At 73.0% G+C, this 54,736-nt stretch carries 56 protein-coding genes (2 of these 56 cut by a window edge); 29 read left to right on the top strand and 27 right to left on the bottom strand.

Translation table 11 applies throughout. The features are described 5' to 3' along the window. Positions 1-101, top strand: partial view of a phosphonate degradation HD-domain oxygenase gene (locus ACFCY1_RS02860; protein WP_375873264.1) — the final stretch only. 1,474 nt of this gene lie to the left of the window's left edge; 101 of the gene's 1,575 nt are visible here — the last part of the coding sequence; the start codon falls outside the window, past its left edge; the stop codon is at positions 99-101. A gap of 10 nt (positions 102-111) precedes the next feature. Here the strand turns inward: ACFCY1_RS02860 and ACFCY1_RS02855 are convergent, their stop codons facing one another. Then, on the bottom strand, positions 112-954 hold the full coding sequence (locus ACFCY1_RS02855; protein WP_234348617.1) for a GntR family transcriptional regulator: 843 nt from the start codon (positions 952-954) through the stop codon (positions 112-114). Positions 955-1,365: 411 nt separating this feature from the next. On the opposite strand from ACFCY1_RS02855, the gene ACFCY1_RS02850 reads away from it, so the two are divergent. The 11 genes from ACFCY1_RS02850 to ACFCY1_RS02800 all read left to right on the top strand — a co-directional run bounded on the left by ACFCY1_RS02850 (position 1,366) and on the right by ACFCY1_RS02800 (position 10,306). Continuing rightward, a complete protein-coding gene (locus ACFCY1_RS02850; RefSeq protein ID WP_117490008.1) occupies positions 1,366-2,535 on the top strand; it encodes an ABC transporter substrate-binding protein in 1,170 nt (389 codons plus the stop codon). Between the two features lie 43 nt (positions 2,536-2,578). Beyond that, the gene (locus tag ACFCY1_RS02845) at positions 2,579-3,559 is read left to right on the top strand and encodes an ABC transporter permease subunit (protein WP_074001649.1); all 981 of its coding nucleotides are present in this window, start codon (positions 2,579-2,581) and stop codon (positions 3,557-3,559) included. Then, on the top strand, positions 3,547-4,392 hold the full coding sequence (locus ACFCY1_RS02840) for an ABC transporter permease (protein ID WP_049654281.1): 846 nt from the start codon (positions 3,547-3,549) through the stop codon (positions 4,390-4,392). The genes ACFCY1_RS02845 and ACFCY1_RS02840 overlap by 13 nt, the downstream gene beginning before the upstream one ends. A 21-nt stretch (positions 4,393-4,413) precedes the next feature. Beyond that, positions 4,414-5,499: an ABC transporter ATP-binding protein gene (locus tag ACFCY1_RS02835; RefSeq protein ID WP_375873263.1), complete on the top strand. Its 1,086-nt coding sequence runs from the start codon at positions 4,414-4,416 to the stop codon at positions 5,497-5,499. A 93-nt stretch (positions 5,500-5,592) separates the two neighbouring features. Continuing rightward, positions 5,593-6,291 (top strand): HAD family phosphatase, encoded by a 699-nt coding sequence (locus ACFCY1_RS02830; protein ID WP_241852793.1) that lies wholly within the window; start codon positions 5,593-5,595, stop codon positions 6,289-6,291. A 1-nt stretch (position 6,292) separates the two neighbouring features. Next, complete coding sequence (locus ACFCY1_RS02825; RefSeq protein ID WP_117490004.1) at positions 6,293-6,616, top strand: multidrug efflux SMR transporter; 324 nt, start codon at positions 6,293-6,295, stop codon at positions 6,614-6,616. 123 nt (positions 6,617-6,739) lie between these two features. Next, the gene (locus ACFCY1_RS02820; protein WP_074001651.1) at positions 6,740-7,231 is read left to right on the top strand and encodes a hypothetical protein; all 492 of its coding nucleotides are present in this window, start codon (positions 6,740-6,742) and stop codon (positions 7,229-7,231) included. Between the two features lie 169 nt (positions 7,232-7,400). Then, the gene (locus ACFCY1_RS02815; protein WP_049654274.1) at positions 7,401-7,697 is read left to right on the top strand and encodes a hypothetical protein; all 297 of its coding nucleotides are present in this window, start codon (positions 7,401-7,403) and stop codon (positions 7,695-7,697) included. Next, positions 7,694-9,013, top strand: coding sequence for a putative T7SS-secreted protein (locus tag ACFCY1_RS02810; protein ID WP_375873262.1), 1,320 nt, complete (start codon positions 7,694-7,696; stop codon positions 9,011-9,013). Before ACFCY1_RS02815 ends, ACFCY1_RS02810 begins: the two co-directional genes overlap by 4 nt. Continuing rightward, on the top strand, positions 9,006-9,677 hold the full coding sequence (locus ACFCY1_RS02805) for a hypothetical protein (protein ID WP_375873261.1): 672 nt from the start codon (positions 9,006-9,008) through the stop codon (positions 9,675-9,677). Before ACFCY1_RS02810 ends, ACFCY1_RS02805 begins: the two co-directional genes overlap by 8 nt. Further along, on the top strand, positions 9,674-10,306 hold the full coding sequence (locus ACFCY1_RS02800; RefSeq protein WP_375873260.1) for a hypothetical protein: 633 nt from the start codon (positions 9,674-9,676) through the stop codon (positions 10,304-10,306). Before ACFCY1_RS02805 ends, ACFCY1_RS02800 begins: the two co-directional genes overlap by 4 nt. 62 nt (positions 10,307-10,368) lie before the next feature. Here ACFCY1_RS02800 and ACFCY1_RS02795 read toward each other — a convergent pair whose 3' ends face one another. The 5 genes from ACFCY1_RS02795 to ACFCY1_RS02775 all read right to left on the bottom strand — a co-directional run bounded on the left by ACFCY1_RS02795 (position 10,369) and on the right by ACFCY1_RS02775 (position 14,337). Continuing rightward, on the bottom strand, positions 10,369-11,088 hold the full coding sequence (locus tag ACFCY1_RS02795) for a phosphonatase-like hydrolase (RefSeq protein ID WP_274538672.1): 720 nt from the start codon (positions 11,086-11,088) through the stop codon (positions 10,369-10,371). An 11-nt stretch (positions 11,089-11,099) separates the two neighbouring features. After that, positions 11,100-12,221: a TIGR03364 family FAD-dependent oxidoreductase gene (locus tag ACFCY1_RS02790; protein ID WP_049654265.1), complete on the bottom strand. Its 1,122-nt coding sequence runs from the start codon at positions 12,219-12,221 to the stop codon at positions 11,100-11,102. Between the two features lie 115 nt (positions 12,222-12,336). Beyond that, the gene (locus ACFCY1_RS02785) at positions 12,337-12,852 is read right to left on the bottom strand and encodes a pyridoxamine 5'-phosphate oxidase family protein (RefSeq protein WP_049654261.1); all 516 of its coding nucleotides are present in this window, start codon (positions 12,850-12,852) and stop codon (positions 12,337-12,339) included. Between the two features lie 148 nt (positions 12,853-13,000). Then, positions 13,001-13,672, bottom strand: a complete 672-nt coding sequence (locus tag ACFCY1_RS02780; RefSeq protein WP_074001654.1) for a phosphatase PAP2 family protein — start codon at positions 13,670-13,672, stop codon at positions 13,001-13,003. Next, on the bottom strand, positions 13,669-14,337 hold the full coding sequence (locus ACFCY1_RS02775) for a DedA family protein (RefSeq protein ID WP_375873259.1): 669 nt from the start codon (positions 14,335-14,337) through the stop codon (positions 13,669-13,671). The genes ACFCY1_RS02780 and ACFCY1_RS02775 overlap by 4 nt, the downstream gene beginning before the upstream one ends. A 114-nt stretch (positions 14,338-14,451) precedes the next feature. Here ACFCY1_RS02775 and ACFCY1_RS02770 point away from each other — a divergent pair, with 114 nt between their 5' ends. The 3 genes from ACFCY1_RS02770 (at position 14,452) to ACFCY1_RS02760 (ending at position 17,583) form a co-directional block, all read left to right on the top strand. Then, positions 14,452-14,856 carry a BlaI/MecI/CopY family transcriptional regulator gene (locus ACFCY1_RS02770; RefSeq protein ID WP_049654255.1) on the top strand — a complete coding sequence of 135 codons (405 nt, stop codon included), beginning with the start codon at positions 14,452-14,454 and terminating at the stop codon, positions 14,854-14,856. Beyond that, positions 14,853-15,977, top strand: coding sequence for a M56 family metallopeptidase (locus ACFCY1_RS02765; protein ID WP_375873258.1), 1,125 nt, complete (start codon positions 14,853-14,855; stop codon positions 15,975-15,977). The genes ACFCY1_RS02770 and ACFCY1_RS02765 overlap by 4 nt, the downstream gene beginning before the upstream one ends. A gap of 169 nt (positions 15,978-16,146) precedes the next feature. Further along, the gene (locus tag ACFCY1_RS02760; RefSeq protein WP_375873257.1) at positions 16,147-17,583 is read left to right on the top strand and encodes a GAF domain-containing protein; all 1,437 of its coding nucleotides are present in this window, start codon (positions 16,147-16,149) and stop codon (positions 17,581-17,583) included. 30 nt (positions 17,584-17,613) lie between these two features. Here ACFCY1_RS02760 and ACFCY1_RS02755 read toward each other — a convergent pair whose 3' ends face one another. Further along, the gene (locus ACFCY1_RS02755; protein ID WP_074001657.1) at positions 17,614-18,114 is read right to left on the bottom strand and encodes an SsgA family sporulation/cell division regulator; all 501 of its coding nucleotides are present in this window, start codon (positions 18,112-18,114) and stop codon (positions 17,614-17,616) included. A gap of 329 nt (positions 18,115-18,443) precedes the next feature. On the opposite strand from ACFCY1_RS02755, the gene ACFCY1_RS02750 reads away from it, so the two are divergent. From ACFCY1_RS02750 to ACFCY1_RS02735, 4 genes are all read left to right on the top strand, one after another. Next, the gene (locus tag ACFCY1_RS02750; RefSeq protein ID WP_375873256.1) at positions 18,444-19,655 is read left to right on the top strand and encodes a hypothetical protein; all 1,212 of its coding nucleotides are present in this window, start codon (positions 18,444-18,446) and stop codon (positions 19,653-19,655) included. A 172-nt stretch (positions 19,656-19,827) separates the two neighbouring features. Then, positions 19,828-21,123 carry a TerD family protein gene (locus ACFCY1_RS02745; protein WP_375873312.1) on the top strand — a complete coding sequence of 432 codons (1,296 nt, stop codon included), beginning with the start codon at positions 19,828-19,830 and terminating at the stop codon, positions 21,121-21,123. A gap of 124 nt (positions 21,124-21,247) precedes the next feature. Then, on the top strand, positions 21,248-22,213 hold the full coding sequence (locus tag ACFCY1_RS02740; RefSeq protein WP_375873255.1) for an SGNH/GDSL hydrolase family protein: 966 nt from the start codon (positions 21,248-21,250) through the stop codon (positions 22,211-22,213). 59 nt (positions 22,214-22,272) lie between these two features. Next, on the top strand, positions 22,273-22,797 hold the full coding sequence (locus tag ACFCY1_RS02735) for a GNAT family N-acetyltransferase (protein WP_117489993.1): 525 nt from the start codon (positions 22,273-22,275) through the stop codon (positions 22,795-22,797). Positions 22,798-22,814: 17 nt separating this feature from the next. Here the strand turns inward: ACFCY1_RS02735 and ACFCY1_RS02730 are convergent, their stop codons facing one another. After that, positions 22,815-23,507, bottom strand: coding sequence for an RraA family protein (locus ACFCY1_RS02730; protein ID WP_049654991.1), 693 nt, complete (start codon positions 23,505-23,507; stop codon positions 22,815-22,817). Positions 23,508-23,656: 149 nt separating this feature from the next. Here ACFCY1_RS02730 and ACFCY1_RS02725 point away from each other — a divergent pair, with 149 nt between their 5' ends. Continuing rightward, complete coding sequence (locus tag ACFCY1_RS02725) at positions 23,657-24,250, top strand: Uma2 family endonuclease (protein ID WP_049654993.1); 594 nt, start codon at positions 23,657-23,659, stop codon at positions 24,248-24,250. A gap of 65 nt (positions 24,251-24,315) precedes the next feature. On the opposite strand, the gene ACFCY1_RS02720 is transcribed toward ACFCY1_RS02725, so the two are convergent. After that, the gene (locus ACFCY1_RS02720) at positions 24,316-25,245 is read right to left on the bottom strand and encodes a proline dehydrogenase family protein (protein ID WP_049654995.1); all 930 of its coding nucleotides are present in this window, start codon (positions 25,243-25,245) and stop codon (positions 24,316-24,318) included. A gap of 161 nt (positions 25,246-25,406) precedes the next feature. Next, positions 25,407-27,035, bottom strand: coding sequence for an L-glutamate gamma-semialdehyde dehydrogenase (gene pruA, locus ACFCY1_RS02715; RefSeq protein ID WP_049654997.1), 1,629 nt, complete (start codon positions 27,033-27,035; stop codon positions 25,407-25,409). A 388-nt stretch (positions 27,036-27,423) separates the two neighbouring features. On the opposite strand from pruA, the gene ACFCY1_RS02710 reads away from it, so the two are divergent. Continuing rightward, on the top strand, positions 27,424-29,025 hold the full coding sequence (locus ACFCY1_RS02710) for a PucR family transcriptional regulator (protein ID WP_375873254.1): 1,602 nt from the start codon (positions 27,424-27,426) through the stop codon (positions 29,023-29,025). A 36-nt stretch (positions 29,026-29,061) separates the two neighbouring features. Here ACFCY1_RS02710 and ACFCY1_RS02705 read toward each other — a convergent pair whose 3' ends face one another. Continuing rightward, the gene (locus ACFCY1_RS02705; protein ID WP_049654998.1) at positions 29,062-30,552 is read right to left on the bottom strand and encodes an alkaline phosphatase PhoX; all 1,491 of its coding nucleotides are present in this window, start codon (positions 30,550-30,552) and stop codon (positions 29,062-29,064) included. Positions 30,553-30,738: 186 nt separating this feature from the next. Beyond that, the gene (locus tag ACFCY1_RS02700; protein WP_375873253.1) at positions 30,739-32,034 is read right to left on the bottom strand and encodes a hypothetical protein; all 1,296 of its coding nucleotides are present in this window, start codon (positions 32,032-32,034) and stop codon (positions 30,739-30,741) included. 148 nt (positions 32,035-32,182) lie between these two features. Here ACFCY1_RS02700 and ACFCY1_RS02695 point away from each other — a divergent pair, with 148 nt between their 5' ends. Further along, positions 32,183-32,656 (top strand): VOC family protein, encoded by a 474-nt coding sequence (locus tag ACFCY1_RS02695; RefSeq protein WP_049650575.1) that lies wholly within the window; start codon positions 32,183-32,185, stop codon positions 32,654-32,656. 26 nt (positions 32,657-32,682) lie between these two features. Here ACFCY1_RS02695 and ACFCY1_RS02690 read toward each other — a convergent pair whose 3' ends face one another. After that, the gene (locus tag ACFCY1_RS02690) at positions 32,683-34,299 is read right to left on the bottom strand and encodes a hypothetical protein (protein ID WP_234348299.1); all 1,617 of its coding nucleotides are present in this window, start codon (positions 34,297-34,299) and stop codon (positions 32,683-32,685) included. Between the two features lie 361 nt (positions 34,300-34,660). Here ACFCY1_RS02690 and ACFCY1_RS02685 point away from each other — a divergent pair, with 361 nt between their 5' ends. After that, complete coding sequence (locus ACFCY1_RS02685; RefSeq protein ID WP_049650576.1) at positions 34,661-35,995, top strand: MFS transporter; 1,335 nt, start codon at positions 34,661-34,663, stop codon at positions 35,993-35,995. Positions 35,996-36,406: 411 nt separating this feature from the next. Then, positions 36,407-36,868: a GNAT family N-acetyltransferase gene (locus tag ACFCY1_RS02680; protein WP_375873252.1), complete on the top strand. Its 462-nt coding sequence runs from the start codon at positions 36,407-36,409 to the stop codon at positions 36,866-36,868. Between the two features lie 69 nt (positions 36,869-36,937). Here the strand turns inward: ACFCY1_RS02680 and alaS are convergent, their stop codons facing one another. From alaS to ACFCY1_RS02650, 6 genes are all read right to left on the bottom strand, one after another. Continuing rightward, positions 36,938-39,598 (bottom strand): alanine--tRNA ligase, encoded by a 2,661-nt coding sequence (alaS, locus tag ACFCY1_RS02675; protein ID WP_375873251.1) that lies wholly within the window; start codon positions 39,596-39,598, stop codon positions 36,938-36,940. A gap of 229 nt (positions 39,599-39,827) precedes the next feature. Then, a complete protein-coding gene (locus tag ACFCY1_RS02670; RefSeq protein ID WP_375873250.1) occupies positions 39,828-40,496 on the bottom strand; it encodes an HAD family hydrolase in 669 nt (222 codons plus the stop codon). Beyond that, a complete protein-coding gene (locus tag ACFCY1_RS02665; protein WP_375873249.1) occupies positions 40,493-41,044 on the bottom strand; it encodes an orotate phosphoribosyltransferase in 552 nt (183 codons plus the stop codon). The genes ACFCY1_RS02670 and ACFCY1_RS02665 overlap by 4 nt, the downstream gene beginning before the upstream one ends. Further along, positions 41,041-41,640 (bottom strand): LOG family protein, encoded by a 600-nt coding sequence (locus tag ACFCY1_RS02660; RefSeq protein WP_375873248.1) that lies wholly within the window; start codon positions 41,638-41,640, stop codon positions 41,041-41,043. The genes ACFCY1_RS02665 and ACFCY1_RS02660 overlap by 4 nt, the downstream gene beginning before the upstream one ends. Further along, positions 41,637-42,509 carry a hypothetical protein gene (locus tag ACFCY1_RS02655; RefSeq protein WP_074001663.1) on the bottom strand — a complete coding sequence of 291 codons (873 nt, stop codon included), beginning with the start codon at positions 42,507-42,509 and terminating at the stop codon, positions 41,637-41,639. The genes ACFCY1_RS02660 and ACFCY1_RS02655 overlap by 4 nt, the downstream gene beginning before the upstream one ends. Before the next feature lie 36 nt (positions 42,510-42,545). Continuing rightward, positions 42,546-43,379, bottom strand: a complete 834-nt coding sequence (locus ACFCY1_RS02650; protein WP_375873247.1) for an aspartyl/asparaginyl beta-hydroxylase domain-containing protein — start codon at positions 43,377-43,379, stop codon at positions 42,546-42,548. 371 nt (positions 43,380-43,750) lie between these two features. On the opposite strand from ACFCY1_RS02650, the gene ACFCY1_RS02645 reads away from it, so the two are divergent. The 4 genes from ACFCY1_RS02645 to ACFCY1_RS02630 all read left to right on the top strand — a co-directional run bounded on the left by ACFCY1_RS02645 (position 43,751) and on the right by ACFCY1_RS02630 (position 47,422). Beyond that, on the top strand, positions 43,751-45,157 hold the full coding sequence (locus tag ACFCY1_RS02645; RefSeq protein WP_375873246.1) for a hypothetical protein: 1,407 nt from the start codon (positions 43,751-43,753) through the stop codon (positions 45,155-45,157). A 23-nt stretch (positions 45,158-45,180) separates the two neighbouring features. Beyond that, positions 45,181-45,795: a GNAT family N-acetyltransferase gene (locus tag ACFCY1_RS02640; protein WP_117489977.1), complete on the top strand. Its 615-nt coding sequence runs from the start codon at positions 45,181-45,183 to the stop codon at positions 45,793-45,795. 160 nt (positions 45,796-45,955) lie between these two features. After that, positions 45,956-46,387, top strand: a complete 432-nt coding sequence (locus tag ACFCY1_RS02635; RefSeq protein ID WP_375873245.1) for an NUDIX domain-containing protein — start codon at positions 45,956-45,958, stop codon at positions 46,385-46,387. 546 nt (positions 46,388-46,933) lie between these two features. After that, on the top strand, positions 46,934-47,422 hold the full coding sequence (locus ACFCY1_RS02630) for a hypothetical protein (protein WP_375873244.1): 489 nt from the start codon (positions 46,934-46,936) through the stop codon (positions 47,420-47,422). Positions 47,423-47,660: 238 nt separating this feature from the next. On the opposite strand, the gene ACFCY1_RS02625 is transcribed toward ACFCY1_RS02630, so the two are convergent. The 8 genes from ACFCY1_RS02625 to ACFCY1_RS02590 are packed head-to-tail and all read right to left on the bottom strand — an operon-like array spanning position 47,661 to position 54,456. Then, positions 47,661-48,038: a metal-sulfur cluster assembly factor gene (locus ACFCY1_RS02625; RefSeq protein WP_079271946.1), complete on the bottom strand. Its 378-nt coding sequence runs from the start codon at positions 48,036-48,038 to the stop codon at positions 47,661-47,663. Positions 48,039-48,059: 21 nt separating this feature from the next. Further along, the gene (sufU, locus tag ACFCY1_RS02620; protein ID WP_049650585.1) at positions 48,060-48,512 is read right to left on the bottom strand and encodes a Fe-S cluster assembly sulfur transfer protein SufU; all 453 of its coding nucleotides are present in this window, start codon (positions 48,510-48,512) and stop codon (positions 48,060-48,062) included. A gap of 19 nt (positions 48,513-48,531) precedes the next feature. Beyond that, a complete protein-coding gene (locus ACFCY1_RS02615; protein ID WP_049650586.1) occupies positions 48,532-49,791 on the bottom strand; it encodes a cysteine desulfurase in 1,260 nt (419 codons plus the stop codon). Continuing rightward, positions 49,788-50,552, bottom strand: a complete 765-nt coding sequence (gene sufC, locus ACFCY1_RS02610) for a Fe-S cluster assembly ATPase SufC (protein WP_049650587.1) — start codon at positions 50,550-50,552, stop codon at positions 49,788-49,790. Before sufC ends, ACFCY1_RS02615 begins: the two co-directional genes overlap by 4 nt. Before the next feature lie 6 nt (positions 50,553-50,558). Further along, a complete protein-coding gene (locus ACFCY1_RS02605) occupies positions 50,559-50,876 on the bottom strand; it encodes a bifunctional 3-phenylpropionate/cinnamic acid dioxygenase ferredoxin subunit (protein WP_049650588.1) in 318 nt (105 codons plus the stop codon). 5 nt (positions 50,877-50,881) lie between these two features. Continuing rightward, positions 50,882-52,111: a Fe-S cluster assembly protein SufD gene (gene sufD, locus ACFCY1_RS02600; RefSeq protein ID WP_375873243.1), complete on the bottom strand. Its 1,230-nt coding sequence runs from the start codon at positions 52,109-52,111 to the stop codon at positions 50,882-50,884. Positions 52,112-52,165: 54 nt separating this feature from the next. Beyond that, complete coding sequence (gene sufB, locus ACFCY1_RS02595; protein WP_049650590.1) at positions 52,166-53,581, bottom strand: Fe-S cluster assembly protein SufB; 1,416 nt, start codon at positions 53,579-53,581, stop codon at positions 52,166-52,168. 50 nt (positions 53,582-53,631) lie between these two features. Continuing rightward, a complete protein-coding gene (locus ACFCY1_RS02590) occupies positions 53,632-54,456 on the bottom strand; it encodes a metalloregulator ArsR/SmtB family transcription factor (protein ID WP_259316761.1) in 825 nt (274 codons plus the stop codon). 154 nt (positions 54,457-54,610) lie between these two features. Here ACFCY1_RS02590 and ACFCY1_RS02585 point away from each other — a divergent pair, with 154 nt between their 5' ends. Then, positions 54,611-54,736 carry the start of an ABC transporter ATP-binding protein gene (locus tag ACFCY1_RS02585; RefSeq protein ID WP_049650591.1) on the top strand. It continues 801 nt past the right edge of the window, so the window shows 126 of its 927 coding nt (coding positions 1-126); the start codon lies at positions 54,611-54,613; the stop codon falls past the right edge of the window.

The following is a 54,736-nucleotide window of genomic DNA, read 5'->3' as shown; positions in this document are numbered from 1 at the left end:
CGGTGGCGGTGCGGCGCTGGGACGAGCAGGCGAAGGAGGCCGGCGCCCCGACGCCCGGCTTCGCGCACTACCGCCCGCTGCTCGCCGCGCTCATGCGGTAACCGAAGGGGCTCAGTCCAGCTCCCGCGCGTGCCGCGAAAGCGCCGACGTGGCCAGGGAGTTGTGCACGCTGAACGCCACCGTCCCGGGCAGGTAGCGGTCCTGGGACCACTCCACCGGCGTGCCCGTCGGGTCGGTCGTGCGGCGCCGCTCGCGCAGCAGCGGACCGCCCCGGCGGCAGCCGAGCAGCCGGGCGTCCTCACCGTTGGCCGGGACGATGTCGATGGTGTGGTCGGCGTCGGTGAACAGGATGCCGTGCTCGCGCAGCACTTCGGTGTGCGAGACCACGTCCGGCGGCAGCTCGGCGACGATCTCGCCGACCCGCGGCGGGTAGACGGTGCGCTCGACCATCACCGGCGTGCCGGACAGCGTCCGCAGCCGGACGATGACGTACACCTCGGCGCCCTGCTCCAGGCGCAGTTGCTCGCGCTCGGCGGCGTCGGCCGGGCGGCGCACCAGCGAGTCGAGGATGCCGCCGGGCTCCTCGCCCATCGAGTACGCCCAGTGCGTGAAGCTGAGCAGTTCGGAGAAGCTCTGCACCCGGGCGCCGCCGAGGACCACCCGGCGGGTGCCGCGGCGGGAGGTGACCAGTCCGTCGGAGCGCAGCACCGCGAGCGCCTGGCGGACGGTGCCGCGGGAGACGCCGTACTGCTCGGCCAGCGCGCCCTCGGCGGGCAGCCGGCCGGCCTCGCCGTACGCGCCGGTGGTGATCGCCTCGCGCAGGTCGGCGGCCACCTTCCGGTACAGCGCGCCGGGGCGCTCCGCCGGGGGTTCCCCGGCCGCCGAGGGGGCTCCGGCCGCCGGGCTCCCGTCCGCGGCCGGGGGGCCCTCGGGGCGCTGGGGCTCAGTTGCCACGTCAGTCAATGTCCCTCCTGGGGCGGTGTCCTGCGCAGCCGTACCGGCGCGGACAGCCCGACCTTACTCCGCTGCGCCTTCGAAGCATCGCACCGAACGGATCACGCTCCGATGGCCGGATTCCACCGTTCCCGCACCCGACCCCGGCGCTGGGCCGTCCGTTCACCTTCCCGTCACCGGACTCCGGCGTACTTACTGCCGTCAGCGAAGTTGGCTAGTCAACTCGGACGACGTCGATCGATCGCTCACCCCGGTCGGCCCGCCGCCCTCCGCAAGGCCTCGCGAACCTTCGCAAGGCTTCACGAACCTTCGCAGGCCGTCCCAGGCCTTCGCGATCCTTCGCGAGACGCCAGCCCGCGGAACCCCCCGCGAGCGCCCTCGCAGTACGCCCCCTTAACAGGAGACTTCCCCGTGACCGTGCACCGCGCCCGCGCCGCCGCCTTCGCGGCCGTCCTGACCGCCGCCGCGCTCTCCCTCACCGCCTGCGGCTCCGCCGGTTCGAGCGCCAAGTCCGGCGACGCCGCCCAGGGCGGCGCCAAGGACGCCAAGACGGCCACCTCCGCCGCCGACTTCGGCGGCATGGACGGCCTGATCGCCGCCGCCAAGAAGGAGGGCAAGCTGCACGTCATCACGCTGCCCCGGGACTGGGCGAACTACGGCAAGATCATCGACAGCTTCAAGGCCAAGTACGGCATCGAGGTCGAGGAGGAGAACCCGGACGGCTCCAGCCAGGACGAGATCAACGCGATCAACTCCCGCAAGGGCCAGGACCGCGCTCCCGACGTGGTCGACCTGGGCAGCGCCTTCGCCCTCCAGGCGGTCAAGGACGGCATCCTCGCCCCCTACAAGGTCGCCACCTTCGACAAGGTGCCGGACACCATGAAGGACGCGAACGGCGCCGCCGTCAACGACTACGGCGGCTACGTCTCCATCGGCTGCGACGCCAAGAAGATCGCCAACTGCCCGAAGACCTTCGCGGACCTGCTCAAGCCGGAGTACAAGGGCCAGGTCGCCCTCAACGGCAACCCGACCAAGTCCGGCTCCGCCTTCGGCGGCGTCTACGCGGCCGCGCTCGCCAACGGCGGTTCGCTGGACAACATCCAGCCCGGCATCGACTTCTTCGGCAAGCTGAAGCAGTCCGGCAACTTCAACCCGGTCGAGTCGACCCCGGCCACCGTCGAGAAGGGCGAGACCCCGATCTCGATCGACTGGTCCTACCTGAACGCCGGCTACACCGACGAGTTCAAGGACAAGGGCGTCGACTGGAAGGTCTCCATCCCGACCGACGGCTCCTACGCCCAGTTCTACAACCAGGCCGTCAACAAGTGGGCCCCGCACCCGGCGGCCGCCCGCCTGTGGCAGGAGTACCTGTTCAGCACCGAGGGCCAGAACCTCTTCCTCGGCGGCTACGCCACCCCGTCCACCTTCGAGGCCCTGAAGAAGGACGGCACCCTGGACGCCGCCGGCGCCGCCAAGCTGCCCGCCGTCGAGAAGCCGTTCACCACCTTCCCGACCGTCGACCAGATCAACGCGGCCAAGAAGGTCGTCACCGAGAACTGGACCAAGGCGATCGCGGGCTGACACCCAGGCCACGTACCGCACTTCGGGCTGAGAAAAGGCACTCATGACCACGGCTCCCACCCCGGTGCCGACCACCCCCGCCGCCACCTCCCCCGGTGGCGGCGCGGGGGCGTCCGCCACCGCCACGACCACCTCCCCCACCACCACCGCGCCCGGCCCGCGGCGCCGGCCGCTCGCCCGCCTCGGCGGCGCGTCCTGGCTGGCGGCCGTGCCGCTGCTGCTGTTCTTCCTGATCGGCTTCGGCCTTCCCGCCGTCGCCATCGTGATCGGCGCGTTCACCACCTCCAGCGACGCGGAGTCCGGCGCCGGGCAGTTCACCTTCGACAACCTGACGGCCTCCGTCCAGGGCGGCTACCAGACGGCCATGCTGAGCAGCCTCAAGCTCTCCGCGCTGACCGCGCTGCTCGCCACCGTCCTCGGCCTGCCGCTCGCCCAGGCCGTCGTCACCTCCCGGCGCGGCTGGCTGCGCCAGGCGGTGCTCACCGCCTCCGGCGTGCTCGCCAACTTCGGCGGCCTGCCGCTCGCCTTCGCGTTCGTCGCCACCCTCGGCAACGCCGGCGAGATCACCAAGCTGCTGCACCTCACCGACCACGGCTGGTCGCTGTACTCGTTCACCGGCCTGACCGTCGTCTACCTGTACTTCCTCGTCCCGCTGATGGTGCTCACCATCACCCCGGCCCTGGACGGCCTGCGGACCCAGTGGCGCGAGGCGGCCCAGAACAACCGGGCCACCACCGTCCAGTACTGGCTCCACGTCGCCCTGCCGATCCTGCTGCCCTCCCTGCTCGGCGGCTTCGTGCTGCTCTTCGGCAGCGCCTTCGCCGCCTACGCGACGGCCGCCGCCATGGTCGGCGCGACCGTCCCGCTGGTCAGCCGCTCGATCGCGGACGCGCTCTCCGGCAACGTGCTGGTCGGCCAGGGCAACCTCGCCCTCGCCCTCAGCCTCAACATGATCTTCGTGGCCGTCCTGGTGATGGCCGTGTACCTCCCCCTCCAGCGCCGGAGCGCCCGATGGCTCAGCTGACCACCCCCGCCCGCCCCGGCCGACGCACCGTCCGCTGGTGGCGCGGAGCCGTGCTGCTGCTCGCCGGCGTCTACTTCGTCGTCCCGCTCGCGGCCTCCTTCTGGTTCTCGATCGACGACCCCCAGGGCATCTCCTTCGCGGCCTACACCGGGCTGCTCTCCGCCCCCGGCTTCCTGGACAGCCTCTGGCTGACCCTCGGCCTCGCCGTCGTGACCGTCGTGGTGCTGCTGCTCCTGCTCGTCCCGGCGCTGATCTCCGTGCGGCTCGGCTCGCCGAAGCTGCGCCCGGTGCTCGACGTGCTCTGCACCCTGCCGCTGGTCGTCCCGCCGGTCGCGCTGACCGCCGGACTGATCGGCGTGCTCCGCTGGGGCCCGGACTACCTGATGGACACCCCGTTCTTCCAGACCTTCGTGTTCATCCAGGACCCGGACTTCCCGCTGGTGCTGGTCATCGCCTACGTGCTGATGGCCCTGCCGCTCGCCTACCGCGCCCTGGACGCCGGCCTGCGCTCGATGGACGTGCGCACCCTGGTCGAGGCCGCCCGCAACTGCGGCGCGAGCTGGCCGCGCGCGGTGTTCACCGTCGTCCTGCCCAACCTGCGCGGGGCGCTGCTGAACGCCTCCTTCCTCACCCTGGCCCTGGTGCTCGGCGAGTTCACCACCGCCTCGATCCTCGGCTTCCAGCCCTTCCCGGTCTGGATCTACTCGGTCGGCAACAGCCAGGCCCACATGTCGGTCGCGGTCTCCATCCTGAGCCTGCTGCTCACCTGGCTGCTGCTGCTCCTGCTGGCCACCGCCGGGCGCGAGCGCCGCGCCAAGACCGCCACCTCCTGAAACCCCCCGGAGTCACCAGTCATGACCACGGCCACCGCCATCGCCGCCGACGCCCCGCTCGCCTCCGGCAGCGCCACCGTCGAATTCCGTTCCCTGCGCCGCGCGTTCGGCGCCACCACCGCCCTCGACGGCCTGGACCTGACCGTCCGCCCGGGCGAGCTGCTCGCCCTGCTCGGCCCGTCCGGCTGCGGCAAGACCACCGCGCTGCGCATCCTGGCCGGCTTCGAGCAGCACGACTCCGGCGAGGTGCTGGTCGACGGCCAGGACATCACCGCGATCCCCGCGCACAAGCGCGACGCGGGCATGGTGTTCCAGTCCTACAGCCTCTTCCCGCACCTGACCGCGCTGGACAACGTCGCCTTCGGGCTGCGGATGCGCGGCACCGGCAAGGCCGAGCGCCGCAAGCGGGCCCTGGAGCTGCTGGAGCTGGTCGGCCTGCCGCACCGCGCCGACCACTACCCGCACCAGATGTCCGGCGGCCAGCAGCAGCGCATCGCGCTCGCCCGCGCGCTCGCCCTCCAGCCGCGCGTCCTGCTGCTGGACGAGCCGCTGTCCGCGCTGGACGCCAAGGTCCGCCTCCAGCTGCGCGAGGAGATCCGCCGCCTCCAGCAGGAGCTGGGCATCACCACCCTGTTCGTCACCCACGACCAGGAGGAGGCGCTGTCGATGGCCGACCGGGTCGCGGTGCTGCGGGCCGGACGGCTGGAGCAGTGCGCCGCCCCGTCCGAGCTGTACGGCCGGCCGGCCACCGCCTTCGTCGCCGAGTTCGTCGGCACCATGAGCCGCATCCCGTGCACCCGCACCTCGGACGGCGTCGAGGTGCTCGGCCGCCGGCACGCGGTGGACGGCGCGGTCCCGGCCGACGGCGAGCTCCAGGTGCTGGTCCGCCCGGAGAACGTCACCCTGACCCCGGCCGAGGACGGCCCCGCGCTGGTGGTCACCGCCTCCTTCCTGGGCGCCGTCACCCGGCTCACCGTCCGCCTGGACGACGGCACCGAGGTCAAGGCCGACCTGCCCACCGAGGCCGCCGCCGCACTGCCGGCCGGCGCCCGGGCCGCGCTCACCCTGCCGGAGCGCCCGGTGCTGGTGGACCGCCGCGCCGCCTGAGAGCCTCGTACCTCCCCGCTCCGCCCGACGACGTACCGGCGGAGCACCGAAGAAGCGCCGACGAAGCGCCGGAGAACCACCGAAGGTACCGCCATGCCTGACACCGCCATGCCCGCGTCCAACGCGCTGCCCGCCGCCGTCCTGTTCGACATGGACGGCACCCTGGTCGACACCGAGCAGCTGTGGTGGCAGACCGCCGCCGAGATCGCCGAGGAACTGCGCCACCCGCTCACCGACCAGGACGCCCCCGAGGTGCTCGGCCAGGCCGTCGAGCACACCGCCGCCCACCTGCACGCGGTCAGCGGCACCGCCCTGAGCGAGGCCGAACTCGCCGCCCGGCTCGGCGAGTCCTTCGCCGCCAAGGTCGCCGCCGAGACGGTGCCGCGCCCCGGCGCGCTCGCCCTGCTGGCCGCGCTGCGCGACGCGGGGGTGCCGACCGCGCTGGTCTCCGCCTCCCCGCGCCGGGTGGTGGACCTGGTGCTGTCCGCCATCGGCCGGGACTGGTTCGCCGTCACCCTGGCCGCCGAGGACACCCCGCGCACCAAGCCCGCGCCCGACCCGTACCTCGCCGCCGCCGAACGGCTCGGCCTGGACCCGGCCGACTGCCTCGCCGTCGAGGACACCCCGACCGGGGTCGCCTCCGCCACCGCGGCCGGCTGCGCCGTGCTCGCCGTGCCGTCCACCCCGGTGCCGATGCCGCGGGGCGAGCGGATCACCCTGCTCGCCAGCCTGGAGCAGGCCGACCTCGCCCTGCTCGGGAAGCTCGCCGGCGCCGGCGCGGTTCGACCCTGACATGCCCTATCTCCTGCTCGCCCTGGCCATCATCAGCGAGGTCTGCGCCACCAGCTGCCTCAAGCTCACCGAGGGGTTCACCCGGCTCTGGCCGAGCCTCGGCGTCGGTGTCGGCTACGCGCTCTCCTTCCTGCTGCTCGGCCGCGCGCTCAAGCACATACCGGTCTCGGTCGCCTACGCGGTCTGGTCCGGGGCCGGCACCGCGGCAGTCGCCGGGATCGGGGTGGTCGCCTTCGGCGAGTCGCTCGGGCGGCTCCAGTGGCTGGGGATCGCGCTGGTGATCGTCGGGGTGGTCGTGCTCAACCTCAGGGGCGGGCACTCCTGACGCCGTTTCCGACGCCATTTCTGACGCTCAGTCAATTCTGAATTCGCTGGTCAACTCCCCTGCCGGGGCGGGAAGTCGGACGTGCCGACGACCCGCCCCGGACGCTTCGCTACGGTGTCCCCCATGACGGACCCCCGCCCACACCACTACCGCTTCGTCCACCGCGAGCTGGCCCGCCAGGTGCTGGAGTTCGGCCCGCGCGTGGCCACCCCGACCCCGGACGGCGGCAGCCTGCTGCCCGTCGTCACCCAGATCTGGGACGACCTCGGCAGCACCCTGCCGCCCGAGGACCGCCTGCCCGACCACGGCCTCGACTGCCGCCACCTGTCGGTCGACGGCCACCACATGCTGCTGGTCACCCTGCCCGCCCCGGTCGGCGCCACCGAGGCCCACTTCGTCGCCGCCGTCCAGCCGGGCGGCGCCAGGACCGTCCGCTACGTGACCCTGGAGCACGCGTTCAGCCCCTTCGACGGCAGCCCCGGCACCGTCCTCGGCGAGTGGACCGCCGAGAGCCACCTCAACCACGGCCCGGGGCCCTCCCCCGTCGCCGAGCTGTTCGTCACGGCCGTGGTGCGGCTCGTCACCCCGAAGAAGCGCGGCTTCTGGCGCCGCTGAGAACGACCGTACGTATACACCTCGAAGCTGGGCCGCCGACGTCAAGAAGGCGTCGACGGCCCGTAAAGGTCCCGTAACGACCGCCTCCGGTTACGACCGTGACGATCTCTCCCCGGTCGGCTGGAGCTATGCTCGCCCGGTCCGACAATCGACGCATCGGGGGGCGAAAGTGTCCGACTTCAAAGTCAGTACCGAATTCCTCGCAAAACTGGCCCAAGACCTCAAAGGCTGTGCCGACGAACTCGACCAGGGCCTCAAGGCCTTCGAGGCGGCCGGCCACACCGGCACCGGCTTCGACTTCCTGGACGAGGCCTGCGGGCACTTCAAGGACAAGTGGCAGTTCGGCCTGAAGAAGGTCCGCGAGTGCGTCAAGGCCCTGGACGAGGGCCTTGAGCAGGTGCAGAAGAACTACGACGGCACCGAGCAGAGCATCGTCAAGGTCCTCGCCCCGGCGGGGCAGTCGTGAGCGCCCCCACGCCGGCGCCCGACTGGTCCGGCCTCGGCTTCAACCCCACGCCCGGCGACTCCGCCGCCGTCACCGCGCTCAGCACCAGCCTGCGCCGGGTCGGCCAACACCTGAGCGGTGTGCACACCACGCTCTCCCAGATCTCCAACAACGAGGGCCAGTGGACGGGTGAGGCCGCCAAGAAGTTCTCCGAGCAGTTCGGCAAGCTCCCCGGCTACCTCCAGGACGCCGCCGACTCGATCACCTCGGCCTACACGGCGCTCGACGTCTGGTACAAGGCGCTGACCGAACACCAGCCCAAGGCCGCCGAGTTGGCCGCCTCCGCGGTCGCCGCCAAGAAGAAGAAGGAGGAGGCGGACAAGGCCCACAGCGCCGCGGCCGCCGCCCCCGACCTCCAACTGGCCGGCCGCTCCTACCCCGACGACGCCAGCCTCGCCGCCGCGGAGCAGCGCTACAACACGGCGAAGAACCACCTGGACTCCGCCGCCAGTCTGCTCACCAGCGCCTCCAACGAGCTGGCCGGCCTCCAGAAGCAGGCCCACGAGCTCGCCGGGACCCACAAGTCGGACGCCCAGAAGACGGCCGAGGCCGTCCGCAAGGCCGCCGACAGCAAGGCCCCGCCGGAGCCGGGCATGCTCAGCAAGATCGGCGACTGGTTCAGCAAGCACGGCGGGGACCTCCTGACGGTGGCCTCCGGCATCTGCGGCGTCGCGGCCATCTTCTGCCCCGCGTTCGCCCTGCCCGCCATCCTGCTGAGCGTCGGCGCGGCGGGCCTGCACGCCAAGCAGTACGGCATCAAGGGCCTGATGCCGACCAGCTGGGACAACCTCGGCAACGACCTCACCCTGGCCGGCGACCTCCTCGGGGCCCTGCCCGGAGGCGCCCTCCTCAAGGGCGGGGTCACCGCGTTCCGGGGCGCCCGCGCCGCCGAGGGCGGGGCCAAGGCCGTGAGCGCCGGCGCCAAGGAGATCCGCGTCGCCGCCCGGGCGATGGACCCAGCCAGCCCGATCTTCACCACCGCGATCGAGAAGCCCGCCATGAAGCTCGGGCTCTCCAAGGCCGCCGCGATGAACGTCTCCGACGGCGTGCAGGCGGCCAGCGGGGTCGCGCTGACGGCCCCCACCGCGGCCGGCCTCTTCACCGACAGCCCGAGCCCGGGGCTGGGCGCCGCGATCAACTACACCACCGGCGGCGGCACCGCGCTCAACGGCGCCGGCGGCGCCATCGGCGGCAGCGGCAAGGGCCGGATCCTGCCCGCCCTGCTCGGCGGCGGCAGCGCGATCGTCACCGGTGTCTGGGGAGTGGGACATGACTGATACGACCATGCCGTCCGTCTGGCTCTCCCTGCCCGAGGGGTTCACGGACATCGACCTGGCCGAGGACCCGGGCGACCGGATGAGCCGGATCGTGGACGGGCTCGACGGGCTCACCGACGCCGGTCCGGAGCAGAAGCTCGGCATCGCCGTCTCCGCCGAGCTCGCCCTCCAGGCACAGCTGCGCGAGGGTGCGGTGCACGTCTCCAACTGCCTGGTGCAGACCGAGGAGGGCGAGATCGTCCAGGGCGTGTTCAGCCTGTACCTGCGCGAGCAGGAGCAGGGCGCCCCGGGCGGCTACCCCCAGCGCGTCGCCCGGGAGCTCGCGACCGCCTGGCCGGACGCCGACATCGAGGTCCTCGACTTCCCGCTCGGCCGGGCCGCCGTGACCGTCCGCGACCTGGCCGTGCCCGTCTCCGGGACGGCCTACGGCCTACCGGGATCGGGCATCACCACCGTCCGCCAGCTGGAGGCCCTGTTCGCGCACCCGTGGAGCCCCCACGTGCTCGCCGTCGTCTTCTCCACCCAGCACCTGGACTACTGGGACGGCTGGTCGGTCCTGGTGGGCGCCGCCATCAGCGGGATCTCCTTCTACCCCCCGCTGAACGAGACGTCGAACGCCCTGCCGCCCGAGCGGCAGGACAACATCCGGAAGGCCTTCGGGTGACGACCACCCAGCCCGACCAGGGCACCACCCGGAGCGGGCCCCGCCGACTCGGCGGGGCCCTGGCCCTCATCGCCGTCACCACGGCGGTGCTCGTCGGCGTCATCGCGCTGGACGTCTACGTCAACTCGTTCCTCGCCGCGGTGGTGGGGCTCGCCTACCCGCTGATCGTGCTGTACGCGTTCGCCGTGCGCCGCGACGCCGACAGCAACCCCCGGTTCCAGAAGAACATGGTCGCCTGGGGCCTGGGCATCTCCGTCGTCGGCTTCGTCGCGTACCTGGCCGGTACCGAGGCCTGGGCGAACCTGATCCTGGGTTCGGGGCGGACCGTGCAGGCCGTGGTCGTCGACGAGAAGGTCACCGACGCGCTCCACGGCACCGGGCGGGCGTACAGCCTGGCCTCCACGGAGCTGAACGACGACGTGCCGGGCGGCCCGCTCACGGAGAGCTCCCCCCGGTTCAAGCGCGGCCAGGTGATCACCGTCCGGATGGACCCGGCCGGGCGGGTCGCCCCCAAGCTCCCCGGCGAGGCCGACTCCTCCGCCTACCTGCTGGCGTTCCTCGGCTGCAACGTCCTGATCGACGGCACCCTGCTCTGGTCGGTGCGCCGGCCGAAGGAGTCGTCCGCCTGAGCCGGCCGGTCGCCTGAGCCCACCGTTCCGCCCCGGGCCGCCGCCCGGGGCGGAACGCCGCATCAGCCCAGCAGCGCGGGCAGTTCGGCGATCGAGCCGAGGACGTGGGTGGCGCCGTCGGCCCGCAGCCGGGCCTCGTCGTGGGCGCCGGTGAGGACGCCCGCGACGACCGGGGCGCCGGCCCGGGTGCCGGTCAGCATGTCGTAGCCGGTGTCGCCGGCGACGGCGATCTGGCGGACCGAGTCGGTGCCGGTGCGCAGCAGGGCGGTGAGCGCGAGGTCGGGGTACGGGCGGCCGCGGCCGGCCTCGGCGGGGCAGAGGGTCAGGTCGGCGACGGACCGCCAGCCGAGGGCGTCCAGGATGCGGTCCTGGGTGGCCCGGGAGAAGCCGGTGGTGAGGACCACCTTGCGGCCCTGGCCGCGCAGTTCGGCGATGGCCTCGGCGGCGCCGGGCAGGGCGGCGCAGTGCCCGGCGTCGACCAGGTCGTGGTAGGCGGCCTCGAAGGCGGTGTTGGCCCGCTGGGCCTTCTCCTCCGCGCCGAACAGGTGCCGGAAGACGGAGATCTTGGACTCGCCCATGGTGGCCCGGACGTGGGCCAGCATCGGGTCGAACTCCGGGCTGCCGGCCTCGACACCGAGCGCCGCGGCGGCCGCGGTGAAGGCCTGCTCGACGAGGCCGTCGTCGGCCACGGTGGTGCCGGCCATGTCGAGCACGACCAGGCGAATGTCGGCGGTCACAGCGGTATCGGTCACAGCGGTGTTGCTCACAGCGGTGTTGCTCACAGCGGCGCTCCTTACAGGTTGGCGAGGTCGGCGGTGGTCTCGGCGATGGCGGGCGAGCAGGTCATGCCGCGGCCGCCGGGGCCGGTGACCAGCCAGACGCCGTCGCGCACGCGCTCGCGGTGGACGACCCGGGTGGTGTCGACGCACTGCGCGTACACCCCGGCCCAGCGGCGGCGGATCCGCGGCATCGGGCGGCCGAGCAGGTCCTCGACGACGCCGACCAGGTGGTCGTACGGGTCCTCGACGACGTCGAAGCCGAACGGCTGGTCGTACTCGTGGGTGTCGCCGATGGTCAGGCCGCCGTCGCGGCGCTGGACCATCAGCAGCTGCATCCGGTGCTCGGCGGCGACGGGCGGCTGCGGCTGGGTCTCGCGCAGCCGGTCCAGGGCGGTGCCGGCGAAGGCGGGGTAGTAGCGGAAGCTGTCGCCGTCGGCGACGGAGGTGGTGAGGGTCTCGCCGAGCGGGTCGGTCTGCATCATCTGGAGCCGCACCCGGCGGACCGGCAGGGCGGGGGCGAGTTCGCGGACCAGGCCGCCGAGCCAGGCGCCGGTGCAGAGGACGACCAGGTCGCCGGTGTGGACGTCGCCGTGGTCGTCGCGGACGGCGTTCTCGCCGACCACCTCGCGCACCTCGCGCCCGGGCAGGAAGGTGTACCGGCCGGTGGCCTCCAGGGCGGCGCGCAGCGCGGGCTGGGCGGTGCGGGGTTCGACGGCGGCGTCGCGCCCGCACCACAGGGCGCCGAGCAGCTTGCCGCGCAGGGCCGGGTTGGCGGCGCGGGTCTCGTCCGGGTCGAGCAGCCGGTAGCCGCGGGCGGCGGCGTCCGGCAGGGCCAGGGCCTGTTCGGCGACGGCGAGTTCGGCCTCGGTGCGGATCGCGGTGAGCGATCCGTTGGCCCGGAAGCCGAGGTCCGGGACGCGGGCGCCGATGGACTCCCACAGTTCGCGGGCGCGCAGCGCGGTGTCCAGTTCCTCGCCCTGCGCGCGGCCGCTGACCCAGACCAGGCCGAAGTTGCGCACCGAGGCGCCGCGCGCCTCGGTCTCGCGCTCCAGGTGGACGACCTCGTGGCCGCGTTCGACGGCCTGCCAGGCGTGCATGCTGCCCAGGACGCCTGCTCCTACGACGATGACTCTCATGCGTCCAGGCTGGTGCGCCCGGGTGTCCGAGGGGCGTCGGGACGCCGTCCCGCAGATGAACCACCTGGGAAGTTGTACAGACAACCCGTCGGCCGCCCCGAGGCCGCCGCGGCGGCTACGACCGCACCACCCGGGCCCGCAGGTAGTTGCGCCGCCCGAAGTTCGGCTCGTCCACCGCCGTCAGCTCCTCCACCTGGAACCGGTACAGCGCCGCCGCCCCGCCCCCGGTCAGGAACTGCCGCCGGACCTCCTCGTCCCGCGCGAAGACCGGGTAGCGCCCCTGGTAGGCGGCCAGCGCCGCCTCGGCCTGCCGCCCCCAGGCCTCGCTCGCGCTGCCGGTCAGCTGGAGGCCGCGCAGCTGCTCGCCGAAGACCGGCGGCGGCAGGAAGACGGTGGCGGCGGCCCGGGCCTCCTCGGCCAGGTGGTGGCTGTGCCGGGTGGAGCGCTCGCTGACGAAGTAGAGGACGAGGTCGTCGTCGTACGCGAAGAAGGCCAGGTTGGCGTGCGGGCCGTGCTCGTGGCCCGCGGTGGCGAGGGTGAGCACCATGGCCTCGGCCAACAGCCCCTCGACGCCCTTGTGCAGCAGGTCGCCCGGCCAGTCCCCCTGCGTGATGTCGAGTCGGTACGGCATTCGGCACTCCCTCCGCTGGCACGCCCGGCGCCCGCGCGCCCGAGCACGACTGAGCCGGGCGGGCGCCCCCCGAAGGAGGCTCCACGCCCGGCTCACATGCTCCACCCGCCGTCCGAGACCGGACAAGGGGCAGGGGCGGAAGTCCGGCTCAGCGCTGCCGGGACTCGTACGACGCGTACCCGCGGGCCACGACCGGCGGCTGCCCCGGTCCGAGCAGCGGCCGCAGCGCGCCCGCCCGCATCCGGTCCACCAACGGCCCGCAGCGCCCGGCGAGCGGCGCCAGCACCGCCGCGGCCAGCAGCCCGACCAGCGCGCCCACCGCCACGTCGTGCGGGTAGTGCACGCCGACCCAGACCCGGGAGGCGGCCATCAGCACCGCGAACAGGCCGGCCACCAGGCCGAGCCGCCGGTTGACGAACCAGAGCGCGGTCGCGGCGGCGAAGGCGATCACCGAGTGGTTGCTCGGGAAGGACCAGTCCCCGGTGCCCGGGCAGGTCTCCAGCGAGACGCTGCCGGGGATCTGCGCGCACGGCCGGAGTTCCTCGACCGCGCCCTTGAACACCGAGTTGACGCCGTAGGCGACGACCACGATCACCGGCGAGGCGAGCACCCTGGCCATCACGGCCGAGTCCGCGCCGCGCGCCCGCCACCAGGCGTAGAGCATGAAGACCGCGAACAGCCCGAGCCCGAGCGCCGACCAGACCTTGATCAGCTCGTCCAGCCAGTGCGGCGCCGACTGCGCCCAGCCGTTGACCCGGGTGTACAGGCCGCCGTCGATTCCGCTGCCGTCGTACACGGCGAGCGCCCTGGAGGGCGTCACATGTCACCTCCGTGACGTCGCGCCTTACGGGCGCGGAACAGTTCGAGAACAATAGGGAGCACGGAGACAACTACTACCAGACCGATGATCGGCAGCAGGTACTGGTCGATGCCGGGGATGGACGAGCCCAGCCCGTACCCGGCGAACACCACGCCGACCGTCCAGACCACGCCTCCGACCACCTGCCACAGGGTGAACGAGCGGACCGGCACGTCGAGCACGCCGCAGAGCGGATTCAGCACCGTTCGGACCACCGGGATGAACCGGGCGAGCACGATCGCCTTGCCGTGGCCGTACTTGGCGAGCAGCTCCTCGGCCCGCGCCACGCCCTCCAGCAGGCTCTTGCGCCTGGTCCGGCCGAGCAGCGCCCGGCCGCCGCGCCGGCCGATCAGGTAGCCGACCTGGGCGCCGACGAGCGCGCCGACCAGGGCGGCGGGCAGCACCTGCCACAGGTGCAGCTGCGGGCCCTTGGTGGCGCCGGGCACGCAGAGCAGCCCCGCGGTGAACAGCAGCGAGTCGCCGGGCAGGAAGAAGCCCACCAGCAGCCCGGTCTCGGCGAACAGCACGACGGCGATGCCGAGCGCGCCGAAGGCGGCGAGCAGTGAGGACGCGTCCAGCGGGTTCACCGCGAGGTGAACGGCCGGATCGGCGAGGAACTGGAGCAAGGCCGACGGACCTCCCGTACGTTGGAGGGCGGTTCGCACCGAACCCGCCCGGACCGTCTACAGTTGCGTAGACGGTCTACACGACTGTAGACGATACTTGGAGGAAGCGCCGCCATGCCCGACGTACCGTCCGCCCGCCGGCCCGCCGGGGAGCTGGAGGCCGAGGTGCTGGCCGCCCTCTGGTCCGCCCGGCAGCCGATGACGCCGCAGGACGTCCAGGCCGCGCTCGGCGGGGACCTCGCCCGCACCACCATCGCGACGATCCTGGCCCGGCTGTTCGACAAGGGGACGGTCGAGCGCACCCGGGCCGGCCGCGCCTACGCCTACACCCCGACCGTCCAGGACACCGCCGGGCTCGCCGCCCGCCGGATGCACACCGAGCTCGGCCGCGAGACCGACCGCTCCACCGTGCTCGCCCGCTTCGTCTCCGACCTCTCCGCCGAGGACGAGCAGCTGCTGCGCGACCTCCTCGGCGACGGCAACCCCGGGGCTCAGACACCGGGAACGGCGGGCCGATGATGCTCGCCGTCTGGGTCCCCCTGCTGCTGCCCTTCCTGGCCGCCCCGCTGGCCCGCCGCCTCGCCGATGCGCTGCCGCCGCGGGCCGCCGCCTGGATGCTGGCCGGCAGCGCCGCCGTCCTGGCCGGCGGCACCCTCTGCTCGCTCGGCCTGCTGGCCGCCGCCGGACTGCTCCAGCTCCCGCCGGTCGCCGCCCTCGGCCACCTCTCGCTGCCCTGGCTCACCGCTGCCGCGCCCGACGCGCCGTTCCCGGCCGCGCTGGCCGCCCTGGCCCTCCTCGCGCTCGGCGCCCTGGCGGTGCGCACCGCCCGCCGACGGCTGCGGGAGCTGCGCGCCGCCCGGGCCGCGCTCCCGGCCGACGCGCACCGCACGGAGCCCTCCGACGGCCCCCGTCCGGACCGTGGACCTTCCCCCGCCCAGCATCCGGACACGCGCCCCCAGCGCGCCTCCGTGCGCCGGTCACGCCCCCCGGCATGGCCGGCGGCGCTCCTCCGGCCCGCCGCCCTGCTGCGGCCCGCCGACCACCCGCTCACCGTCCTCGACGACGAGTGCGCCGACGCCTTCGCCCTGCCCGGCCGCCTGGGCCGCCCCGGCCGACCGGGCGAGCCCGGCCGGATCGTGGTCACCTCCGGCATGCTGCGCGCCCTCAGCGGCCCCGAGCGCTCCGCCCTGCTCGCCCACGAACGGGCCCACCTGACCGCCCGCCACCACCTCTTCCTCGCCCTCGCCGAGCACGCCGCCGACGTCCACCCGGCTCTCCGCCCGCTGCGCGCGCCCCTCGGCTACCACCTGGAGCGCTGGGCCGACGAGGTGGCCGCCGCCCGGGTCGGCGACCGCGCCGTCACCGCCCGCGCGGTCGGCCGGGCCGCCCTGGCCGCGAGCCGCTCCCCCTGGCCGGCCCGCCCCCGGCTGGTCGCCGCCGCCCACTCCGGCCCGGTCCCGCGCCGGGTCGCCGCACTGCTCCAGCCCCGCCCGGCCACCGCCCCCGGCACCTGGCTGCGGGCCGCCGCCGTGGCCCTGGCCGCCTGCCTGGCGCTGAGCACCGGCGCCGCCCTGGAGGCCGGCGCCGACCTGCACCACACCGTGGAGGCGGCCCAGCAGGGCTCCGGCGCGCAGCGCTGACCCCGTCCGGCCGTCAGGCGGTACGGCGGTACGGAGCGCGGGCCCGCGTTCCGTACCGCCCGGTATGCCGACTTGCCCGACCCCGTCCCCAGCGGCCCACCGCCCCCGTACGCTTTCGTCAGCGCGTCGGCCCCGACGCGTCCTCGAACGGCGGCGAGGAGCGAAGCGAGTGCGGCAGACCGGACGGCAGTCCCGACGACCCGAGCGCCGCACCCCGCCGACCGCGTCGGAGCTGGCCAAGGTCCACGACCGCACCCTCGCCGACGCCGCCGCCCGGGAACTGGCCGTTCCCGCCCTCACCGAGGAGACCGGCGGCCCCGGCCTGCTCGAACCCCGCCCCGAGATCGGCGACTCCTGGGCCCGGCTGCGCCGCCTCGGCCTCGACCCCGACACCGGCGCCGCCGCCGTCCTGCTGGGCCCCGGCGAAATCGAACAGCGCCGCCGCACCAGCGGACTCGACGCCGTCCTGCCGGTGCTGCGCGAGACCCTGCTGGAGGTGGGCGGAGCGGCCCCGCTGCTGCTGGCCGTCGCCGACGCCGAGGGCCACGTGCTCTGGCAGGAGGGCGAGCGCGGCCTGCGCCGCAGCGCCGACCGGATCGGCTTCATCACCGGCGCCCGCTGGATCGAGGAGAGCGTCGGCACCAACGGCATCGCGGTCGCGCTGCGCGCCCGGCGCCCGATGCACGTCCACTCCGCCGAGCACTACCTGCGCAGCCACCACGCCTGGACCTGCGTGGCCGCGCCGGTGCGCGACCCCGGGACCGGACGGCTGGTCGGCGCCATCAACCTGAGCGGCCCGGCGCACAGCGTCCGCCCGTTCCTGATCCAGCTCACCGCCACCGCCGCCCGGCTCGCCGAGGCCGAGCTGCGCGCCCACCGGCTGGAGGCGCTGCACCAGCTGCGCGCCCTGGCCGCCCCGCTGCTCGCCCGGGTCGGCGGCCCGGCGCTGGTGGTCGACGCGGCCGGCTGGACCGCCGCCGCCGCCGGGCTGCCGCCGCCCAGCCGGCTGCGGGTGCCCAGCGAGGGCTGGACCCCGGCCACCGTGCACTGGGTGCCCGGCCTCGGCGAGTGCGCGCTGGAGCCGCTCGCCGACGGCTGGCTGGTGCGCCCGGTCCGGCCGCCCGAGGAGGACGGCTCCGGCACGGTGACCGCCGAACAGGCCGAGGGCGCCCACCTGCGGCTCGACCTGCGCCGCCCGGACCGCCCCGAGCTGTCCGTCCGGGGCGCGGCCGACAGCTGGTCGCACCCGCTCAGCCCGCGCCACGCCGAACTGCTGCTCCTGCTCGCCACCGGACGCGAGGGCAGCACCGCCGCCCAGCTCGCCGAGGCGCTGTTCGGCGACGCGGGCCGGACGGTGACGGTCCGCGCCGAGCTGTCCCGGCTGCGCCGCTACCTGGGCGGGCTGCTGGCCCACCGGCCGTACCGGATCGCCGAGTCGGTGCTGGTCAGCGTGGACGGGCCGGACGACCCGTACGACCTGCTGCCCGCCTCCTCGGCCCCGGCCGTCCGGCTGCTGCGGGCCGCGCTGGCGGCGGGGACGGCCCGGTTGCCCGGCGCGCCGCCCCTCGCGCCGCCGTGCGCCGCCGGGCCGCCGGAGCGCCGCTGACGGTCTGTCCCGGCTTCCGGGGGCGGAGCCTCAGCCCTCGGCGAGCAGCGCGGCCAGCTCGGCGTCGGTGGGGCCGCAGTGGCGCTCCTGGTGCTCGGAGACCAGCGCGTAGGTGCGGTCCAGCCAGGCCTGCACCCGGGGCTTGGAGGCCTCCAGCAGCGCGCTGCCGTGCGGGGATTCGAGCGCCAGGTGCAGCGTCGAGCCGTGGCACGGGCAGTACGCCGGCCACAGTTTGACGTCGCCCTGGCCGCTCAGCGCGCGCAGGCCGTCGCGCAGCAGTTCGCGCGAGAACACCCAGTCCGCCTCGTCCGGCCGCCCCAGGTGGAAGGTCAGCAGCACCTCGTACGGGCGCGCGGCGGTGAACCGGAACCGGGTGCGCACCTCGCCGACCACCTCCTCGCCCAGCGAGATCCGCAGGATCAGCACCTCCTCCACCGCCGCCGGAGCGGCGGTGGAGACCTCCCCATCGCCGCCCGTGGGGGTGGCGGCGAGGGGTGCACTGGAGGCTGCGGACAGCGGGTCGGACGGCATGACGGTCTCTCCGGGACGGCGTGGGATGCCCTCAGCCTGCGTCACGCCCGGTACGGCGGGCAAGGGTTGCAAGGGGGTTGCAATAACCCCCGGCCGGGCCTTCCTTCCCCTGCCGACGCTTATCAGACGGAGCGTCAACTTCCGTGTGGCGCGAGGATGTCCGCGAAGTGGAGGGGGTGCGACCGGGCCGCGGCCGCCCGCTGGTACGCTCTCCCCTCTCCCCACGCGGGCCCGCGTGGAACCGGCCCTCCGCGGCCGGAGCCGGGCCCGGCGGCGGCGCGTGGGAGAATACGGCGACGCGACGGCGGCTTCGGGGAGGGAGGGGTCCGGTGGCTGTGCGCGAGGACACCGCGCGGGACGTGCAGCACGAGCCCGCACGGCAGGGCCGGCACGGGCGGCCGCGCCCGTTCGGCGGCCTGTTCCGGCTGCCCACCCTGCGCTTCTCCGGCGCCGCGATGGCGATGTCCACCGTGGTCGGCATCAGCATCGCGACCACCCTGCTGCTCAACGAACAGCAGGGGATCGGCCGCCGGGCCGGCGTCGCCCGGGTCGGCAGCACCCCGCCGCCCACGCCGGCCGCCACCGAGGAGGCCGAGGCGGTCTCGGCGCAGACCCCGACCGACGGCCCGTCGTCCTCCCCCGCCGCGAACCGGCCCTCGACGCACCCGTCCACGCACCGCTCGGTGGACCCCCCGGTCGCCGCCTCCCCGCCCGCGCCCCGCGCGACGGTCCCGGGCGCACCCCAGACCGGCGGCCAGGCCTCGGCCGGGCAGGACGCACCCGCCTCAGGCACCCAGCTCGCGGGCACCGAGGCCGGGCTGCTCGGCGCCACGGCCCCGGCCGGCCCCTCGCCCTCTCCTTCCGTCTCCGTCCCGGCCCCGGGCGCCAAGCAGCCCGGCTTCGGCCCGCCCACCCCTGGCCGCCCGGCGCCGCCGCCCGCCCTGCCCGTCCCGGACACCGACGGCGCGGCGGACACCGGCGACACCCCGGACACCGACGGCACCGATGGCACCGACGACAGCGCGGGCACCGACCACGCGCTGACCGGCGCCGCCCGGGTCTCCCCGCTGGGCCGCGACGGCCTGCGCCACCAGCTCACCCTCGCGGCCACCGAGCCGGTCACCGCGTTCCAGGCCGAGTTCCGGCTCGTCCCGGGCGAGTCGGCCCCCGGCCCCGGCTCCGCCTGGACCGACCTGCCGGGCGCCGTGGTGACCGTCCAGCAGGAGCGCGGCACCCTCGTCTACCGCTTCACCACGCCGCCCGGCACCGACGTCCGGCCCGGCCGCTACACCTTCGGCGTCCGCGGCGCCCGTCCGGCGGCCGACCCGTCCGCCGTGGTGCGCAAGTCGGCCCCGGCGGAGAGCTGGAGCGTCTCCGCCTTCGCCCTCGACCGCCCCCGCGCGGTCGCGGCACTCGGCTCCTTCGGCCCGCCTCCGCCGCCGCCGTCCGCCGAGCCGTACGCGCCCGGCACCCCGGCCGCCACCCCGCTCGCCGCACCGGCCACCACCCCGGCCGCGACCCCGACCGCCGCGGCCCGCTGAGCCGCCGACGGCCCACAGCGGACGATCGTCCGACGATCCGACAGCCGGGCCCGCCGGACGGGCGCATCCCCGCACCCTCGTTCGTTACTGTGGGCAGCACCCGGCCCGGCGCCCCCAACGGCCCCGGCCGGGCCGCCGTTCCGCACCCGAGGAGGAGTCCGTGCCCACCGTCCTGACCCAAGGCGGCAACGCACCGCTGACCGCCGCGCGAGTGACCGTCGAGGTCACCGCGCCCAAGGCGCTGGACGTCTCCGGCCTGCTGCTGACCGATGCCGGAAAGGTCCGCTCGGACGACGACTTCGTCTTCTTCAACGCCCCGAACGGCCCCGGCGTCAGCCACCGCCCGGCCTCCGCCGGCACCCCCGACGCGATCACCGTCGACACCCGGGCCGTCCCGGCCGGCATCACCAAGATCGTGGTCACCGCGAGCCCCGCCGACCAGGTCTCCACCTTCGCCGGGACGGAGCCCACCGCCACCGTCCGCGACGCCGACACCGGCGAGGTGCTGGTCACCTTCACCCCGCCCCGGCTGGGCCTGGAGACCGCGCTCATCGTGGTCGAGGTCTACCAGCGGGGCGGCGCCTGGAAGGTGCGCGCGGTCGGCCAGGGCTACGCCGACGGCCTCGCGGGCATCGCCACCGACTTCGGCGTCACCGTCGACGACTCCCCGGCCCCCGCGCCCGCCGCCCCGGTGGCGGCGGCCGCACCGCCCGTACCGCCGGCCCCGATGGACCGGACCATCCAGCTCCCGGCCCCGCCGACCGCGGCGCCCGCACCGGCGGCCTCCCCGATCGACCCGCGGATCGCCCTCGCCACCGGCCAGACCGCCGTCCCGGCTCCGCCCGCGGCTCCCCCGGCGCCCGCCGCGCCCCCGGCCCCGGCCGCCCCCGGCAAGGTCACCCTGGACAAGGGCCGGGTCAACCTGGTCAAGGGCAGCTCGGTCTCCCTGGTCAAGAACGGCCGCCCCTTCCTCTCCTCCGTCCGGATGGCCCTCGGCTGGAAGTCCGCCGCCCGCGGCCGCGACATCGACCTGGACGCCTCCTGCCTCGCCTTCGACGCCCGCCACAAGCGGCTGGAGACGGCCTGGTTCATGAAGCTGAGCATCTTCAACGGCGCGATCTCCCACTCCGGCGACAACCTGGTCGGCGGCGAGGGCGGCGACGACGAGGCGATCACCGTCCACCTGGAGGGCCTGCCGGCCGAGGTCCACGCGCTGGTCTTCGTCGTGAACTCCTTCTCCGGCCAGAGGTTCACCGAGGTGCGCGACGCCTACTGCCGCCTGCTGGACGCCCGGACGGAGGAGGAGCTGGTCCGCTTCGACCTCACCAACTCCGAGCCCCACACCGGTGTGATGATGTGCAAGCTGGTCCGCCGCCCGGGCGGCGAGTGGGAGATGACGGCGCTCGGCGAGTACGTCGACGGCAAGACCGCGCGGGCGATGATCGAGCCCGCCGCCGCGACGCTCTGACACCCGGCGTCACCGTCCCGCCCGTGGTTTCACCCTCCCGAGGCATCAAGTCGTCCACAGAGCGACTCGATTGACTCTCAGGAGGGTGAAACCGCACTCTCCCCCTATCCCCAGGAGGAGAGCCGTGCCACGCTTCCTGTCCCGCCTCGCCGTCGCCGGCACCGCCACCGTGCTCGCCGCCGGGCTGATCACCCCGACCACCTCCCAGGCCGCCGCCCAGCCGGGCACCCGCGCCGGCGCACTGAGCTGGACGGCCCTCGGCGACTCCTACACCGCCGGGGTCATCGAGGCCACCGGCGACGAGACCGCGCCCCGCGACGGCTGCGCCCGGACCGTCGACTCCTACCCCGAGATCATCCGCCGCGACCTCGGCTCCCTGGCCGACCTGCGGAACGTCAGCTGCAGCGGCGCCACCACCGACGGCGTCGACGTGACCGCGCAGGCCCCGCTCGGCCGCCCGCTCCCGCCGCTCGGCACCGACCCGAACGGCCCCTACCCGCCCGTCCCGCCGCAGATCGACGCCGTCGACCCGGCCACCGGGCTGGTCACCGTCGGGATCGGCGGCAACGACCTCGGCTTCGCCGAGATCCTCAAGAGCTGCATCGAACTCGGCGCCGTCCAGCTCGGCCGGGGCACGCCCTGCAAGGACAAGTTCGACGCGGGCCTGCCCGACCGCTTCGCCCGGCTGCGCAACGGCTACGACCGGATGCTGACCGCGCTGCACGCCAAGGCCCCGTCCGCCAGGATCCTCACCGTCGGCTACCCGCACCTCGTCCCCGAGAACGCCGGGCTCTGCCAGTTCGGCAACCTCCTGCAGTTCGGCACCTTCACCGGCGGCGACCTCGTCTGGGCCCGCACCGCGATCGTGGAACCGCTCAACGCGCTCGTCGCCCGGAGCACCGCCGCCCACGGCGACACCTTCGTGGACCTCTACCCCGCCAGCGCCGGCCACAGCGTCTGCGACGCCGACCACTGGCTGGACGGCGTGCTGACCAGCGTCCTCCCCCTCGAGTACGCCGTGGTGCACCCCAACGCCACCGGCCAGGCGCACACCGCCGCCCTGGTCGAGAAGGCCGTCCTCGGCGGTTGACCGGCCGCTCCGACCGAAAACCGCTGGCCCGCCCACCCCTCGAGCATCATCCTGGTCCGATGCCCCTGCCCACGCCCGCGCCCGTGCCCGCTCCCGTCCGCATCCGCGAAGCCGTCCCCGAGGACTGGCCGGACATCTGGCCGTTCTTCCACACCGTCGTCGCCGCCGGCGAGACCTTCCCCTACCCCCTGGACATGTCCTCCGAGCTGGGCCGGGAGTGGTGGATGCTCGCCGCCCCGGACCGCACGGTGGTCGCGGTGGACGGGGACGGGCGGATCCTCGGCACCGCCACCATGAACCGCAACCGCCCCGGCAACGGCTCGCACGTGGCCAGCGCCAGCTACCTGGTCGACCCGGCCCACCACGGCCGGGGGATCGGGCGGGCCCTGGTCGAGTACACCCTCGACTGGGCCCGCCGCTCCGGCTTCCGCGCCATGCAGTTCAACGCCGTGGTCGCCACCAACCACCACGCCGTGCGGCTCTACGAGTCGCTCGGCTTCGAGGTCGTCGGCACCGTCCCCGAGGCCTTCGACCACCCCGTGGACGGCTACGTCGGCCTGCACGTCATGTACCGGAAGCTGTAACGCCTTTACTCCTGCTCCTACTCCTCGATCGCCCCGCCGATCCGCCGCAGGTGCCGCCGGAAGCTGTACGCCGGGTCGGCGGCGCGCCGCTCCAGGTACTCCTCGAAGGAGGTCTGCCGGCGCAGCGTGTCCCCGGAGGCGATCCGGGCGGCCTGCGCGCGCTCGGTCCGGGCGATCCCGCCGGCCGTCTCCAGCACCTCCGCGACCCGGTCGCCGGGCACGAACAGCACCCCGTCCGGGTCGGCGAACACCACGTCCTCCGCGCTCACCGGGTGCGGCCCGAACTTGGCCGTCAGCAGCGCCGCCGGCTCCCGGTCGTCCAACCGCACCGGGCCGAGCGGCAGCGCCCCGTAGCTGAACACCGGCAGCCCGATCTCCCGCAGCTCGGGGGTGTCCCGGTGCAGCCCCCACACCACGATCCCGGCCACCCCGGCGGCCCGCGCCTCCAGCACCGCGAGGTCCCCGATACAGGCCTCGTCGGTCCGCCCGCCGTTGTCGACCACCAGCACGTCCCCGTCCCGGGCCGCCCCGTACGCCTCCAGGAACACGTCCACGCTCCCGTAGTGCCGCACCGGCAGCACCCGCCCCGCCACCCGGGCCCCGGCCACCACCGCCCCCACCCCCGCCGGCGCCACCCGCACCCCCACCCCGAGCCGCACACAGGCATCCGCCACCAACGGCGTCGACAGCTCCGCGAAAGCCTTCAGCATCCCCAACTCCTCCACTCGAAAAGCCAGTTCACCAGCAGGAAGATCCTAGGTCCTACTTAAACTCACACCATCGGGTGAAACCATGCCATATGCGGCATAACCCGTTCCGGGACCGCAGTAGCGTGACGGCCACCTGAAGGAGGGGCATCATGAGTGCTGTGGCGCATGAGCAACCGATCACGGGCTCCCCATCGCAGGCGGACATCCTGCTGGAGAGCTTCCTGAGCCTGCACTCCCCCGAAGGCTTCCGGGCCGAGCTCGTCGAGGGAGAGATCATCGTGGCACCACCGCCGGACGGCGATCACGAGGACTACATCAACCACCTGCTCAAGCAGGTGATCCGGCGCTCCAAGACCGATATGAGCGTTTCCGGAGGCAAGGGCCTCCGCCTCGTGAGCGGCGGTCTCTGTCCGAAGAACCACGTCATCCCGGACGTCACATTCGCTCCCGAGGAACTCCGCCTCTTCCGGGGCGCACCGTCCTGGATGGAACCGGACGGCGTCGCCATGGTCGCGGAAGTGACCTCCGCCAAGCCCGACCAGGACCGCATCGCCAAGCGCCACTGCTACGCCCGGGCCGGCATCCCGCTCTACCTCCTCATCGACCGCGAGAAGTCCCAGGTCAGTCTGTTCGCCAAGCCGCACCGCGACGAGTACACCGAGGTGCACCTCGCCGCCTTCGGCGAACCGCTCGCGCTCCCTGCCCCGTTCGACTTCGACCTCGACACGAAGCCGTTCCTCTGACGTCGACAACGCGCGACGGCCCGCACCCCCCGTCAGGGGTGCGGGCCGTGGCCTGGGGCGCCGGGTCAGCCGCGGGTGGCCATGGCGCGCAGGAAGAAGGTCAGGTTGGCGGGGCGCTCGGCGAGGCGGCGCATGAAGTAGCCGTACCACTCCTGGCCGTACGGGAGGTAGACCCGCATGGTGTTGCCCTCGGCGGCGAGGCGCAGCTGCTCCTCGGGGCGGATGCCGAACAGCATCTGGTACTCGAAGGAGTCCCGCTTGCGGCCGTTCCACTGGGCCAGCTGGCCGGCGATCTTGATCATGTTGGGGTCGTGCGAGGCGATCATCGGGTAGCCCTCGCCCGCCATCAGGACCTTCAGGGCCCGGACGTACGCGAGGTCGACCTCGTGCTTGCCCTGGAAGGCGACCGACTCGGGCTCCTTGTAGGCGCCCTTGCACAGGCGCACGCGCGAGCCGGCGCCGGAGAAGTCGCGGCAGTCGGCCTCGGTGCGGCGCAGGTAGGCCTGGAGCACGACGCCCAGCCACGGGAAGTCCGCCCGCAGCTCCCGCGCGATGGCGAGGGTGGAGTCGGTGGTGGTGTGGTCCTCCATGTCGAGGGTCACCGTGGTGCCGGCCTCGGCGGCGGCCTCGCAGATGCGGCGGGCGTTCTCCAGCGCGATCTTCTCGCCGTCCACCGGGAGGAACTGGCCGACGGCCGACAGCTTGACCGACACCTCGGCGCCGGCCGCGAGGCCGGTGTCCTTGAGGGCCTTGAGCAGGTGCTCGTAGGCCTCGGCGGTGCCGGCGGCCTGGGCGGCGTCCTGGGTGTCCTCGCCGAGGTGGTCGAGGGTGACCTTGCGACCGGTGGCGATCAGGTCGTCGGTGGCGGTGACGGCGTCGTCGAGGACGTCACCGGCGACGAAGCGCTCGACTATCGCGTGGGTCGGCGGGAACTTCTCGACCACGGTGCGGACCTGCGGGGACCGGGAGGCCGCGAGAAGGGCGGAACGGAGCATCGTGACTCCTGGAGCTGGTGCTTCTTAAGGATGGCAGAAAGGGCCGGGGCGGCGGTGCGGGGATGGGGCACCGCCGCCCCGGGAGGCGGCGCCCGGCTGCGGGACCGGGCGTCGCGGGTGACCGGTGGCTACGGGACGAGCCGGCTGGTCAGGGGGGCTGGTCAGCCCATGTGCGGGTAGCGGTAGTCCGTCGGCGGGACGAAGGTCTCCTTGACCGAGCGGGTCGAGGTCCAGCGCGCCAGGTTCTGCTTGGCGCCGGCCTTGTCGTTGGTGCCCGAGGCCCGGCCGCCGCCGAAGGGCTGCTGGCCGACGACGGCGCCGGTCGGCTTGTCGTTGATGTAGAAGTTGCCGGCGGCGAAGCGCAGCTTGTGCATCGCGTCCTGGGCCGCGGCGCGGTCCTGGGAGATGATCGAGCCGGTCAGGCCGTACGGGGACACCGACTCCATCTGGGTCAGCATCTCCTCGTACTTCTCGTCCTCGTAGACGTACACGGCCAGGATCGGGCCGAAGTACTCGTCCTTGAAGTACTCGGCGGCCGGGTCCTGGCAGACCAGGACGGTCGGGCGGACGAAGTAGCCGACCGAGTCGTCGTAGGTGCCGCCGGCGAGGACCTCGACCTGCGGGTCGGCCTGGGCGCGGTCGATCGCGGCCTTGTTCTTGGCGAAGGAGCGCTCGTCGATGACGGCCGACATGAAGTTGGACAGGTCGCTGACGTCGCCCATGGTGAGGCCGTCGACCTCGGCGGCGAACTCGTCCTTGAGGCCGGCCCAGAGCGAGGCCGGGACGTAGGCCCGCGACAGCGCCGAGCACTTCTGGCCCTGGAACTCGAAGGCGCCGCGGGTCATCGCGGTCTTCAGGACCTTCGGGTCGGCGGACGGGTGGGCGACCAGGAAGTCCTTGCCGCCGGTCTCGCCGACGATCCGCGGGTAGGTGCGGTAGCCGGAGATGTTGGTGCCGACCTCGCGCCACAGGTGCTGGAAGGTGGCGGTCGAGCCGGTGAAGTGGATGCCGGCCAGCGCCGGGTGCTTGAGCGCGACCTCGGAGACGGCCAGGCCGTCGCCGGTCACCATGTTGATGACGCCCTTGGGCAGGCCGGCCTCCTCCAGCAGCTGCATCAGCAGGTGCGCGGAGAACTGCTGGGTCGGGGACGGCTTCCACAGCACCACGTTGCCCATCAGCGCGGGCGCGGTCGGCAGGTTGCCGGCGATCGCGGTGAAGTTGAACGGGGTGATCGCGTAGACGAAGCCCTCGAGCGGGCGGTGGTCGCTGCGGTTCCACACGCCGTCCGAGGAGATCGGCTGCTCGGCCATGATCTGGCGGGCGAAGTGCACGTTGAAGCGCAGGAAGTCGACCAGCTCGCAGGGGGTGTCGATCTCGGCCTGCTGCGCGGTCTTGGACTGGCCGAGCATGGTGGCGGCGGCCAGGGTCTCGCGCCAGGGGCCGGCCAGCAGGTCGGCGGCCTTGAGGAAGATCGCGGCGCGGGAGTCGAAGGAGAGCGCCTGCCAGGCCTCGGCTGCGGCCAGGGCAGTGTCGATGGCCTCCTGCGCGTCGGCCTGGGTGGCGTTGCGCAGGGTGCCGAGCCGAGCCGCGTGGTTGTGCGGCTGGACGACGTGGATCTCGGTGCCGCCGCCCATCCGGCGCTCACCGTTGATCGTCATGGTCAGCTGGACCGGCTCCTGGCCGCCCAGCTCCTTCAGCTTGGCCTCCAGACGGGCCCGTTCCGGGCTCCCGGGGGCGTAGCTGTGGACCGGCTCGTTCACCGGCGCGGGGACCTGGGTCACAGCGTCCATAGAGCGCACGCTCTCCTTCGTTCAGTGCGGGGGGATTGCCGGCGCGGGTTGCACGCCGACCACAGCACGAACGCTATTCCTGGCCACCGGGCGACTTGATTGGCCGCGCGGCTAAATTCCCCCGTACGGCGTTGTCCGGCCCGACGAAGTCGGTCACGCCGCGGTCACGAACCGTCCCCGTTCGCCCCACCTTTCACACCACCTCGCGCCACCTCGCGCCTCCGGGCTCACGCCCCCGGCCCGCGAAGGCGGCTCGCACGCCGGTGCCCGTCGGCGGGCCCCGGCGCGCCCGCGCGCCGGGCCGCGGTCCGGCGGCCACGCCGAATCTCTGTCCGTCCGGCTAAAATCGACCGCGAAACGTTGTCCGAGCGGATGAAGGAGGACCGGCGTGACCACCCCCGGCCTGCCGCTCCGTCAACTCCTGATGTCCCTCGGCGAACCGCTGGTCGAGCTGCAGGCCGCCCCGCTGGGCCTGGACGTCCCGGTGCGCGACGTCGCGATCCTCGACCCGGAGGACCCGCCGACCGCCGGCCCCGGCGAGCTGGTGCTCGCGATCGGCGCCCGCGGCCGCGCCGCCCTGCCCGCCCTTCGCGCGGCCGGCCGGGCCGGGGCCGCCGCCGTCGCGGTGAAGCTGGACGGCCCCGGCCAGGCCGACGCGCTGCGCGAGGCCGCCACCGACGCGGGCGTCGCCCTGCTCTCGGTGCGCCGCGAGACCCGCTGGGAGCACCTCGACTCGCTGGCCCGGGCGATCATCGCCGGCCCGGACGCCCCGGACGCCCCCGGCGCCCCCGAACCCAACGCGGGCGACCTCTTCTCCCTCGCCCAGACCGTCGCCGTCCTCACCAACGGCATCGTCTCGATCGAGGACACCTCCAGCCGGGTGCTGGCCTACTCCCGCTCCTCCGACTCCGACGAGGTCGACGACCTGCGCCGGCTGTCCATCCTCGGCTGGCAGGGCCCGGAGCCGTACCTGTCCAAGCTCCGCGAGTGGGGCATCTTCCAGCACCTGCGCAGCTCGGACACCCCGATCGCGGTCGAGCCGCACCCCGAGCTGGGCCTGCGCCGCCGCCTCGCGGTCGGCATCCGGGCCGGGGCGCAGCCGCTCGGCACCATCTGGGTGCAGGAGGGTGCCCAGCCGCTGGCCCCGCTGGCCGAGCAGTCCCTGGTCGGCGCCGCCCGGGTCGCGGCCGCCCAGCTGGTGCGCCGCCGCCGGGAGCTGTCCGCCGACGTCCGGCTCACCCAGACGCTGCTGACCGGCCTGCTGGAGGGCTCCACCGGCCCCCAGTCGCTCGCCACCCACCTCGGCCTGGACCTGCGCCGCCCGGCCACCGTGCTGGCCTACAGCGCGCACACCACCGACGTGCTGCACCGCTCCGACGTCACCGGCCTGATCTCGGTGCACACCGCCGCCCGGCACCGCACCGCGCTGCTCGCCCCGATCGAGTCCCGGGTGTACGTGCTGCTGCCCGAGCTGCCGCCCGGCCTGCCGATGACCACCGTGCGCGACTGGGCCTTCGAGGTGGTGGCGGCCGCCCGGGAGCACCTGGGCGTCCCGCTGCGCGCCGCGATCGGCTCGACCGTCGACGGCCTGGCCCAGGTCCCCGACTCCCGCGCGCAGGCGGACCGCATCCTGGACGCGATGGGCCGCGGCGGCGTGGACCTCGACGTCGCGGCACTGATCGACGTCCAGGCGGAGGTGCTGGTCAGCGAGATGCTCGCGCTGCTCCAGGAGCGCACCGGCCTGCGCGACCCGCGGCTGACCGCGCTCACCGCGTACGACCGCCGGCACGGCACCCGGCTCGCCGAGTCGGTGCTGGCCTGGCTGGACGCGCTCGGCGAGGTCCGGGTGGCCGCGGACGCCCTGCACATCCACCCCAACACCCTGCGCTACCGGGTGCGCCGCGCCGAGCAGTTGACCGGCATCGACCTCGCCCAGCCGCAGCAGCGGCTGCTGGCGATGCTGCAACTGCGGCTGCCCGCGGACGAGTAGTCCGCGGGCAGCCGCACGGTCATTCCTGACGGTTCGTCACTCGCCGTAGCCCTGGCCGCGCTTGTGCTCGTTCAGCCGGCGCCACGGGCCGCTGATCGCCAGCTGGATGCCCGGGGTCTGGATGTTGGCGAACAGGGTCTTGCCGTCGTCCGAGAAGGTCACCCCGGTGAACTCGCTGAACTCGGGCTTCTCGGCGGTGCCGATGTTCAGCTCGTTGCGGGCGATCGGGTAGACCAGCCCGTCCTCGGTGGCGCCGAACAGGTGCGAGACGCCCTCGCCGTCCTCGCAGATCACGATGCCGCCGTACGGCGAGACGGTGATGTTGTCCGGGCCGTCGAAGTTGTCGTGGTCGCCCCAGACGTCGGTGTTGACGCCCAGCAGCACCTTCAGGGTGATGGTGCGGCGGGCCGGGTTGTAGAACCAGACCTGGCCGTCGTGCTGGAGCGGGCTCTCCGAACGGGCGAAGCTGGAGACGAAGTAGAAGCCGCCGTCACCCCACCACATGCCCTCCAGCTTGCGGGCGCGGCTGACCTCGCCGTCCTTGAACTGCTTGCGCACCGAGACGGTCCTGGCGTCGCGGTCCTGGACCTTGACCCAGTCCACGCCGTAGGTGGTGCCGACCTTGGTGGCGCGGGAGAGGTCGTCGACGAACTTGCCCTGGGCGTCGAAGACCTTGAAGGCCTCCAGCACACCGGCGTCGGCGGCGAGCTTGCGCAGCTGGTAGCGGCCGTGCTTGAAGCCGGCCGGCGGGGTCCAGCGGAACAGCAGGCCGTTCGGGTTCGAGGCGTCCTCGGTCAGGTAGACCTGGCCGCGCTTCGGGTCCACGACCACGGCCTCGTGCGCGTAGCGGCCGAAGGCCTTCACCGGCTGCGGGTCCCGGTTGTAGTCGTCGTCGAAGGGGTCGACCTCGAAGATGTAGCCGTGGTCCTTGGTGAAGCCGTTCTTGCCGGCCTTGTCCTCGGTCTCCTCGCCGGACAGCCAGGTGCCCCACGGGGTCACGCCACCCGCGCAGTTGGTGGCGGTGCCGGCGATGCCGACCCACTGCTCGACCGAGCCGTCCCGCTTGGCGTGCACGATGGTGCAGCCGCCGGCCGCGCCCGGGTCGTAGACGTGGCCCTCGGTCAGCGGCACCGGGTGCGGCCAGTTGGCGCGGGCGCCGGCCAGCTCGTGGTTGACGACCATCAGGTTGCCGCCGCGCTCGTCCTCGAAGGCGGAGGTGCCGTCGTGGTTGCTCGGGGTGAACTCGCCGGTGCGCAGCTTGGTGACGCCGGCCCGGTTGAGGACCTTGTACGAGAAGCCCTTCGGCAGGGAGAGCAGGCCGGCCGGGTCCTGGACCAGCTGGCCGTAGCCGACGGCGGTGCCGCCGGCCGAGTTGGTCCCGGCGGCCGCGGCGACCGGGGCCTCGCCGCCGACCGGGGCGGCGATCGCGCCCGGGGCGCTGGCCAGCGCCTCGGCGCCGCCGGCGATCAGCACGCCGGCCCCGACGAGGGTGGAACGGTTGACGAAGTCCCGACGGGACAGCGACATGGCAGCAACTCCTGAGGATGAGCGGGGGCGCCGGTGCGGGATGCCGACGCCCAGCAGGCTCCGCCGGGCGGGTGAACCCGGCATGACGCCCACCTCACGCCCAGGCGGCTATTTGCCGACCGATGACCTTCACATGACCTGTGCTTTACTGAGGCCCCCGCCGGCCCGCCCGACCCGCCCGACCCGTCAGCGCCGCGCCGCCCGCCACTGCTCCCAGGCCGACAGCCACAGCTGCTCGGCCAGCCGCTGCTCCTCCCAGACCCCCGCCCCGCCGCCGCCCGGCCGCTCCCGCCACAGCTGCGCCCAGGCCCGCTGCGCCGGCAGGCTCGCCACCTCGCTCGCGAACACCGTGTACCGGACGACCTCCTCGACGGCCGCCTCCCCCTCCGCCGTGCCGACCAGCCAGTGCGTCTGCTGGGACAGCCGGTTGAGGTGGTTCACCATCGAGGTCACCGCCGCCGCGGCCTCCTCCCGGGTCTCGGTGGCCAGCCGCATCTGCTGGCGCACCGCCGCCTCCCAGCGCACCGCGCCGACCTCCCCGCGCAGCCCGCGCGGCAGCCTCGGCGTGCGCCCCACCCGCACCTGCGCCTCGATCGCGGCGGACTCGGCGACGCTCTGCGCGATCAGCGCCCGGTGCGCCTCCATCCCGACGGCGGGCGGCAGTTCACGCTCCTCGACCGGCACCCGGCGGGCCCGCCGGGCGGCCAGGTCGCGCAGCAGCTCGGTGCGGCCGCGCAGGCAGCCCTCGAAGTCGCCGATAGCGCCGAGCTCCACCGCGCCGGGGGCCACCCCGCGCGCGCACACCGTCACGGTCAGCCCGCCGACCCGCAGCCGCCCGGCCCACACCGGCTCCGGACCGTCCGCCGCCGGGGCGCCGGGCTCCGGCACCGGCCGGTCCTCGTGCACCTCCACCGCGCAGGGCTCGCCGTCCACCGTGATCCACGCGCGCAACGCCCGTACCCGGCCCGGCCCGTCGCCCTCGTCGACGCCCAACTGCTCGTAGACGCGGTCCCGTTCGTCCTCGACCAGGTCCTCCAGCTCGGGCAGCCGCTCGCCCGGTTCGGCCCCCGGCCGGTAGGTGCGCACGGTCACGTACGGGCCGGCCGCCGAGCGCCAGTCGCCGCACTGGACCTCGACCCAGCGCAGCTCGCCGCCGGAGGTCTCGAAGGCGGCCAGCGCCTCACCGGCCAACGCCCCGTCGGCCGTCATCGTCCCGCCCGCGGGGGCCTGCCCCGCGGCCACGCCGTACACCGGGAAGTCCGCCGCCGCCAGGGTCCGGCGGGAGAACTCCTCCTGGTCGGCGAACCGGTCGACGGGCCTGCCCGCGGGCCGTCCGGCACCCTGCTCGGCCGACCGGTCCAGTGGCCGGTCCGCGGGCCGACCGGCGAAACGGTCCTCCCGGACCGGCCGGTCCGGGGCCGGGGCGGACCCCGAGGACCCGGCGTCCCGCTTCTGGTGCCTGCCGCCGCTCTCCCGCATCATCCTGTGCCGCACCCCCGAGACCTCGCACCCGCACCGCTGACGCCACCTTACGTGGCCGCAGCTGCCGGGTCATCAGCTCGGCCCCCGGACGGGGGTGGTGGCCGTGTCAGGGCGCCCGGTTGTCAGCCGCCCTCCCTAACCTGGCGGCATGACAGCTCAGAACGACGCAGCACAGGACCGCACCGGGCAGGGCGCCTTCCCCGCCCGGATCAGCATCGTCACCCTCGGGGTGACCGACCTCGACGAGAGCGCCCGCTTCTACGAGGCGCTCGGCTGGAAGCGCTCCACCGCCTCCAGCCCGGAGATCGTCTGGTTCCGCACCGCCGACTCGGTGCTCGGCCTCTTCCCCACCGACGAGCTGGCCGCCGACGCGGGCGTGCCCGCCACCGGGGAGCCCTCCTTCCGCGGCGTCACCCTCGCGGTGAACCTGGAGTCCCCCGCGCTGGTGGACGCCGCGCTGCGGACGGCGGTCGAGGCCGGCGCCGTGGTGGTCAAGCCGCCGGTCCCGACCGACTGGGGCGGCTATTCCGGCTACTTCGAGGACCCGGACGGCCACCTCTGGGAGCTGGCCCACAACCCGTTCTTCCCCTTCACCGAGGACGGCTCACTGGACCTCCCCTAGACCGCCGTACGGTGCGCTCGGAGGGCTCAGCTCCTGGAGCGCGCCTTGAACGCCGCCTTGCGCGCCTCCTTGGCCAGCGCCCGGTCCGGGTGCAGCTCCCCGATCGCCTCCAGGACGTCCGCCGTGTACGGGTGGTCGACCCGCCACAGCTCGCCGAACCACCCCGCCGGATCGCCGTTCACCGGCAGGTCGGCGACCAGCTCGCCCAGCAGCTCGGCGTCCCCGCCGTTGTCCAGCAGCTGGGCGGCGAAGGTGTCGACCACCGTCCACAGCGCCATCGCCCGGTCCGGCACCGGGACGTCCGTCGCCCCCTGCGCGGTCAGCCAGGCCCGCACCGCACCGCCCAGCTCCGGGTCGTCCATGACCTCCCGGGCGGCCGGCTCCGCGCCCGGCCCGAGCAGGTTGAGCGCCGAGACGCCGAGCATCCGGCGCAGCGGGCCGTAGCCGTCGGAGCCGCGCGCCGCCGCGAGCAGCTCGCGCGCCGCCGCCACCGGCTCCCGGTCGGCGGTCCACGCCCGCAGCTCCTCCTCCGGCAGCACGTTGGCCGACTCGCACACCCCGCGCAGCAGCTCGGCCGCGTCCCCCTTGGCCAGGTCGCCGACCAGCGGCGCGTCGTAGCCGTCCTCCAGCAGCCACTGCCGGATGCCGTACTGGCCGAGCGGGGTGAGCCGGACCAGCCCGAAGCGGGCCGACTCCTCCTCGTCCAGCGGCTCCTCGCCGACCACGGCGGGCTCCTCGCCGTCCTCCTCGTCGAACAGCTCGGGATCGATCGGGCGGTAGTCCAGCAGGCCGAGCTCGGCGAGGTCGCCCAGCATCGGGTCCAGCGCGACCATCACGTCCGTGATGTCGCCGAGCAGTTCCTCGCTGGGCTCCTCGCCCTCCGGGACGACCAGCAGCGCGGCCAGCACGCCCAGCGGCACGGTCTCGTTGCCGGGCTCGGCGAAGGCGGTGGTCTCGTAGAGCACCTGCAGGGCCTCGTCCAGCAGCTCGGCGGCCTCGTCACGGGCCTCCTCGACCTCGGAGAGCGCGTCCTCGTCCTCCTCGCCCTCCCCGGCCCCGGCCTCCCCGGCGCCCTCCTCCGGGCCGGAGTCCGCCTCGACGGCCAGCTCCCGGACGATCCCTGCGGCGGTCAGCCACAGCTCCAGGACGGTCTCCGGGTCCCCCTGCTCGGCGGGCTCCAGGTCCGGGCCGGGGACGGCGACGTGCTCGCCCTCCGCGGTCGTACCGAGCTCCACCAGGTCCAGGTCGCAGGCCAGCGACCAGGCCCGCAGCGCCTCGACCTCGGCCTCCTCGGGCACCTCGCCCTCGGCCGGGGCCAGGCCCAGCAGCCGGGCCGCGGGCGCCCGGTCCGCCTCGACCAGGTCCCCGAACTCGTCCACCTCCCGGTGCGGGGCGGACCAGCGGGCCAGCGCCAGCGCGTACCCGAACATCGGTACGGCCTTCGCCTGCTCGGCCAGCTCGCGCTCGGCGGGCAGCTTCACCGGCGGGACCAGGACGGCCGCGTCGTCCAGGTCCTCGTCGTCCAGCCCGTGCGCGGCGAACGCCCCGTAGAGGTCCTGGAGCTCCAGGTCGGCGGGCAGCACCGCCTCGGCCGCGCCCTCACCCGTCGAAGCCCCGGTGTTCTTACGACGTCGTCCGGCCATCGTTGTGCGCTCTCCCTCAGCCCAGCGGTCAGCCCAACAGCGCCGCGTACCGATCCATCACCTCAGCGTATAGGCCGGGCACCCCCGACGCCCGGCCGTACGGGGCGCACCCAGGGGCGCGCGCCATGGGCGTACGCCCACCCCTTATCCTTCGGTCTGGTACCGCGCACACCCCGCGCGTGCCACCGGGGCAACGAAGCCCAACCGCCCTCCGCCCGACCCCGGGCCGGAGGGGCCCTCTTCAGCTCACCTCGCCCCACCAGGGAGCCCGTACCCTCGGCCACCACCACAGCGCCTCCGGACGGGCGCGCCGGCACACCCCGCCGACCCCGGTGGTGCCCGGCCACAGGAGACCCCTGCCATGGCGGACCTCTCCCCCGCCGGCTCCGGCCTGCGCACCGCGCAGCTCGACGGACGCCGACTGTCGGAGGCCCTGCTTCCCCCGGAGCTCGCGCCGCGCGCCCAGCTCCGGCTCGCCGCGATCAGCCGCTGGAACGCGCTGCGCGGCGTCCGCGTCGGCCTGGTGGCCGCCGCCCTGCTGCTGATGCTGATCGGCGCCAACCTGGCCACACCGATCTACTCGCTCCTCCAGCAGCGGCTGCACCTCACCGCGCTCGACACCACCGTCCTGTTCGCGATCTACGTGCTGGCGCTGGTCCCGGTCCTGGCCGTGGTCGGCCACTGGTCCGACCACCTCGGCCGCCGCGCCCTGATCCTGCCCGCCGTCGCGCTGTCCGCCGTCGGCGACGTCGTGTTCGCCACCTCCGACAGCTTCTGGCAGCTCGCCGCCGGCCGGGCCGTCCAGGGCATCGCCGTCGGCCTGTCCACCGGCGCCGCCGGAGCCGCCCTCGGCGACCTGCTGCCCGACCACCCGACCCTGGCCGCCAAGATCACCCTGGCCTGTTCCGCGGGCGGCGTCGCCCTCGGCCCGGTGGTCGGCGCCCTGCTGGCCGGCGGCTCCGACCCGCTGCTGACCCCCTTCCTGCTGCACGCCATCGCCCTGCTCGCGCTCTGCGTGCCGCTGGCCCTCCTCCACCCCCGGATGCCCGGCCGCAGCCGCCCGCCGGCCTCCCCGCCCCGCATCACCACCCCGGCCCACCTGCGCCCCCAGCGCCTGCGGCTGCCGCGCACCGGGCGCCGCGAGTTCCTGCTCGCCGCCACCGCCGGCTTCATCTCCTACGCGGTGTTCGGCGTCTACCTCAGCCTGGCCCCGGCCTTCGCCGCCAAGCTGCTGCACACCGACTCCAAGCTGGTCGGCGCGATCGTGGCCGCCCTCCTGCTCGGCTCCTCCGCCGCCACCCAGCTGCTCGTCCCGCCGACCTCCGACCGCGTGGTGACCGCCCTCGGCATGACCGGCCTGGCCACCGGCCTCGGCCTGGTCGTCGCCGCCCAGTACACCGGCACCCCGGCACTGCTCTTCATCGGCAGCGTCCTCGGCGGCGTCTCCCAGGGCGTCGCCTTCCGCTCCCTGTTCACCAGCGCCGTCACCGCGATGAACCCGGAACGCCGCGGCTCCGAACTGAGCGCCCTCTGGGTCATCGTCTACCTCGGCAGCTCCGCCCCCATCATCGCCCTCGGCGCCCTCGTCCAGACCTACGGCCTCCTCCCCTCCGTCAGCGGCTTCGCCGCCCTCGCCGCCCTCGCCTGCACCGCCCTCGCCATCGCCGTCGCCCGCAAACCCAAGCCCACTGCCTGACGGCCCACCCACAGAACGCCGCTGCCCGGGACTTCCGAAGAAGTCCCGGGCAGCGGCGCTTCCACCACCTGGTGAACACCCGCGCATCATCTGCTGCGCTGTTCAAGTCCCCCGCCGTTCCCCACCATCCACCCCCCACCCGCCTCCCGGCGGGTGCCCGCCCCTGCCCTCGCCGCAGGCCGCCCGGCCGGACAGCACGCGGAGATTGAGCAAGCAGCCGTAACCTGCCAGAGCTCCTTCGGATCAGTGGGACAACGGCGGCCCCCTTTGTTCTTCTTGTTCCACGATGGAGGAGTGCGAGGGCCGCGCGACCGAAGGCTGGTCGGCCACGAGAGGCGGTGAGCGATGGAACGTATGACAGGCCCACTGGCCAGGGGTTTCACGGTGAGACGCTTTACTGCCGGTGACTCCGTGGAAGAGCTGACCGCCCTCCTCCATCGCGCCTACGCTGATCACGCGGCTGCCGGCAGGGTCTTCTTCGCGTCCTACCAGTCCGTGCAGGACACAGCCCATCGGCTGGGTGCGGGCGAGTGCTGGGTTGCATGCAGAGGCACGAAGCTCGTGGGATCGGTGACGGTGGCGGCCCCGTGCACGATGCCTGCCGGATATCCGGTACCAGCGGGAGCCGGCTCGTTTTGGCAACTCGCAGTGGATCCTGCGTACCGCGGAACGGGGCTTGGGCAGCGTCTGCTGGCGCTGGCGGAAGAGCGCGTCGTTGCGCTCGGGTCCACAGTGGCTGTCATCGATACGTCCGCCGAGGCCGTCGAGTTGGTCGGCTGGTACCGCCGACGGGGGTACGTGCCCGTCGGGACGTGGCGGTGGGATGTGACCAACTACGAGAGCGTGGTCCTGCTGAAGGACCTGGCAACCTGAAACAGAGGTGGCATGCGCTGCTGGCCTCCCTGGTGAGAGGGCCAGCAGCGGATGCCGGGTGACCTGGCTCTACTGGTCGAGGACTCGGGTCGCGTCCTGGGCCGCGAGGGCGAGCGCTTGGTCGAGCGCTCCGACGTAGCGGCCACCAGCGCTGGCGACGGGGCCCTTGCCGCCGGCTCCGCCACCAACCGTGCGGGCGGCTGGAACGAGGAGCTGGCTGGCCTGGGTGCCGGTGTCGTGGAGGCTGCGGGTGATGGCGGCGGCGAGGAGGGCCTTGCCGTCGCGTTCGGTGCCGAGGACGACGACGGCGTGGTCGCTGCCCAGGAGGTCGGCGGTGTTGATGGCCAGTGCGCGGAGTTCGTCGGAGCCGAGGTCGGTCACCTTCTCGGTGACGATCCGGCCGCCGGGGACGGTGCGGGCGGTGGCGGCGAGGTGCTGGGCGCGGGTGCGGAGCTCGGTCTCGCGAAGGCGGGCGAGTTCCTGCTGGGCTGTGGTGAGGGCATCGAGGCGCTTGCGCAGGGCTTCGGGCGCGTCCTGGGGGCGAGTGCCGAGGAGCACGGACAGCTCTTCGAGGAGGCGGCGTTCGGTGTCGTGGTAGGCGAGGGCGTCCCGGCCGGTGAGGGCTTCGATGCGGCGGAGGTTGGAGCCGATGGAGGCTTCGCCGAGGATGCGGACGGGGCCGGCGTTCGCGCCGTGGGGGACGTGGGTGCCGCCGCAGAGTTCGCGGGAGAAGTCGCCGATGTCGACGATGCGGACGTGGTCGCCGTACTTCTCGCCGAAGAGGGCGGTGGCTCCGGCGGCCTCGGCTTCGGAGCGGGTGGCGTGCCAGATGCGGACTTCGGGGTCGTCGAGGAGGTGGTCGTTGACGAGGGCCTGGATGGCGGCGAGCTGGGTGGGGTCGACGGCGGAGAAGTGGGCGAAGTCGAAGCGCAGGCGGCCGGCGTCGACGAGGGAGCCGTGCTGGCGGGCGTGGTCGCCGAGGGTGCGGTGGAGCATGGCGTGCAGGACGTGGGTGGCGGAGTGGGAGCGGGCGACGGCGTCGCGGCGCGGGCCGTCGACGAGGGCTTCGGCCTGCTCGCCGCTGCGGATCTCGCCTTCGAGGACGCGAACGGTGTGGACGTGGAAGCCTTCCAGGCCGAGCCTGGTGTCCAAGACATCCAGGAGCGCGCCGGAGGACGTGCGGATGGTGCCGGTGTCACCGACCTGGCCGCCGGACTCGGCATAGAACGGGCTACGGTCCAGGACCAGTTCGAGCGTGCTGCCCTGGTCGGCGCCGGGCACGACGGCGCCGTCGGAGATGAGGCCGAGGACGGTGGCTACGGTGTCGAGGCGGTCGTAGCCGGTGAAGTCGGTGCGGCCGTGGCGGGAGGACAGTTCGCGGTAGGCGTCCTGTCGGCGCAGGGCCTCGGCGGTCTTGGCCTTGCCGCCGGCCTTGGCGCGCTTCTGCTGTTCCGCGAGCAGGGTGGTGAAGCGGTCCTCGTCGACGGTGAGCCCGGCGTCGCGGGCGGCCTCGATGGTCAGCTCGACGGGGAAGCCGTAGGTGTCGTGCAGTTCGAAGACGGTCTCGCCGGTGAGGGTGGTGGAGCGGCTGCCGCGGCTGCGGGTGATGGCGGCGTTGAGCAGCCGGGTTCCCTGGGTGAGCGTGCGGGTGAAGGACTCCTCCTCGGCGGTGACGACCTGCTCGATGAGGCTTGCCTGGTCGGCGAGTTCGGGCCAGACGTCGCCGAGGTTGGCGATGACGCTGGCGGTGGCCGGGGCGAGGACGGGCTGGTCGATGCCGAGCATGCGGGCGTGCCGGATGGCACGGCGCATCAGGCGGCGCAGGACGTAGCCGCGGCCGTCCTTGGCTGGCAGCACGCCGTCCGCGATGAGGTAGGCGATGGAGCGGGCGTGCTCGGAGACGACCTGGAAGGAGATCTTCTCCTCACCACCGGGACCGCTGCCCGGGTAGTCACGGCCGGCGAGTTCCTGGACGGTGGTCAGGGTGGGCAGGAGGAGGTCGGTGCTGCAGACGTTCTCGACGTCCTGGAGGATCGCGGCGAGGCGGTCGAGGCCGAGGCCGGTGTCGATGCTCTGCTGGGCGAGGTCGCCGAGGATCGGGAAGGTGCCGTTGTCGTCGTCCTCGCCGCGCATGGACTGCATGAAGACGAGGTTCCAGATCTCGACGTAGCGTTCGCCGTCGACGGCCGGTCCGCCTTCGCGTCCGAAGGCCGGGCCCCGGTCGTAGTTGACTTCGGAGCAGGGGCCGCAGGGGCCGGGGACGCCCATGTCCCAGAAGTTGTCCGCGCCGAGGCGCTGGATGCGTTCGGCGGGGACGCCGATCTTGTGCCAGAGCTGTTCGGCCTCGTCGTCGCTCTGGTGGACGGTGATCCAGAGGCGGTCCTTCTCCAGGTTGTAGCCCTGGGTGAGGAGTTCCCAGGCGTAGGCGATGGCGTCGGCCTTGAAGTAGTCGCCGAAGGAGAAGTTGCCCATCATCTCGAAGAACGTGGCGTGCCGGTTGGTGCGGCCGACGTTGTCGATGTCGGAGGTGCGGGCGCACTTCTGGATGGTGGTGGCGCGGGGGTACTCCGGGGTGACCTCGCCCAGGAAGTAGGGCTTGAACTGGTTCATGCCGGCGTTGGCCAGTAGCAGGGTCGGGTCGGAGGGGATGAGCGGGCTGGACGGGACGTGGCGGTGGCCGCGTGAGGCGAAGAAGTCCAGGAAGGTGGAGCGGATCTGCGTCGAGCGCATGGCGGTAGGGCCCTCACGGAAGAGTCGCGGAGAGGTGGGGGGGTGATCACACGCCGAGCCGGGCCGAGAACGAGGACTGAGTGGTTCTCAGTTCTCCAGCTCGGCGCAGATAGCTCGCGCCCCCACGGTGTAGACCATGACTCCGGTATCCGTCGCTCTGAGGTGGCGCAGCCGACAACGGACGCAACGGTCCGCTGCGACTGCGCCACCAACAGTAGCGGCTCCGGGGTCAAGATCGCTTGGAGTTGTCCTCCTGTCGGCCGATGCCGACCAGGAGGGGCAGGACGAAGGCGGCGTGGTCGGCGCGGGGCATCACGAGGTGGGCTCCGGCCCGGGTGAGGGCTTCGGGGCCGGCGAAGCCCCAGCCTGCGCCGACGGCGGTGACGCCCGCGGCGTGGGCGGCGTGGATGTCGGTCTCGGTGTCGCCGACGAAGATGCCCGCTCTCGGGGTGACGTCGAGCCGGTCGAGGGCGAGCAGGACGCCGTCGGGGGCGGGTTTGGGCTGGGCGTCCTCGTAGCAGACGACCGTGTCCAGCTGGTCGAGGATGTCCTGCGGCAGCAGCCAGTTGACCCGTTCGCGGCTTCGCAAGGTGACGATGCCGGTGCCGACTCCGGCCTTGCGGAGCGCGGCGAGGGTCTCGGCGACGTATGGGAACACCTCGGCGGTCAGGGTGGCCGTGGCGCTCGCCGCGGCCCAGCCTTCCTCGTTGATCGATCCGTCCAGTCCGAGGTCGGACAGGACGTACTCGCGCGGGGTGGTCGCGGCGCCGGCCGGGAGATCGGCGACGGTCACCCGCCTGCCGAGCGCGGCGGTCGCATAGCCTGCCAGGGTGGCGAGTTGGGCGTCCCGGCTGTCGACGAGGACGCCGTCGAGGTCGAAGAGCACGGCTCGCTTCACGCGGCACCGCCCGCCCGGGGTGACGGCAGGTCGGCCTCGGTGAACAGCGAGTTCAGGGTGACGCGGTGCTCGGCCAGCAGCGTCCGGCCGCCGAGCGGGCGCTCCAGGACACAGAGCGCGTGGGTGACCGGTCCACCCACCATCCGCAGGATGCGTGCCATGTGGAGCAGTTGGCCGCCGGAGCGGACCACGTCGTCGACCAGGACGATGCGGCGGCCGTCGATGGGAAGGCCTTCGACCTGGTGGCGCGAGCCGTAGCTCTTGGGCTTGCGGCGCACGAAGACGGCGGGCAGGCCGGTGGCGGAGGACAGCGCCACGACGAGGGGGACGCCGCCGAGTTCGATGCCGGCGAGCACCTGGGCGTCGTCGGGGACGAGGTCGGCCATGGCGGTGGCGGTGTCACGCAGGAGCGCGGGGTCGGAGGCGAGCCGGTACTCGTCGAAGTACGCGTCGAGCCGGCCGCCGTCGGCGAGCTTGAACGGGGCGTTGACGCACGCGGTTTCGGCGAGTCGGGCGGCGAGGCCGGCCGACGGGGTGCGGGTGGTCATGCTCCTCCGATCGAGGTGGTGTCGAGCGAGGCCAGGTGGGCGCGGAAGGCGTCGGCGGACTCGACGGTGGCGAGGAAGCCGAGCGGCCGGGTCGGGGTCTCGTACAGCCACCGCTCCTCGCGCAGGAAGGCGAGCAGGCGCAGGGCCGACGCGCCCGCGAGACAGACCGGCACGGGCCGGATGGTGGTCGCGTAGTAGAGGGCGGCGGTCAGCTCGTGGAGGGTGCCGACTCCGCCGCCCATGGCGACGACCAGGTCGGCGTTCTCCAGGTAGTGGTTGAGGCGGGCGCCGGGGTCGGGCAGGTGGACGGACAGGGTGGTGTGGGGGTTGAACGCGCCCCACTCGTCGTGCTTGCCGGTCAGGGTGACGGCGGTGACCGTGGCTCCCTGGCCTCCGGCTCCGCGGGCGGCGGCCTCCATGAGCCCGTTGTAGCCGCCGTGCAGAAGCTGGTAGCCGGCCTGGGCGAGGGACCGGCCGATCTCCTCGGCCAGCGTCTCCTCCTGGGCGGAGGCGGGGACGACGCCGCCGAAGAAGACGGCGGTCAGGCCCTCGCGGGCCCGGCTGGCGGCCGGGCCCGCGAGGTGGAGTGCGTTCACACCAGCTCCTGGTAGGTGCGGTAGGCGGCGACGGCGTCGTGCAGGCCGTCGAGCGCCTGCGGGCAGGCCCGCTCGGCCAGGGCGAGCACCCGCTCGATCGCCTCGGTGACGTCGGCCGCCTCCGGGATGGCCGGGCCGCTGATCGCGGCGTCCAGGTCGCCCAGGCAGGCGCGGCCGATCGGGGTGACGGCGATCTCCTCGCGCAGCTGGTACCAGCCCCAGAACCGTGAGGCGGGGGCCAGGGCGGTCTTGATCAGGTCCTTCGTGGCCGTGTGCAGCCGGTGCCACTCGGCGTACGCCACGAACCGCTGGCCGCGCTTGATCCGCTTGTGCAGGAGGACGGCCAGCACCAGGTGTTCGATCAGCAGCTCGGCGCAGGAGCGCGGCCGGGCGAGGAAGGCGGCGGCGAAGCTCTCGGCCGCCGCGACGTCCGGCGCGGTGACCGGTCCGGGCCGGCGGTCGAGGAGGACGGCGGTGCTGACCGTCTCCTGCAGCCGCGGGATCCGGGAGGCCGGTGCGACGTAGAGGTCGATCTGGTGGAGCTTGCCCTCGTCCGGGACGAGGAAGACCATCCCGACGCCGCCGAGGTCGGCGACGATCGTGTCGCGCCAGCCGGGCAGCAGGGCGCCGGCCTCGACCGGCATCAGGGTGTCCAGGGCCTCGACGAACGACGGGAACCGGGCGTCGTGGACACCGGCGACGAAGTCGACGTCGGACAGGCGGTCGGCGGTGCCGTGGGCCAGCGACCCGCGGACCATCAGGTGGGTCACCGCCGGGGAGGTGGCCAGGATGTCGGCGAGCTTCGACAGCAGCGGCAGCTGCGCGGGCCGGTTGGCCTGGGTGATCGCCGCCAGTTGCAGGGTGGGCATGCGCTTCTTCCCTCCGGGCGTAGGTGCGGGCTGGGATCAGGCGGGGATGGCGAGCAGGCGGCGCTTGGCGGTCTCCCAGCGCGTCGCGGCTTCCATGTCGCCGAGGGAGGTGTGCAGCTCGGCGATCAGGTCGTAGACCGTGCCCTCCGGCAGGGCGTAGGTGTAGAAGAGCCGCAGCAGCATCCGCTCGGCCGCCTCCGTGTAGCCGAGGGTGGCCATGTTGCGGGCGCTCTCCAGCCGCGCGGCGAGGACCGTCTGGTCGGCGACGGGCAACGGCTCCGCGACCATCGGGCTGAGCGCGGGACGGCGGGCCAGGTGGCGGTAGGCGTCGTCGGCGTACACGTCGGCGATCAGGTGGATCCGGTCCGGGCCGAGCAGGTTGCACACCCCGTGGGCGTAGGTCGGCGTCAGCCGCCAGATCCGCCCGCCCGTCATGTGCACCTTGGTGCCGCCGGTGACCAGGAAGGCGGACCTGTTGGTGTGCAGCGGGACGTGCAGCCGGTGCCGCTCGACCTGGTCGAGTTCGTCGTAGTCGCGGTGCTCCCAGAGGAAGGCGTTGCCCTCCAGCCGGGCGAGCCGCACCCACATGAAGTCCAGGCCGAGGTCGGCCAGGAACGCGGCGGTGGCCGGCATCCGGCCCAGCAGGTCGGTAGGCCGGGCCGCGCAGTCTCCGATCGTCACGTCGGCGGCGTCGCCGGAGGCGTTCATCAGCGAGGTGGTCCACCAGCCGCCGGACTGGTAGGCGCCGTACTCCGCCTTCCAGGGGGCCTGGGCGGTCAGGGCTTCGTGGCGCATCCGCTCCAGGTGGGCGGAGTCCACGGCGTCCAGCTGGGCGATCTGCCCGGCCAGAGCGGTCAGGGTGTCGTCCATCGGTTCCCTCCCGTTGCCGGCTCGCGGCATGGCGAACCGGAATGCACGTGGTGCTGGATGGGGTCGATCGGGCGCGGATCCCAGCGCCCTTGATCTCACGCTTCGCTGTCGGTGATGCACGGACAGCGAGGTGGCGTTCAGGATGGCGGCGCCGGGTGCGGCACCGATACGACGCGGCTGCCGTCACCGTCCCGCCGTCCCGAAAGGCGAACCATGTCGGTACGCGTCATGACTGCCGTCACGGCCGCCGTCATCTGGACCGGGACGACCTCGAACGGGTTTCCTGTCGAGCGACCATGGCTATCGTCAGAACAGACGAACGGGGACGGAGATGATCCGCGGTGGCTGAAACTCCCACACTCCTCAGGGTTTTGACGCTTCAGCGACACTGGCAGGTCTACGAGACCTTCCGTCTCCGGTTCGAGGCGACGGCGAACTCGGCCGCCGAGCAGGAGCGCGACCCTCGGCTCCGGGGTCTGTCGGTCTCCAAGCGGCAGTTCGAGCGCTGGTACGGCGGCGCGGTGAAGACCCGCCCCTACCCGGACCAGTGCCGGGTGCTGGAGGCCATGTTCGGCGTCGGCGTGGACCAACTCCTCGCGCCCGCACCGGCCGGCCCCGTATCCGTGCCCGCTACCACCGCCTCGTTCGCCGTCCCGCCACCACGGCCGGTCCCTGTCCTCCTCCCACCCGAGCAGGCAGCGGCACTGCCTGTCGGTGGCCCGTCCAGCAGCGAGCCCCGCTTCGACGCGGGCACCACGGAATTGGAAAGGCAGGTCACGATGGCGGCTCGTCGCGCACTTCGGTTCACCGCGATGGCGGAGGGCAGCAGCATCGGCTCGGAGACCCTGGGCCAGATCAACGACGAGGTACGGCGGCTGACCGCCGCCTACCCGAAGCTGGCACTGCCGACCCTGCTCGGCGACCTGGTCGAGGTCCAGGACCTCACCTTCCAGTTGCTGGAACACGGACGGGTCAAGCCGTCGCAGGCCCGAGAGCTGTACCTGCTCGCCGGGATCACCTCCGGCATGCTCGCCAAGGCCAGCCACGACCTGGGCAATCCGAGCGCCGCCATGATGCAGGCCCGCACCGCCTTCGTCTGCGCCGACAACGCTGACCACCACGCCATGCGCGCCTGGGTCCGCTCGCTCCAGTCGCTGATCTCCTACTGGGCCGGCCGCCCCGGCGAAGCCGCCGACTACGCCGCCCTCGGACAGGGCACCGTCGGCGACGTCCGCGGCACCACCAGCGTCTGGCTGGCCTGCCTCTCAGCCCGCGCCCACTCCCTCCTCGGCAACGGCGAGGCCACCCGCACCGCCATCCGGCAGGCCGAGGAGGCCCGCGCGACCGTCGAACCCGACGACCTCGACGCCTTCGGCGGCATCATGACCTTCCCGCTGCCCCGCCAGCTCTACTACGTCGCCGAGGCCACCGTGCAGCTCGGCGAGGACGCGGCCCTCGGCGAGAGCCAGTCCGAAGCCGCCGTCTCCGCCTACCGCGACGCCACGGAGGACGAGTGGGCCTTCGGCGACCAGGCCGGCGCCCAGACCGACCTCGCCCTCGCCCGCATCGCCCGGGGCGAGATCGAGGGCGCCGCCGAGGCCGTCCGCCCCGTGCTCGACCTCCCCGTCGAACAACGGAACTTCGGCATCGTCAGCAGCGCCCAACGCGTCCACGCCGCCCTGCGAGGCGACGACCGCCGCAACGGCGGTGCGGCGGCCGGTCTGCGCCAGGAGATCGAGGCCTTCACCGCCATACCCACCTCGGCCCTCGTCCGGTGATCCCCCGGATAGGCTCCGCGGCCATGACCCCACTCCGTCTGACCGGCCCCAACCTGGCACTGCGCGAAGTCGAACCCGAGGACACCGACGACCTCCTGGCGATCTACGGTGACCCCGAGGCCACCCGGCACCTCAGCTTCGAACCCCGCACCCGCGAACAGGTCGAAGCGATCACCGCCCGCTCCATCGACTCCGCGCTCGCCACCCCGCGAACCGAGTACTGCCTCGCCGTCACCCGGCGCGGCGAACACGAGCTGATCGGCTACGCGCGCCTGGCCACCGAGCCGCAGCAGGCCGCCACCGTCGGCTTCGCCCTCCACCAGGCCGCGTGGGGCAAGGGCTACGGCACCGAGACCGTTCACCTGCTGTGCGCGCTCGGCTTCAACCTCCTCGGCCTGCACCGCATCTGGGCCGCCCGCTCCCCGCTCAACGAAGCCTCCGCACGCGCCCTCCTGCGCGCCGGTATGACCGAGGACGGCCGCATCCGCGACCACGTCTTCGTCCGCGGCACCTGGCGCGACTCGATCACCTACTCGATCCTGGAACACGAGTGGACGCCGATCGGCGGGCTCGACACGACGAGCGCACTCGACCGGTCCACCGCCCCGCCCAGCGGCGAGGCCGTGCGGCGGAGGTGAATCCCGGGTGACCGAGCCGGCCGTACCGAACGTGGTGATCACCGAGTTCGCGCGGGGCCGGCGTTACCCGCCTGGCCAACACCGCGCTGCCGTCCTTCCTAAGCTCCGACAGGCTCTCACCCCACAACACCGAGACCATCGAGAACAGGAAGAGACCACCATGCAGCACCGCGTCCGCGCCGTCCTCCTCACCCCGAACGACACCATGCTGCTGATCAAGCGCATCCGCCCCGGCATCGCCCCGTACTGGGTGATCGTCGGCGGCAAGATCGAGCCCACCGACGCCGGCCCCGAGGAGGCCCTGCTGCGCGAGGTCCGTGAGGAGATCGCCGGCGAAGCCGAGATCGTCGGCCTCCTCCACACCATCCAAACTGACGACGAGCGCCAGGACTTCTACCTCGCCACCGTCGACAAGTGGAGCTTCGAGGACCGCACCGGTCCCGAGTTCAGCCAGGAAGGCCGAGGCGAGTACCTCCTGGAGGAGATCCCCCTCACCACCGAAGCCCTCGACGCGGTCAACCTCCTGCCCCAGGACTTCGCCACCGTCCTGCGCGGGGCCGTCGAACGCGGGATCCTCCCGGCCACCAGGTAGCCGCAAGCCGGCAGCTACCCACCAATCCCAAACGTCTCACGCAGTGTCAATTACCGTGATACGTTCTGTAATCCAATCGAAAACAGGCGACCCCGGCGGTGCTGGAACACCCCGGGGTCCGGCAACAGGAGTACAACCTCCCGATGCGCGTCCATCGTAGCGCCCCCGTGCGCAACTTCACCGTGCTACCCAACGCCGTACTCCAGTACCGGCGGTTGAGCTACACCGCCCGCGGCCTGCTCGCGGACCTCCTCTCCCGGCCCGACGGCTGGCGCGAGGACGGCCGGCACATGGCCGACACCAGCCCCCAGGGGCGCGGCGCCGTCCGCAGGGCCCTGAAGGAGCTGACCGAGGCCGGCTACTACCGGGTCGAGAAGATCCGCATGCCGGACGGCACGATCCGCACCGAGACCCACGTGTACGACACACCATGGTTCGCGCCGGATGCCACCCGTCCGGCGCCCGGTGGAGCGGCAACCGGCGCTGCTGGCAGCCCTGTTGTAAAGGACCGGCAGCAAGAACCCACCCTCCCCGCGAGTCCGGCCGATGACCTCACGTCGAAAGGGACAGGAGGAGGATTCCGAGACCGAAGAGGTCCGCGAAGCGGTGGCCACCCTGTTCCGGGTGATCCGACCGGAACCCCGCCTGCGCCTCGGCGAGGCCGAAGCGCGCGTACTCGCTCCCCTGGTCGCCCAGTGGCTGGCCCGCGGCAGCACCGCCGCCGACCTGGCCCATGCCCTGCTTCCGGGCCTGCCCACCCCGATGCACTCGGCAGCCGCCGTGCTCCGCTATCGCCTGGAGCACAAGCTGCCACCCGCCCGGCCCGCCGCACGGCCACCGGCCCGGTACGCCGAGTGCGCCAAGTGCCACGACCCCGTGCCCCGACCGGGCATCTGCCGCCCGTGCGCCGGCCTGGCCACCCGAGCCCTCACGGTCGGCCAGGGAGCGGACGTGGCAGCCGCAGGTGCCGCCCGAGTCCGAACAGCTCTACGCTCCGCGATGACCGGCAGTCGGCCTGCACACATCGCCGCCTGAGACACACTGTCCCACCGGCCCGAAGGGCTCTGGCAGGTACCTCACCCTGCTCCATCTGCGCCGCACGCGGCGCAGGGCAGGGGCGGGCACCCGCCGGCAGGCGGGTGGGGGGTGGATGGTGGGGAACGGCGGGGGACCTGTGCAGCACAGCAGATGATGCGCGGGTGTTTGCGCAAAAACGCCGCCGCCGCGCGACCCCCAAGGGTTCGCGCGGCAGCGGCGTACCGTACGGCAGGCCTCAGACGTTGAAGCCGAGGGCGCGGAGCTGGTCGCGCCCGTCGGGGGTGATCTTGTCGGGGCCCCACGGCGGCATCCAGACCCAGTTGATGCGCAGGTCCTGCACCAGGCCGTCGGTGGCCGTCTTGGCCTGGTCCTCGATGACGTCGGTCAGCGGGCAGGCCGCCGAGGTGAGCGTCATGTCGATGGTGGCCACGTCGGACTCGTCGATGTGGATGCCGTAGATCAGGCCCAGGTTGACGACGTCGATGCCCAGTTCGGGGTCGACGACGTCCATCAGGGCCTCGGTCAGGTCCTCGACCGAGACGGTGCCGGCGGTGGTGCCGACGATGACGGTGCCGGTCTGCTCCTCCGCAGTGGAGGGGGTTTCGTCACTCATGGTCTTGTCCTCCTCTGCGGGTCAGTCGTTCACGGCGGGGTTCTTGGCGAGCGCCTGGGCGGTGGCGTCCTTCCAGGCCATCCAGCTGAGCAGGGCGCACTTGACCCGGGCCGGGTACTTGGAGACGCCGGCGAACGCGACCGCGTCCTCCAGCACCTCCTCGTCGCCCTCGCCCTGGCCCTTGCTCTGCATCAGCTCCAGGAAGGCCTCCTGGACGGCCTGCGCCTCGCCGACGGTCTTGCCGACCACCAGCTCGTTCAGCACCGAGGCGCTGGCCTGGCTGATCGAACAGCCCTGGGACTCGTACGAGACGTCGGTGACCTTGGCACCGTCGAGCTTCACCCGCAGGGTGATCTCGTCGCCACACGTCGGGTTGACGTGGTGCACCTCGGCGTCGCCGTCCCGCAGCCCCTTGCCCTTCGGGTTGCGGTAGTGGTCCAGGATGATGTCCTGGTACATCGAGTCGAGCTTCATGGTCGTCCTGCCCCGTCCCTCAGCCGAAGAAGTTCCGGACGTGGTGCAGGCCGTCGATCAGCGCGTCGACCTCGCCCGGCGTCGAGTACAGATAGAACGACGCCCGCGTGGTCGCCGGAATTCCGTACCGCAGGCACACCGGCCGCGCGCAGTGGTGGCCGACGCGCACGGCGATGCCCTGCTCGTCCAGCACCTGGCCCACGTCGTGCGGGTGGATGTCGCCGAGGGTGAAGGAGATCGCGGCGCCGCGGTCCACGGCCGTGCGCGGGCCGATGATCCGCAGGTCGGGGACCTCCAGCAGCCGCTCGACGGCGTACTCGGTGATCGCGTGCTCGTGCGCCGCGATCTTCTCCATGCCGATGCCCTGGAGGTAGTCGATGGCCGCGCCGAGTCCGACCGCCTGGGCGATCGGCGGGGTGCCGGCCTCGAACTTGTGGGGCGCCGGGGCGTAGGTGGACGAGCCCATGGTGACGGTCTCGATCATCTCGCCGCCGCCGAGGAACGGCGGAAGGTCCTCCAGCAGCTCCTGGCGGCCCCAGAGCACGCCGATGCCGGTCGGGGCCAGCATCTTGTGCCCGGTGAAGGCGACGAAGTCGGCTTCCAGCGCCTGCACGTCGAGCACCATGTGCGGCGCGGCCTGCGAGGCGTCGATGACGACCAGCGCGCCGACCGACTGGGCCTTGCGGACGATCGTCTCGACCGGGTTGACGGTGCCGAGCAGGTTGGAGACCAGGGTGAAGGAGACCACCTTGGTCTTCTCGGTGATCAGCTCGTCGATGTTCGACAGGTCGAGCCGGCCCTCGTCGGTCAGCCCGAACCACTTGAGCTTCGCACCGCTGCGCTGCGACAGCAGCTGCCACGGGACGATGTTGGAGTGGTGCTCCATCTCCGTGATGACGATCTCGGAGTCGGCGTCCACCCGGTACGGCTCGTCGGCCCAGGCCAGCATGTTGGCAACGAGGTTGAGCGACTCCGAGGCGTTCTTGGTGAAGATCACCTCGTTGCGGCTCGGCGCGTTGACGAACGCCGCGACCTTGTCCCGGGCGCCCTCGTACAGCGCCGTGGCCTCCTCGGCGAGCACGTGCACGCCGCGGTGGACGTTGGCGTTGTGCCGCTCGTAGTAGGCGTTCAGCGCCTCCAGCACCTGGCGCGGCTTCTGCGAGGTCGCCGCGTTGTCCAGGTAGACCAGCGGCTTGTCGTCGTGCAGCACCCGCTGGAGGACCGGGAAGTCCTTGCGGATCGCGTCGGTGTCGAGCAGTCCCGCGAACGGATGCGTCACTCGGACGCGCCCCCCTTCACATACGCCTCGTAGCCCTCGTTCTCCAGCTTGTCGGCGAGCTCGGCGCCGCCGGACTCGACGATGCGGCCGCCCGCGAAGACGTGGACGTAGTCGGGCTTGATGTACCGCAGGATGCGGGTGTAGTGGGTCACCAGCAGGGTGCCGACCTCGCCGGTCGAGCGGACCCGGTTGATGCCCTCGGAGACGATCCGCAGCGCGTCGACGTCCAGGCCGGAGTCGGTCTCGTCGAGGATCGCGATCTTCGGCTTGAGCAGCTCCAGCTGGAGGATCTCGTGGCGCTTCTTCTCGCCGCCGGAGAAGCCCTCGTTGACGTTGCGCTCGGCGAAGGCCGGGTCCATCTGGAGGGCGGCCATCGCCTCCTTGACCTCCTTCACCCACAGCCGCAGCTTGGGGGCCTCGCCGCGGACGGCGGTGGCGGCGGTGCGCAGGAAGTTGGAGACCGAGACGCCCGGGACCTCGACGGGGTACTGCATGGCCAGGAAGACGCCGGCCTTGGCGCGCTCGTCGACGGACATCTCCAGGACGTCCTCGCCGTCGAGCAGCACCGAGCCGCCGGTGACGGTGTACTTGGGGTGACCGGCCAGCGAGTAGGCGAGGGTGGACTTGCCCGAGCCGTTCGGACCCATGATGGCGTGGGTCTCGCCCTGCTTCACGGTCAGGTCCACGCCCTTCAGGATCTCGCGCGGGCCGTTCTCGGCGTCCACGGAGACGTGCAGGTCGCGGATTTCAAGGGTTGCCATGTGTACTCAGGACTCCTGGTTGACGGAGACGAGCACATCGTCCCCTTCGATCTTTACGGGGTAGACAGCGACCGGCTTGGTGGCGGGCAGGCCGGACGGCTTGCCGGTGCGCAGGTCGAAGCTGGAGCCGTGCAGCCAGCACTCGATCATGCAGTCCTCGACCTCGCCCTCGGAGAGCGAGACGTTCGCGTGCGAGCAGGTGTCGTTGATCGCGAACACCCCCTCGTCGGTGCGGACGACGGAGACCGGCACGCCGTTGAGGTCCACGCGCTTGGGAACGTCCTCCTGGAGGTCGTTCAGCGCGCAGGCACGGAGGAAGGTCATCGGGCTCAGACCGCCGATTCCAGCTCGGCGTCGATCTTCTCCATGAGCTGCTCCTGGACCTCGGCCACGCCGATCTGCTGGAGCAGCTCGGCGAAGAAGCCGCGCACCACCAGGCGGCGGGCCTCGTCGGCCGGGATGCCGCGGGCCTGCAGGTAGAACAGCTGCTCGTCGTCGAAGCGGCCGGTCGCCGAGGCGTGGCCGGCGCCGACGATCTCGCCGGTCTCGATCTCCAGGTTCGGGATCGAGTCGACCCGGGCGCCGTCGGTGAGCACCAGGTTCCGGTTGAGCTCGTAGGTGTCGGTGCCGAGCGCGGCGGCGCGGATCAGCACGTCGCCGACCCAGACCGCGTGGGCGTCCTGGCCCTGGAGCGCGCCCTTGTACGCCACGTTCGACCGGCAGTGCGGCGTGTCGTGGTCGACGACCAGGCGGTGCTCCAGGTGCTGGCCGGCGTCGGCGAAGTAGAGGCCGAACAGCTCGGCCTCGCCGCCGGGGCCGGCGTAGTTGACCCGCGGGTGCAGCCGGACCAGGTCGCCGCCGAAGGTGACGACCACGGACTTGTAGGAGGCGTCCCGGCCGACCAGCGCGTTGTGCTGGGCGACGTGGACGGCGTCGCGGTCCCAGTCCTGGACGGAGACGAAGGTGAGCTTGGCGCCCTCGCCGACCAGCAGCTCGACGTTGGCGGCCCGGGTCCCGGTGCCCGCGTGGTTGAGCACCACGACGGCCTCGGCGAACGGCTTGACGTCGATCACCACGTGGGCGAAGCGGACCCCGCCCTCGCCGCGCACGTCGATCCGGACCGGCTCGGCCAGCACCGACTCCTTGGGGACGGTGACGACCAGGGCCTGGTCGAAAGCGCTGAACGCCTGCGCGGCGACCCGGTCGACCGGCGTGCCGGCCTTGCCCAGGCGGGCGTCGTCCCGGCCGACGGTCTCGGCGGTGACGCCGTCCGGCAGCGTGAACTCGACCTTGTCCTCGCCGCGCTCGGCAGCGGCGGCGGTGCCGTCGTGCAGCCCGCCGAGGCGGTGCAGCGGGGTGAACCGCCAGTCCTCCTCGCGGCCGGTGGGCACCGGGAAGTCGTTCACGTCGAAGGACGGCTTGACCGCGACGCGCGCGTCGATCGGCTGCTGGACGGTGGCGCGGCCGGTGCCGGGGCCGGCGAGCTGCGCGCCCGCGCCGGCTGTGCCGACCTCGATCGAACCGGCGGTGGTGGAGCCGGTGGTGTTCTGCTCAGCCATGGCTGTTCGTAGTGCTCTCTTCCTCGGAAATGAGTGGACGGCGGCGGCCGGAGGTCAGCCGACCGCGCCCTCCATCTGCAGCTCGATCAGCCGGTTGAGCTCCAGCGCGTACTCCATCGGCAGCTCGCGCGCGATCGGCTCGACGAAGCCACGGACGATCATCGCCATCGCCTCGAACTCGGTCATGCCGCGGCTCATCAGGTAGAAGAGCTGGTCCTCGCTGACCTTGGAGACGGTCGCCTCGTGGCCCATGGACACGTCGTCCTCGCGGACGTCCACGTACGGGTAGGTGTCCGAGCGGGAGATGGTGTCCACCAGCAGCGCGTCGCACAGCACGTTGGACTTGGCGCCCTTGGAGCCCTCGCCGATCTCGATCAGACCGCGGTAGGAGGTCCGGCCGCCGCCGCGCGCCACCGACTTGGAGACGATGTTGGACGAGGTGTTCGGCGCCATGTGCACCATCTTGGCGCCGGCGTCCTGGTGCTGGCCCTCGCCCGCGAAGGCGATCGAGAGGGTCTCGCCCTTGGCGTGCTCGCCCATCAGGTAGACGGCCGGGTACTTCATGGTGACCTTGGAGCCGATGTTGCCGTCGACCCACTCCATGGTCGCGCCCTCGTACGCCACGGCACGCTTGGTGACCAGGTTGTAGACGTTGTTCGACCAGTTCTGGATGGTCGTGTAGCGGCAGCGGCCGCCCTTCTTGACGATGATCTCCACGACCGCCGAGTGCAGCGAGTCGGAGGAGTAGATCGGGGCGGTGCAGCCCTCGACGTAGTGGACGTAGGCGTCCTCGTCGACGATGATCAGCGTCCGCTCGAACTGGCCCATGTTCTCGGTGTTGATCCGGAAGTAGGCCTGCAGCGGGATGTCGACGTGCACGCCCTTCGGCACGTAGATGAACGAGCCGCCGGACCACACGGCGGTGTTCAGCGCGGCGAACTTGTTGTCGCCGGCCGGGATCACCGTGCCGAAGTACTCCTTGAAGATCTCCGGGTGCTCGCGCAGCGCGGTGTCGGTGTCCAGGAAGATGACGCCCTGCTCCTCCAGGTCCTCGCGGATCTGGTGGTAGACGACCTCGGACTCGTACTGGGCGGCGACGCCGGCGACCAGGCGCTGCTTCTCCGCCTCCGGGATGCCGAGCTTGTCGTAGGTCGCCTTGATGTCCGCCGGCAGGTCCTCCCAGGACTCGGCCTGCTTCTCGGTGGAGCGGACGAAGTACTTGATGTTGTCGAAGTCGATGCCGGTGAGGTCGGAGCCCCAGGTCGGCATGGGCTTCTTGCCGAACAGCTTCAGGCCCTTGAGCCGCAGGTTCAGCATCCACTCGGACTCGTTCTTCTTCGCCGAGATGTCGCGGACGACGTCCTCGCTGAGCCCGCGCTTGGCCGCGGCACCGGCGGTGTCCGGGTCGGCCCAGCCGTACTCGTAATTGCCGAGGCCTTCGAGCTCGGGGTGCGAAACGGTGTCAGTCATGCGAGCTTCCTAACGCGCGGACGCTGAATCTTCGGTGGACACGGAATTTTTCATGTACTGGCAGTCGGCATCGCATCGGAGCCGCGTCCCGCCGGGGGCTGGGCGGACGACGATGCGGCACCGGGTGCCGGCACATAGGTGGTGCAGACCCCGTCGCCGTGGGCGATCGTGGCCAGCCGTTGCACATGGGTGCCCAGGAGCTGGGAGAAGACCTCGGTCTCCGCCTCGCAGAGCTGCGGGAACTGCTCGGCGATGTGCGCGACCGGGCAGTGGTGCTGGCAGAGCTGGGCGCCCGCCGGGGCCTTGGCCGCGGCCGACGGGACACGCCGCACCGTGGCAGCGTACCCGTCCGCGCTGAGCGCCTGGGCCAGCGCCTCGGGGCGCTCTCCGGCGGCGGCCAGGCGCAGGGCCTCCAGGTACTTCTCGGCCTGCTTGCCGAACCGGGCGCGGGCGAAGGCGGCGACCGCCTCCTCGCCCGCCTTGCCGCCGCCCACCGAGTCCGCGATCCAGCGCAGCGCGTCGGCGGCGAGCTGGTCGTACGCCTGGTAGAAGGCGTCCCGGCCGGCGTCGGTGAGGGCGAAGACCTTGGCCGGACGGCCTCGGCCGCGGCTGCCGTAGACCCGCTGTTCGCGGGACTCGACCAGACCGGTGGCGACCAGGCCGTCGAGGTGGCGGCGGACGGCGGCGGCGGTGAGGCCGAGCCGGTTCGCCAGGTCGGCGGCGGAGGACGGGCCGTGGTCCAGGATCGACCGCGCGACCCGGTCCCGGGTGGCCCGGTGGCCCTCCAGCAGCACCTCGGCCGCCGTCACGGGCACGTCACAGGAGGAGGCCGACTCGGCCTCCCGCTGCTGGGCGTGCTCGCGCATGTTTTTCACAACACCAGTGTTGCGTAATTACTTCCGCCGGGACAAGCCGTGACCCAGGCCTCACCGGTGTCATCTGTCACGCAGGTTAGCCTTACCTGACCTGGGAAAACGATCACCGAGCCGCCGTCCGGCCGGCGCGTCAGGCCCTCTTACACTCGCCGGTATGCACTCCGAACCCGCGGTCCAGATCGCCGGGCTGGTCAAACGCTACGACGACAAGCTCGCGGTGGACGGCCTCGACCTCACCATCCCGGCCGGCGCGATCACCGCCGTCCTCGGCCCCAACGGC

Origin of the sequence: Kitasatospora sp. NPDC056273 (genome assembly GCF_042268845.1) — a bacterium.
GTDB lineage: Bacteria > Actinomycetota > Actinomycetes > Streptomycetales > Streptomycetaceae > Kitasatospora.
Note: the sequence above shows the minus strand (reverse complement) of the source record. Positions and strands in the feature narration are given on the sequence as shown.

What these genes read in the sequence shown, in the direction of transcription:
- ACFCY1_RS02705 (WP_049654998.1), bottom strand. Translation starts at nt 30,552, where the DNA reads ATGTCGCTGTCCCGTCGGGACTTCGTCAACCGTTCCACCCTCGTCGGG.
- sufC (WP_049650587.1), bottom strand. Translation starts at nt 50,552, where the DNA reads ATGGCAACCCTTGAAATCCGCGACCTGCACGTCTCCGTGGACGCCGAG.
- pruA (WP_049654997.1), bottom strand. Translation starts at nt 27,035, where the DNA reads ATGGACGCTGTGACCCAGGTCCCCGCGCCGGTGAACGAGCCGGTCCAC.
- ACFCY1_RS02695 (WP_049650575.1), top strand. Translation starts at nt 32,183, where the DNA reads ATGACAGCTCAGAACGACGCAGCACAGGACCGCACCGGGCAGGGCGCC.
- ACFCY1_RS02650 (WP_375873247.1), bottom strand. Translation starts at nt 43,379, where the DNA reads ATGGACGACACCCTGACCGCTCTGGCCGGGCAGATCGCCCAGCTGGAC.
- ACFCY1_RS02830 (WP_241852793.1), top strand. Translation starts at nt 5,593, where the DNA reads ATGCCTGACACCGCCATGCCCGCGTCCAACGCGCTGCCCGCCGCCGTC.
- ACFCY1_RS02770 (WP_049654255.1), top strand. Translation starts at nt 14,452, where the DNA reads ATGCCCGACGTACCGTCCGCCCGCCGGCCCGCCGGGGAGCTGGAGGCC.
- sufU (WP_049650585.1), bottom strand. Translation starts at nt 48,512, where the DNA reads ATGAAGCTCGACTCGATGTACCAGGACATCATCCTGGACCACTACCGC.
- ACFCY1_RS02690 (WP_234348299.1), bottom strand. Translation starts at nt 34,299, where the DNA reads ATGGCCGGACGACGTCGTAAGAACACCGGGGCTTCGACGGGTGAGGGC.
- ACFCY1_RS02665 (WP_375873249.1), bottom strand. Translation starts at nt 41,044, where the DNA reads ATGACCACCCGCACCCCGTCGGCCGGCCTCGCCGCCCGACTCGCCGAA.
- ACFCY1_RS02820 (WP_074001651.1), top strand. Translation starts at nt 6,740, where the DNA reads ATGACGGACCCCCGCCCACACCACTACCGCTTCGTCCACCGCGAGCTG.
- ACFCY1_RS02730 (WP_049654991.1), bottom strand. Translation starts at nt 23,507, where the DNA reads ATGCTGAAGGCTTTCGCGGAGCTGTCGACGCCGTTGGTGGCGGATGCC.
- ACFCY1_RS02755 (WP_074001657.1), bottom strand. Translation starts at nt 18,114, where the DNA reads ATGCCGTCCGACCCGCTGTCCGCAGCCTCCAGTGCACCCCTCGCCGCC.
- ACFCY1_RS02630 (WP_375873244.1), top strand. Translation starts at nt 46,934, where the DNA reads ATGACCTCACGTCGAAAGGGACAGGAGGAGGATTCCGAGACCGAAGAG.
- ACFCY1_RS02700 (WP_375873253.1), bottom strand. Translation starts at nt 32,034, where the DNA reads ATGATGCGGGAGAGCGGCGGCAGGCACCAGAAGCGGGACGCCGGGTCC.
- ACFCY1_RS02685 (WP_049650576.1), top strand. Translation starts at nt 34,661, where the DNA reads ATGGCGGACCTCTCCCCCGCCGGCTCCGGCCTGCGCACCGCGCAGCTC.
- ACFCY1_RS02845 (WP_074001649.1), top strand. Translation starts at nt 2,579, where the DNA reads ATGACCACGGCTCCCACCCCGGTGCCGACCACCCCCGCCGCCACCTCC.
- ACFCY1_RS02635 (WP_375873245.1), top strand. Translation starts at nt 45,956, where the DNA reads ATGCAGCACCGCGTCCGCGCCGTCCTCCTCACCCCGAACGACACCATG.
- ACFCY1_RS02735 (WP_117489993.1), top strand. Translation starts at nt 22,273, where the DNA reads ATGCCCCTGCCCACGCCCGCGCCCGTGCCCGCTCCCGTCCGCATCCGC.
- ACFCY1_RS02725 (WP_049654993.1), top strand. Translation starts at nt 23,657, where the DNA reads ATGAGTGCTGTGGCGCATGAGCAACCGATCACGGGCTCCCCATCGCAG.
- sufB (WP_049650590.1), bottom strand. Translation starts at nt 53,581, where the DNA reads ATGACTGACACCGTTTCGCACCCCGAGCTCGAAGGCCTCGGCAATTAC.
- ACFCY1_RS02655 (WP_074001663.1), bottom strand. Translation starts at nt 42,509, where the DNA reads ATGCCCACCCTGCAACTGGCGGCGATCACCCAGGCCAACCGGCCCGCG.
- ACFCY1_RS02825 (WP_117490004.1), top strand. Translation starts at nt 6,293, where the DNA reads ATGCCCTATCTCCTGCTCGCCCTGGCCATCATCAGCGAGGTCTGCGCC.
- ACFCY1_RS02835 (WP_375873263.1), top strand. Translation starts at nt 4,414, where the DNA reads ATGACCACGGCCACCGCCATCGCCGCCGACGCCCCGCTCGCCTCCGGC.
- ACFCY1_RS02640 (WP_117489977.1), top strand. Translation starts at nt 45,181, where the DNA reads ATGACCCCACTCCGTCTGACCGGCCCCAACCTGGCACTGCGCGAAGTC.
- ACFCY1_RS02805 (WP_375873261.1), top strand. Translation starts at nt 9,006, where the DNA reads ATGACTGATACGACCATGCCGTCCGTCTGGCTCTCCCTGCCCGAGGGG.
- ACFCY1_RS02790 (WP_049654265.1), bottom strand. Translation starts at nt 12,221, where the DNA reads ATGAGAGTCATCGTCGTAGGAGCAGGCGTCCTGGGCAGCATGCACGCC.
- ACFCY1_RS02785 (WP_049654261.1), bottom strand. Translation starts at nt 12,852, where the DNA reads ATGCCGTACCGACTCGACATCACGCAGGGGGACTGGCCGGGCGACCTG.
- alaS (WP_375873251.1), bottom strand. Translation starts at nt 39,598, where the DNA reads ATGCGCTCGACGCAGATCCGCTCCACCTTCCTGGACTTCTTCGCCTCA.
- ACFCY1_RS02720 (WP_049654995.1), bottom strand. Translation starts at nt 25,245, where the DNA reads ATGCTCCGTTCCGCCCTTCTCGCGGCCTCCCGGTCCCCGCAGGTCCGC.
- ACFCY1_RS02765 (WP_375873258.1), top strand. Translation starts at nt 14,853, where the DNA reads ATGATGCTCGCCGTCTGGGTCCCCCTGCTGCTGCCCTTCCTGGCCGCC.
- ACFCY1_RS02840 (WP_049654281.1), top strand. Translation starts at nt 3,547, where the DNA reads ATGGCTCAGCTGACCACCCCCGCCCGCCCCGGCCGACGCACCGTCCGC.
- sufD (WP_375873243.1), bottom strand. Translation starts at nt 52,111, where the DNA reads ATGGCTGAGCAGAACACCACCGGCTCCACCACCGCCGGTTCGATCGAG.
- ACFCY1_RS02605 (WP_049650588.1), bottom strand. Translation starts at nt 50,876, where the DNA reads ATGACCTTCCTCCGTGCCTGCGCGCTGAACGACCTCCAGGAGGACGTT.
- ACFCY1_RS02625 (WP_079271946.1), bottom strand. Translation starts at nt 48,038, where the DNA reads ATGAGTGACGAAACCCCCTCCACTGCGGAGGAGCAGACCGGCACCGTC.